We start from the raw sequence: 57,671 nt of genomic DNA on the forward strand, positions 1-57,671 counted from the left end.
AAGGTAAAGCAGGAGGAACTCCAAAGTCTTCTAATCCAGATTATTATGATGGAGACATTCCTTTTTTAAGTATTAAGGATATGACCTCACAAGGAAAATATATTAATTACACAGAAAAAACAATAACAAAATGGGGATTAGATAACTCCAGTGCATGGATTATTCCTAAAAATTCCTTACTATATTCAATTTACGCATCAGTAGGTTTTGTAGCCATCAATCGTAAAGATATTGCTACCAGCCAAGCAATATATGGGATGATACTAAAAGACAATGTTTCTTTAGAATACATGTACTATTATTTAACTTACTATAAGAAAAACCTCCATAAACTAATTGAAACAGGAACACAAGGAAACTTAAATGCAAAAATAGTTAAAAACTTTGACATCTCATTACCTTCGTTAAAGGAACAGGAGTTAATTGTAAATTATTTATCTTTAATAGATATTAAAATAGAATTGCTAACAAATGAGATTAATCAATTATCTAAATTTAAATTGAGTTTATTTGAACAAATTTTCGTATAAATTATTAAAGGTGATATTATTAGGGATTATAGTAAATTAGACGCTCGAAGAGAATTAGAGCAATATTTAACAGAAGATTTAAAAGGAGCATTTGAAAAAAGAGGATTTGAAGTTAATCATAATGGTACTGCTACATCTAATGCACCTGGAGGTAAAACCGACATTGAAATGTTTAATGATGAATTTCATTTTAATATTGAAGTTACGCAGACCACAAAATCTAGTGCTGATAGAGAATATCCTGCAATTGTGGAGCATTTGGAGGATAGTAAAACACGAACAAATAAAAAATGTTTTTGTATGTATGTTTCTCCTGAAACATCAATTCGTATGATAAATGAAATTAAAAGGTTTAATTCTAGCCATGAAGATGATTTAAAAATTTTACCTTTAAATTTTGATAACATTAATTTGCTTTTAGATAAGTTTACAGATAACGTTGTAGATGCTTATCCAACAAATGATTTTATAAATATCTTTTATAGTAGATATTTAGATTTTGCTGATGACCAAAGGATAAAAAAAATATTATTTGAGGAATTATTCTCTTCAGATGAGTATTTAAAAAAACAAATTGATGATGAGGAAACAGAAAAAGATCTTAAAACACAAGAACTTTTAATAAATGATTTGAAATCAATTGAAGATTCTCTTAGAAGTCTGGGAATAGCAACTGGAAGTGATGCTATTGATAATTTAATATATTTTGTTTTTATGAAGCTCTTTGAAGAAAAACGTGAAAAAGATGGTAATATAAATAGACTCACATTAGATAATTTTAAAGAATATAAAAGTTTCCATGGTGATAATAATAAAATGATTCATGAATTATTTAAATCCATCAAAAATGAAACTATATCTGGAGGTACAGATATCTTTCAGGAAGGAGATAATTTTTCTGATGGTTTTGATGATGATTTTGTTATAGATACAGTAATCCCTATTTTTGAAGAATATCCTAATTTTATAGATACTCAAATTGATATTTTAGGTGCTGTTTATGAAGTATTAGCACAAAGAGCTGAAAAAGATGTTAAGATTGGCCAATTTTTTACTCCTGAAAATGTTGTTGACTTCATTGTTAAACTTTCTGATTTAAGTTATCAAGATAAAGTACTTGATCCTGCTTGTGGAACTGGAAGATTTTTAGTTAAGTCAATGGAACAAATGGAATCTAAATTAAAAAATAGTGATGTGAGGAATAAGGATGAAATTATAGCTGAATTTAAATCATCTCAATTATATGGATCAGATATCGACAATGGAATATCAAAAATTGCAAAAATGAATATGTGGATTCACGGTGATGGTAAATCTAATATTTATAAACATGATGGTTTAACTCTTGAAGAATGTGACGCTGATTTATTCAATCATGGCTTTGATGTTGTATTAACTAATCCGCCTCTAGGAAACTTAAATTATATAAAAAATTATGATTCTGATTTTATAAATAATAATGAGGTCTTACCAAGAGTCAATGAAACTAAAAAAGCTTATGATGCTCAGAAAAAAAGATTAGATACTCATGTTGAAGAAAAAGAAGAAATGTTGAATGAACTTAAGATTCTTGAAGAAAATGAAATAATCAAAAAAATAATATCCTCTGAGGATTCAGATTCTTCCATAAAAGAGTTAAAAAAATCTAATGAGTTTAAAGAGTATAAAAAATTAAAAGGAAAAATTAAACGAAAAGATAAAACAATAGAAAATAATGAACTTAAATTAAATGATATTAAAGCTAAGATGTTATCTGGCAATTGTGAATTTAAAGTTAAAGGAACAACAATGAAAGGAGGCGCTTTGTTTTTAAATTCAATCAATAATTATTTAAAGAGTGAAAGAATACCAACAACACGTCCTGAGTGGAGAGGTGGGATTTTAATAAGTATTGTTGATGAAGGCATTTTAAATACAGAGGATTATTCTGATGTAAGAAAATTTATGAGAAAAAATTTTTATATTAAAGCTATCATTTCATTATCAAAAGATACTTTTGTTCCTATTTCAAATACTGCTACTAAAACTTCAATACTATTCCTTATTAAAAAACAGGATATTCAAGCTAAACAACAAGAACCAATATTTTATGCTTACGTTGATAAAGTAGGATTGGATACAAAAGGTAAAACCTGTGAAAATCATTTTAGTGACATTTTAGAAGAATATAATGAATTTAAAAATGATATTTTTGACTCTTATGAAGAAAATAGATTCAATAAGAATACTTTTGAATTAAAAAGAGGGATTTAAATGATACGTAATGAAACACATAGTTTTTTTCATTTTATTGATGAAAATGATAATAGATTAGATTATGATTATTATCATCCAATTTTTGAAGAGTTAGATGAACTAGTAAACACAGAATATTTTGATGTATTAGAATTCAGAGAACTAATTTCAAATATTGTTAGTGGTAAAACACCTAAAAATAAGGAATACATTGAGAATGGAGTCATGTTTTTAGGTGCTGGGAATATATCAGAATATGGTCTCAATTTAGACAATGTGGATAGAATTGATTATAGTTTGCATGAGTCCACGTTATCTAGTTCTCAACTTAAAGAAGGAGATATTTTAATTACTATGGCAGGAACAATAGGAAATGCCACTATTTTTAATCAAAATTTGGATGCCAATATTAACCAAGCTGTTGCTAAAGTTGAAATTAATTCTGAATTAATTAATAAAGAATATTTAGTAAAATATTTAAATTCAAAATGGGGCAAACTTAATTTTAGGAAATTTCAACATGAGGTGAGCCAACCTAATATTAATTTAGAAGAAATAAAAAAATTAAAAATTATTGTTCCTCCATTGGATGAACAGATAAAATTGGTTAATATGTTTCAAGAATTTGAAAAAAAGGCAGAAGAATATAGAAAATTAGAAAAACAATGCTGGAAAGAATCATTTAATATTTTTGAGAGTAATTTATCAAAGTGATATTATGGATGAAACAACAAAATGTTTAAACGAATGGAATGCAACTGTTGAAGCTTTAGGTCAGGGAAAACAAACTATATTAATAAGAAAATATAGTACAACATTAAATGAATTTTTACTATATCCAACAGTTAGCTATGCTATCAAAGAAGATGTTTTAGATTCATTTCAATATAAAGAATTTGTTAAAGATAATCTATTACCTACTGGTGATAATCCTTATGAAGTTAAATATTATGCTACTGTTGAAGAAGTTATTGATAAACCTTCAACAAGGATTGGTTCATTTTATAAGTTTCATATTTGGACTCGTAACCATGTTAAAGATTATCTTGGAAGAAAAAAAGCTAAAATATGGATTTTAAGAGTTTATAAACTTGATGAACCTCAAATGTTAAAAAGAACTAGGGGCATGAGGTATGCTAATGTAGATAAACCAGTTAAACTTGAAGGTAAACCAGTTATTCCTGATGATGAGTTTAATAAATTAAAAGAAGAAATTTTAAATATAAGATAATATGTGTATTGATTTATTAAATAATCCTACTGTAATTGGAGCAATAATTGGTGCAATTGTAGGTGCTATTGCATCAGCAGCATTTGCAATTGCTACATCATTGTACAAATTTAACAAACGAAAAAAAGGTGCAAAATCACTTATAAAATCTGAAACTAACCATATAATTGATGCTCTTGAAAAATTCAAAGATAAATATTTAAAAAATGAAATAAAACTAGATGATGTAGATAAAAGTATTAATGAATTATTTAATTTTTATAATATGATGCATAATTTTCCAATATGGACTGATAGAAACTGGATTAATTTAATTAATTTTATCCCTAGCATATTCAATGAAGAAGAGATAAATAAAATAAATCAATTTTATGCAAAATGTGAAGAAATGAGTGATGCTGCAAATGCGCTTGCAGATAAAGAACCTTTTAATGAACTCTCTATTGAAGGACAGCCTACAAGAAAAATTCCAATGCCTTTAAAAGATATTAATAGTCATAGAAATATGTTTAGAAAAGATTTGAATGAATTAATAAAAATGGGTAATGAAGTTAAACTAATTTTCGACTAAGTAAAATATTATAATAAACAAAACAGTAAAAAATAATATTATACAATATAACGGTGAGAAGACAAATGGTGAAAATAAATTTATTTACATATAATATTATACTTTGGAATACACAATCTGATGAAAAAGTAATGTTAGACAAAATTAACTATAGTTCTCTAAACCCAGATATACAACCCAAATCCATAATGGAAATATTATTTAAATTTTTAAGTGATAATAAAGAAGATTCTCATTTTGATAAAGACAATAAAGTGCTATTTATTAAAGATTTTAATGTAGATAATGAAAATATATTCTTTGGAGAATTTTTATATGGTACCTCAGGAACAGAACATCCAGTTAAAAATATCACTGACAATACAGACGATCGTATTATTTCAAAAGACCAATGTATTTTATCTCCTTATTATTTTTATATTGAAATTCCTAAAAATAACAAACAGGGATTATTAATTTTAGAAAGCAAGGGTACAGATGGTATTAAAACACTTTTTGAAGAATGGTTCGGAAAATTTATCAAAGAACAATCGTACACCAATTTAAAATTAGAATTAAAATCATTTTTACCCAAACAAATTATAAATACTTATTTAGATTATGGTGTTCTAAAAAGAATAAGATTCATCTCAAATAAATTGCCTGTTGATGAATTAGAAATATTGGAAGGATATGAACCCGAAGAAGGTTATGTTGAACTCAAATTACAAATAAACAAAGATAATAGAAAACCATTAGTTAATAAAATAAAAAATTTAATAAATAATGAATCGGATGAATTAAAAAAATATGATGATATTATTGGAAATAAGTTACAAACAGAAGACATAAAGTTAGAAATTGATTTAAATGGTTCTGAAAGAACATTTACTATTAATAAACTTGAAAATGCAGTTCCTGCTAGAGATATTACAGACGAGATAGAAGAAGGATATGATGGTCATAGAACCTTTGAATCTATAGATAAAAAAGGAAAAGAATATGCTGATGATATTTTTAGATCTTCAAATTAATTTTCAAGATGATATTTTATTAAAACAAATCCAAATTTCAATACTCTAAATATTAATAAAAAGAATAATGATATTAAAAAGATAACTAGAAAATTAAATACAATTCTAATCCAAAATATCAAGTTAATAGGCAATAATACTAAAAAATTTTCATGTAATAATGCAGCCAATAAAAGAATTATAACTAATGCCACTGTGATTAAAAGTTCAAATGAAATTGTAACATGGTATTCAATTAAAAAATTATTAATATTCCACTCTATTCTATTAACTTCTGTTGGTTTAGCATCAGTATCTTTTAAATTAAATGAAAGTAACATTAAATTTAATAAAAAACCTATAAATATAGACAATGATATTAATAAAATATTAACTAATTCCATGTTAATATTTACAAAAAATATTAAAATACAGGAAATAAATAAAGGAAAACCAATAATTTTAACATTATCATTTTTATGAAATTTAAAAAAATCTCTAATTACAAATTTAGGAGAGAATTTAGATTTCATATTTATCACCAACAGTATATTTTTAGAACATATCATATAAATTTTTTATTTACCCATTAAACAAGGGATTTATAGAGAATTGCTAATTTTTGAAAGAAAATCATTTCGATTTCAAAAAGTCATTAAATATTTATTATAATAGTTTATAGTTTTTATATAATATTATCCCATACAAACCATAATAACAAAGAAATAAAATCAATATTTCAAATTATTTTATTAATTATTCATCAATGAAATAATTATCATCAATTTTTTTAATTTCATATTTGTTGAATGTAAAAGTACCAACATCATACTCGATCATTAAATCAGCTAGTTTTTTACCATCTATTAATACGATATTTAAATTATTTTGCTGATTAACATATTCAATAGCGTTTGATGTGAATTTTAAGTTAGTAATAAAGATACCTTTATTTATTCCCTGACCAAATAATACTCCAATAAAACGTTGCAATAAATCAAAATCAACTTCTTGTTCGTTATTATAATGTTTAATATGAATAACAACCTCATCCAAACATAATTTACCTTGATATATGATTCCAGTAGTTTCATTTAAATTTGATAAATTTTTTTCTATTTCCAATGATTTAAAATCAAAATATCCCATTTTATTAAGTAATTTAAAAGTTAATTCTTTAAAAATAGAATTATCTATCTTTTGTATTTTTTTAAGTAATTCTTTAGATAAATTATTATTATACTCATTAAATGTTTCTTCAATTAAATCTTCAATATCGACTAATTTCAATTGTTTATTATTTTTTGTTGATTTAAATTCTCTAAATGAATCGAAATTCATTAAGATTTTATTTGTAATATTTTGATTTTTTTCGATGACTTCTAATCCTAATGATGTTATATTACAGTAACTTCTTCGTTTACTTTCTATTAATCCAGCTTTTTTTAGATATGTTCTAGCCCAACCAATTCTATTTTTAATAACTAATTGACCATTTGAATTTCTTTCATTTAATTCTTCATCTGTTAAATATAATTGGTTAATAATTAATTCATCCATTAATGGAACTGAATATTCTTTTTCATCAGCCAATATTCCCATAACATAATCATATAATTCATCATATTTGGGTATTGTCATATTATACACTCTCCTTAATTATTTTTTAATTCCTTTTTTAATTCATTAAATTCTTTTTTAGTAATTATATCTTCATCAAATAATATTTGATATTCAATTAACATCACATTATTCTTTCTCTGTTCAATTTTATCATTTATTGATATATATTCAGATTTTAAATTATTCAGTGAATTTTCACCATTCTTAAGCACTGTATTAAATTCATTATAAGAATTAATTTCTTTATTTAAATCTTCAATTAAAACATTAGATTTATGAATAAGTTTATCAATATCGCTTAAAATGGATTTAGAAACATTTATTTTATTAGATTCATTTTTCAAATCATTTAACTCAGCAATAAATCTTTCAATATCTGAAATTAATTTTTGTTTATCTATTAATAATTGAGTTTTATTAATTATGAAAAGATAATCATCAGATTTTTTAATCTCATTAATTTTAATATCTATTTCCAATAATAAGTCTTCTACTTTTTCAGGATAATCGTTTACATTATCAAATCTCTCCATTTTAAATAAAATAAACGAACCATTATTTAATCTTTTTTTAGTGCGAATAATTTGAATTATTGTAGAATTCATCTCTTTTAAAAGATTATTATATTTTAAGTAAAGTGTTTCAAGTTGATTTTTAAATTCAGAATGTTCATTTAAAAAAGATTTTATTTCTGATTCTTTTAAATTGCTCATTTCATTTTTTAAAAGTTCTATATATTCATTTAATTTATTTATATCCTCCTGATTGACAGTTGGTTTATTAATTACTTTAGGTTTAGAAATATCTTTAAAATTATATCCTTCCTCTTTTTCTGATAATCTGATTTCGTCAATTAGCTTGTCAAAGTTTGCTGCTCTTCCAAAATCACTTTTTGCCGGATCTACTCCGTCCTCACCAAAGATTCTTTGAACGACATTACCGTAATTATCTATTACAAGTCCAGACCGTTTTACCTGCAGGTCCTGAAGTGCGTTTACAAGCCTTCTCTGCATATAACCAGATTGTGCTGTACGAATAGCTGTATCTACCAGTCCTTCACGTCCACCTATAGCGTGGAAGAAGAATTCAATTGGGTCGAGACCTGACTTATAGCTTGAATGTACAAATCCTTTAGCTTTTGCCCCCAATTCATTTCTTTTAAAGTGTGGAAGAGTTCTTTCGATGTAACCTCTATGGATACGTCCACCTCTAACAGCCTGCTGTCCTACACAGGAAGTAATCTGGGTAAGGTTCAGCATGGATGCTCTAGCACCAGTACGTGCCATTACAACAGATTGATTATGTTCCATAGTTAAGAAATCTTCTGCGATTTCACCGGATTTGTCACGGGCTTCTCCAAGAATTTGCATAATTCTCATTTTCAAGGTCTCTTCTAAACTTCTACCTTGTATGGCCTTAAGATAACCCATTTTATATTTTTTAATTAATTTATCCACTTTTTCTTCTGAATCTTTTAAATGTTGATTAATTTCCAGTTGAACTTCATCAGGTAATTCAAAATCATTTAAACTTGTTGTAATTCCTGTTTGCATGATTCCGCAAATAGCCAAGTCAGTTGATCTGTCTAAGAATTCCTTAGCTCTTCCCGGACCGTATTCCTTAACGATTTTATCCAAAATCTGACCGGACATGGATCCGTATGCCTTTTCGTCGATTACACCATGTTTGAGGATACCGTTTTCAATGACCACATATGCGTCAATAGGACATAATGTGTCGTAGTCAACCTCATCTTTAGGGGTTTCCCTTAATATTTTATCACACTGACCGCATTTGGTACAGATTTCAGCCTTATATGTTAAGTTCATTTGATTAGGCAAGAGTAATGAGAAGAGTTCCTTACCTGTCCATTCCTCGCCGTTTGCTTTCTCAATGATTGACTCTGTGTTGTCGACTGCAGACTGGTCTTCGTATTTTTGCCTGATTTCAGAAGCGATTCTGTCATGGGCAATGGATTTGATGATTTCTTTTTCCTCATCGTTCCATTTGTTTGCCTTGAGACGTTTTGCCTTTTCGTCTTCAGTCAAGTCCAATGTATTAAGGTAAGTCACCTTATCGTCCTTGGTTCCCCTAACGTTTTTGGTCTTTTTGGCTATTTCTGATTCGACTTCAGGAGTTTCATGTGACTCCGCTTTTAAAAGCCATTTTTCACCGTCGTTTTCAGGGATTGCAAGGTGTGATTTTCTAATGATTTGTAAAGCTTGCTCTTCTGTGAATTTCATTGATTTTCTGGTTAAAAGGTATGCTCCTGAGATGTGGTCGTGGATTGCGCCGATAATAGGTCCACCGAACCTTGGAGACAATATGTGTTCCTGTACACGCATCAATGATTTTGCTTCCGCACGGGATTCATCGGTCTGGAAAACGTGCATGTTCATTTCGTCCCCGTCGAAATCTGCATTATATGCTGGACATACACACGAATTGAGTCTGAAAGTTTTATATGGTAATACCCTTACTTCGTGAGCCATCATACTCATTCTGTGAAGTGAAGGCTGACGGTTGAACAGTACCATGTCTCCGTCTCTGAGGTGCCTTTCTAAGATATCGCCGGGCTTTAAGTTTTCAAGAATGTACTCTTTGGTTTCCTTATTGATTCTTCTTCTGTTTCCGGATTCTGTAATCATGTAGTTTGCACCAGGGTGCACGTCAGGACCGTTTTCAACGCATTTCTTGAGCTCAGTAATGTTCCAGTCGTTAACGTAAGCAGGTACGGTTACCTCTTTTGCAATCATTTCAGGAACACCAACTTCGTTAATGCTAATATTGGGATCAGGAGTAATTACGGTACGTGCTGAGAAGTTTACACGCTTACCGGATAAGTTGGATCTGAATCTTCCTTCTTTTCCCTTTAACCTTTGGGTCAATGTTTTAAGTGGCCTTCCTGACCTGTGCTTGGATGGAGGAACACCGCTTGCTTCGTTATCAAAGTAAGTAGTAACGTGATACTGCAACAAATCCCATAAGTCTTCAACAATCAGTTGCGGAGCGCCCGCTTCCATGTTTTCAACCAGTCTCTGATTGATACGTAAAATATCTACCAGCTTGTGAGTCAGGTCGTCCTCTGAACGTTCACCGGTATCAAGAGTAATTGACGGCCTTACAGTTACTGGAGGAACAGGTAAAACTGTTAAAACAAGCCATTCAGGTCTTGCAACTTCAGGGTTGATACCTAAGATGTACATGTCATCGTCAGTGATTCTTTCAAGCCTTTCCCTGATTTCGGAAGCTGTAAGCTTATAGTCATCCTGGAAAATGCTTGTAGGCTTATCCAAGGTTACAGGAAGCTGAGGAGTACCACAGTGAGGACAGCAGTATTTCTCATCGATTTCTTCGTCTTCAGCAGGTTTTTCCTTCATGTCCCTCTTGGATTTGGTGTAAACATCGTTTAAGATTTTGGAAATGTTTTTCTTGTTTTCCAAGGCCTCTTCGATTTTTTCATGATAATAGAAAATTTCTTCAGGATTTAAGAGAACACGTCCACACTCGTTACAGGTTGAACGGAGGATTTTGTGAATGATATCACCAAAACCAACGTGAAGAACAGGTCTTGCAAGCTCAATGCTTCCGAAGTGTCCTTGACAGTCTCCTCCTCTTACTCCACAGGTATGGCATTTAAGGGAAGGATCCAAAACTCCTAAACGTGGATCCATCAAACCATTTTCAATTGGATATCCATCAGAGTCATAAGTATCTGGAGTTTCAACACGAACAACAGACATACTACGAATATCCTCTGGAGACATTAGTCCAAAGTTAATTCTTTCGATTTTTTTGATAAATTCTTTCATGTTTTAACTCCTTATATTATTATTTTTTAGACTCTTGAGATCTATCCTTAGGTTTCCTCTTAAATCTATTAATTAATTTACTAAAGACTCCTGAATTGGATTTTTTATTTTCAATGTTCTTTTCTCTATCTTCATTAAATTGCTTTATTTTCATATAAAAATCAGCATATTTTGAATCACCTGACTTACCTAAATCATACCATGACTTAATATTGTCGCATGAAACTTTCAAATCATCTGAAATAGTTCTTAAATCCTTATTAACATCTAAATTATCAATAATTAACTTCATTTGCTCTGAAATTATTTTTTCATTTTCAGAAATTAAATCATTAACTTCACTAGAATAATCAATGTAATCAACTTCTTGGTTGATAAAATTGAAATATCCACTGTCTGTATTCATTGAATTTAATTTTGTTTCAAAATATTCAAGTTTACTTTTTAAAGTATAATTGTAATTGTTTATTTTATTTATTAATTTATATTTATCTGTGATTAATGATTCAATGAAATTAGTGCTGTTTAATTTAGAGATATGCTCATTGTTTTTAGTAATTTCATTGTTAATTTCTGAAATATTTTGTTTATAGTTTTTAATAGTATTTTCTTTTTCTTCTTGTTCTTTCCTGAGTTTATCTTGTTTTTCTTTTTCTTCTTGTTCTTTCCTGAGCTTTTCTTGTTTTTCTTTTTCTTCTTGTTCTTTCCTGAGCTTTTCTTGTTTTTCTTTTTCTTCTTTTTCTTTTTGTTTTATTTCTTCCATTTTTTTATAAACTACGGATATTTTATCATAAAATTTAATATAATCCTTTTTGCCAGATTTACCTAAATCATGCCAAGATTGAATATTATCCAATGAAATCTCTAAATCATCACAGATAGTTTTTAAATCCTTATCTTCATCCAAATAATCAATAATTAACTCCATTTTCTCGAAAGTTAATTTTTCATTTTCAGAAATCAAATTATTAACATCACTGGAATAATCAATATACTTAAATTTTTCAATTACTAGTTCATTATCCGAAATATTATCTAAATTAAATTGAATATTTTTTTTATAATTATTTAAATCAATCATATAATTCTTTAATTTACCCAATAATAAGAATTTTTCTTTATTAAAAGGTTTTAAAAATATGGTATTTCTTAACTTAAAAATATAGTTATTTGTCTCAGTAATATAACGATCGGTAGTATGTAAATCATTTTTCAGCGTCTCACTTGCCATAAAAGAAGGTTTGTCTTTATCTTTCTTTACTTGATATTTATTATTTAAATTCTGATTTTTAGAAATTAACTCGTTTACTTTACCAGAATAATCAATAAAATTAACATCAATGCTTTTTATATTTGGATTAGTGTTATATTTTAACTTTAAAATATTCGTATTAATATCTCTTTTTGAATCATTTAAATTAGATTTATAATTCTTTAATTTATTAATTAATGTATATTTATCATTTATTAATGATGTATCAAAATTAATTCTATTTAATTTAGCAATATATCCACCAACATTTTTAATTTCATTATCAACCTTTAATAATAAGGTTTCATACTCATTAACTTTATTTTTTGCTTTGAATTTATTAACATCTGTATGTTTAGAAACATTTTTCTTTGTAGTAGATAACGGTTTGGATATTTTTTTAGAGTGTGAATGCTTATTTTTTGAAATTAACTCGTTTACTTTACCAGAATAATCAATAAAATTAACATCAATGCTTTTTATATTTGGATTAGTGTTATATTTTAACTTTAAAATATTTCTATTAATATCTTTCTTTGAATCATTTAAATTAGATTTATAATTTTCTAATTTATTAATTAATGTATTTTTATCATTTATTAATAATCTATCAAAATTAATTCTATTTAATTTAGCAATATATCCATTAACACTTTCAATTTCATTATCAACCTTTAATAATAAGGTTTCATACTCATTAACTTTATTTTTTGCTTTGAATTTATTAACATCTGTATGTTTAGGAACATTTTTCTTTTTAGTGGATAAAGGTTTAGATGTCTTTTTAGGAAAATCTTCATTTTCAGTGGATGGAGGGATTAATATTTTTTTAGAAATCATATATTCATTTTTTGAAATTAACTCGTTTACATCGCCAGAATAATCAATAAAATCAACATTAATGGATTTTATAATAATTTTATTTTCCTGTCTAAATTTAGATATAGTATTTTCAAGATTTTTCCTCGATTCATTTAAATTCGATTTATAAAATTCTAATTTGTTAATTAATATATCTCTATCTAATAGTAAAAATGGGACAAAATTTGCATTATTTAACAAATAAATATATCGATGAACATCTGTCAATTCATCATTAATCTTAATTAATAACACTTCATATCCATTAATTCCCTTATCTTTTTCTTTTTTAATAGCATTTTTAGAAATTAAATCATTAACTTTACTGGAATAATCAATTAGATTAATTTCAACATCATTTAACTTAAAGTTAGACTTTTTAGATTTTAATTTAGAGATATTTTTCTCAATAATAGCTTTCGTATTATTCAGATTTGATATATATTTGTTTAGTTCTTTAATTAACTCATCATAATCAGATTTTAATGAATCATCAAAGGATTCTGATTTTAGTTTTGATATAAGTTTTTCAACATCTTCCATGTTGGTTTTTAATTCTTTCAATTCATTTTCTAATTTCTCAATATTTTTGTTAATCTCTTCTTTTTGTTCAATGTATTTATCATTTTTCTTTAATAGTTTATTTACTCTTAATGTAATTGATCTGGTAGTTTTTATATCAAATTCTTTGACTTTATCCAATTCATCTAAGGAATATTTTGATAAATTATCTTTAATTGTCTTAATTTCATTTTTCTTGGAGTTTAATTCATATTTCTCATTATTAATATCTGAAGTTAAATTATAATATTGTGATTTAATTTCTTTATTGGACAAATCAACGCTTTTTAGTTTAAGAATGTTTTTGTCTAAAGATACCTGATTTCTTTGAATCTGTCTTAAATTATCATTCAATCTTTCTTCAATTTTAGCTATTTTGTCTCTTTTTAAAGGAAGATCCTTACTTTCACGTTTTATATTAATAATTCCTGTTGAAAACTTATTATATGGTGCAATCCCTGCCTTTCCAAGTTTATCCCATCTTTTAATATTATCATAAGGAATATCCAATTGTTTTGCGGATTTAACACTATGATTTTCTCGAATAACTGATAATACATAATCAATCTTTTCATCAAGAGATAATAATGAAACATTAATGTGGCCGCAATTTTTACATTTGGCATTATCATATCCCTTTTTCTTTTTACATTTAGGACAGGCTGCATCTTCTAATTTAGCTTTTTTAATTTCATTTATATCTCTAAAAAATTTAATGTATTTATAATTCCCATATTTTCCTTCGATATAAAATTTCGTGACTTCAATATTTGACACGCCAACACTTTTAGCTGCTTTAATCATTGTTTTATGGGTTTTAAAAGCATCTACAATATCATCTAAAACAGAATTGTCATCACCATTTTGACTAATGAAAGAGTAAACAGTATTTTCATCAGCCAATTTGTAATATTGGCCATTGAAAATAACTAAGTCAGCATCTTGTAAATTAAAGAGTTTTCCCTGGACGTTTTCAATATTAACATCACTTATCAAAAATTCGTCAAATCCAACATCCTCAATAAATTCAATCACATACTGAGCTGTTTTAATCTTTTTATCACAGCTTTTACAATAATCACTATACTTATCTTCTGAAGTCTTTCTAAATTCAGAAATAGGCAGCGTTTTGTTACATTTTAAGCAGGTTTTCTGCAATGCTTTGTCTGAAGATTTTGAAAGTAAATCAGAGACAACGTTTGAACTGTTATTTTCTTTAAAAAATTGATTTAATTGATTTTCTGATGCCAATTCAAATAAATTGGAATCAATAGATTTAACTAAACTAAAATCCTGCAATGTCCAAATAGTGTCGTTTGTTTTAATGACATTATTTTCATATAAATTATTCAAATCATCTTTATTAAATGGAATTCCAACGCCCGTAATGGGGATAATTTCTTCTAAAACTTTTACAGCATGCGCTTTCTTGCTACATTTTCTACATAAGTCACTTTTAGAGTTTTCAGGCAATGTTGTGCCACAAACTTTACATTTTTTTAATTTAGATGATTTTGATTTTGAAGATGAAGTGGACTTCTTTTTAGATTTGACTGTTTTAGGTTTAGAAGACTTCTTGGTTTTTTTGGATTTAACTTCTGGAAAATCCGCTTCCAACAAAAATTTATCTATAACCTCCTGGCTTGCAAGCTTGTAATTAGGCCCTGAAACCTCCAATAAATCATAATCCATTAATGTAAAAATAATTATATTTGTATTAAAAGATTTACCCAAGCGTTTTTGTAAAGTCACTTTAGGTACAAAATCCCCTGGTTTAAAATGATTTTCTAAAATTGCATTTAAATATTTCTTGGCATTTAATTTATTTTTGCAACTGTTACAAATATCATTCTTATTTGAAGTATTATTACCACAATATATACAATTAACCATCTTCCAATACCTTTACTTCATTATTTTCCTCATTTTCAAGCTTTAAAAATTCGTTTAAGTAATCTTGTTTGAATATTGAATTAGATATGAAGTAAACCATATTATTTTCACATAAATCCAATAGTCCCTCTGAATCAAAGAATAGATTCATTTTTAAATCAGCCCTATCTGCAGGGGATAGATAATTGATAAATTTATTCTTTTTAAAGTCTTGGCTTACCTGATCAATTAATAACTCAATATTATCTTCATTTAAGATAGTGCTCACATTATAAATTAGATTTTCAATATCGGACTCATTTATCTCATTTCCACGTACTTTAAAAGATATAAAAAATCCAGTTACCATTTCATGGTATGTATCATGATATAAATTAAATAGCTTCATTAAAAGATTGTTTGCCTTATGGCCTGCAAATGTAAAAATCGTGACTTCATGGGATTTAGAATCAATATTAACTGGAATTACGCCTTCACTGAATCCATAATCACTGGCTTTAGAAATTGTATTTTTAATATAGTCTCCAGTGCCACCTTTAAAATCGTTTAAATATCTTTTATCAAAGTTTCCAAGCAAAATGTCATATACTTTTCTTGAAATTAAATAAGGCAGCGGTGGACCATCGGAAAACCAGCTTGGAATAATGTTTTTTCCATTGATGGAATGTATAACATTTACTTTATATCTATTGTGGTCAATTGAAGTTACGCTCCATAATTTACCTGCCAATACGAATTCGTCTCCAACCTTAAGGGTTGTTGCAAATGATACATCAAGGCTTCCCACTTCACTTTTTCCTTGAAAAATTTTATATTCCTGACTTGGGTAAAAAACAGCAAAGAATTCCAAATAATTCCTTTTACCGAACACTTTTTCAAAATTATAACCCAAGCTAATATATCCCTGATTTATATCAACAAATTCCTGTTCTTCCATGAATTTCAACATGTTTTTGCAATCTTGATAATCAATGTCAGAGAATGCATAACATCCTTTAAGTTCGCCATATAATTCTTTAGCATGAGCTTTGCCTTTTTCAAATGTAGAACTTAGCAATTGATGGAAAAATATGTCTTTTGAATGAGTTGAAATACTGATTTCTTCCACCTTATTTTCATGATGCAAAATCAGTTCCGCTAAAGATACGATTAAATTAATTCCTTGTGAAAGGATTATGGTTCTTTGTACTCGAGACCTACGTCCGCTTCGACCAACTCGCTGGGAAAATGAACTTACGGTTGAAGGTGGGTTTAAATGTACAACTACATCTATATCACCAATGTCAATTCCAAGCTCCAAGGTTGAAGTTGATACCATAAATCCGCCAGCATCATTTTTGAACTTTCTTTCATTTTCCTCACGGGTATCTTTATTAATTGACCCATGATGAATGTAAATGTTGCTTAATTTCAACTTCTTTTTCAAAATTCTAAAAACTAACTCAGCAGTTGCTCTTGAATTAACAAAAATCAATACTTTTCGGCCAATAAAACGTTTTAATGGGGTATCGATATTAAATTCATTATATGGAAGAACCTTATATTTAAGCTCACGCCCAGATGTATCTCTAACGATATTTGCAGGATTATCCGGATTAATCCATTCGGCAATTAAATTAGGATTTCCAACAGTGGCTGAAAGGCCAACCGTAACGATATCTTCTGATGTATATTTTTTAATCCTATTTAAAAGTGAATTTAACTGTATTCCCCTATCTGAATCAGCGAAATAATGAATTTCATCAATCAGAATAAATTTAATGTTAGAGAAAATATTTTCTTTATCGTTGTCATTCTTATTCATTAATATAACTTCTAATGATTCAGGAGTTATGCATAAAAAATCGCTAGGGTCACGGATAAATTTATCTTTTTCAGTTTTAGAAACATCACCATGCCATTTTGTAACTGTTAAATCAAAATAATCAGCCCATCTTTCAATACGATTATACATATCGTTAATTAAGGCTTTTAGGGGAGATACATATAGAACGCTTAATGGCTCATGTCCTTTAGAAAGAATATCATTAAAGATTGGAATTAAAGCTGCTTCAGTTTTACCCGAAGCAGTCGGAGCCAATATCAATGTATCATTTTTATCCAAAACACTGGGAATGGCCTTGTTTTGAATTGAATTTAAATCTTTCCAGCCTAATCGCTCAGATAAGAAATACAAAAGGCGACTATCTAAAGTTGAAATAAGATTATCCGGCATATTTTAACCTTTACCAATCGTCGTCAAAAATATCGTCGATATCGTCTTCTAAAGTATTTTCTTGTTCGTCGAATAATTCTATTATCTGTTTGGTATCATTGAAGAATGACTGGTTTTGTTGAACGGTATCCAGCACGCTAACAAATGAACGGATGAATGTTCTTGGAGTAACTCTGCCTCCAGTCAATCTAGCGTTGTTAATATGTATTGCAACAATATCATTAATGGTTGGAGTTATCTTATCGCTTGCATTCCAGCCATATGCCTCTTCATGCATTATCATTAATTTGCCTGCTATTTCAACCAAATCCTCTTCAGTAAATCCTTTAAGCTCAAAAATTGGACGCCTTACATCAGTTAAATCAGTGTCAAGCATTGATTTAATCCTATCGTGCAATGCTGTATAGGAAACAATACCTTTTTTGGAATCATCAAATAACGGAGGAGTACCTGCAAAAACAAATAATGAATTATGGAATTTACCTAAATCACAATTATCAAACATGACTCTTATGTAATCGTATGCAGTGTTTCTTAAATCTTTTCTAGGAATGTCCATTATGGATTCGGCTTCGTCAAAAAGAACAACCAGCCCGGAGTATCCGATTGATTTAACAAAAACGGACAATGCCTCCAGATAATTTAAAGCATTGGTTTTGTCAACGTCTCCCTTTACACCAAATTTTCTTTTTTCAGTAAATGGGATATTGCCGTCTCCTCTTAACCAAGCTTTTGCATATTCAGCAGTTTTATAGTCTTCTTCATTCATTAATCTATTATAATTTTCAATAGCTACAGCAAAAGCGTTGGAATGTTCTCTGGTGTTTGCTAAATCGGCATATAAATTCTCTTTAACTAAATTATTCTGTTTGACTGGATCTGATGTTTCTTCAAATGCCATCATTTTTAGGCCGGTAATCCACCTGTCAATAATATGGTCCAGTGAAGTACCGGTTTTACATCTTAATTTGTTAACAATGCTTCTATAAACGACGTCGATTTTATTAAAGCGAACATCATTTCCTAATGTGACCCAAGACACAGCAAAGTTTTCTTCATAAGCCATTTCTTCAATGACTTTTAAAAAGAAAGATTTTCCTGCACCAAATTCTCCTTTTATAAATTTTACATAGGATTTTTCGTTTTTATCAATTTCTGAAAGTAATCTTTCAAATTCTGAAATTTCCGTGTCACGCCCTAAACAGAATTCCCGTGTACCGTTTTCAGGTACAATACCATTTTTTAAGGCACTTAATATATATTCATAATTCATAATAATCCCCCAAATTATTTTAAATCAATATAAGCATATTCTTTTTTCTTTCCTCTTGTATCATATAGTGGAATGGCTTTATCCGGATCTCTATATGGAACATGAGTAAATTCTAATTCAATTGCATTCCATGAATAAAACTCCACAATATAATCATAGCTAACTTTTACGCCTAATGAATTAACAAAATCAGTTAATTTGCGTAAAAATACTTTAATTTCAATTAATTCAGATTTCTGTTTATTTTTTAAATTATTATATAAATACAATATTGAATTCATTATAAATTCTTTTAAATTTAAATCAACAATGTCAAAATAAGCAGGGAAAGATTTAATATAATGTATTTTCCTAATAATGGTCTTGAAATCTTCTTTTGAAATTTCTTTATAATCCGTTCTGAGATATGCGGAAATGGTTTTATTTTTTTCTATAAATGATAATTCATCACCCATTTCATTTCCAATAACTGGATTGCTGAAATATCTTATGGATTTTAATTTTAATTGGACATCGGACTGATAATGGGTATAAAAATCAGATTTATCATGTTTTTCAATGTTTAGGATTTCATCAACCTTAGTTAAACCGAAAAAGTCCAAATGCCCCCGATTGTTAACAATCAATAAAATGTAATCTCCAGGATTAATCTCTTTAATGATTTTTGATTTCTTTTTTTCAGAGCCAATTTGGTTTAATTCATGGATAGCTTCAAGAATAGAGAATTCCGTTTTATGAATCCAATATTTAGGTTCAGATGTATCATTGGATAATTTAGCTTTTAAATCTGATTTTTTATTATAATCATCTAGAGTTTTATTTTCAACATGTTTCACTAATACTTCTTGAGAATCATCTAAATTATCATTTTCAGACATAATTTCTTCTTTAATGGTTTCTGTATTAGTTTCAGACGCATTGTCAATTGTATCTAATGATTCATTATTAATGGCATCATCATTTTCATTATCAGTCATTTGAGCATTTAATTGATTTATTACTTCATCATCAAAATAAAATTCATTATTTTCTTCATGAAGCAATTCATAATCCTTTAAAAGTTTTAAATAGCTATCAATTTCATTGTCATTGCAAAATTCAGTTAAATCCTCTCGTTTGAATTTTTGAGAAATATCAATATTTTGGGATAATCTGAAAATAAATTGCTCAATTAACATTTCGTTTTGTTTATTGGATATTTAAAAACCCCCTTCATATTATTTTATAAACAATAATCATTCCAAACCAGTATAGGTTAAAATAGCTTTAATATCATTTTCTTCCAGGACTTCTATGGATTTTTCATAACATTCATTCATAACGTCTTCAATATTGGTTTCTAATTCCCATAAATCCTGAAGGAATTCAAATCCATACTCATCAGCGACTCGTTGTAAGGCATAAACTGACATGAAAATATCATCAATATAACCGTAAGCACCGTAAATCTGCTCAGGTATGACATCCATAGGAAGAACATAATATGCAATAGCAGCACAAACATCCAATCTCAGCTCTCTAGTAACATTTTGATCTAATACATCACAAAGTAGTTTAAATAAATTAGGACCTTCATCAATAAAAGAAGCATATTCTCCGTTATAAGCCGCTAAATTTTCTTTTAAAGTATCATAGAAATCCTTGAATTTATCTTCCATAATAACACCTATATTAATATAAGATTATCACACTTTATAAAATTATTTATATGAAAATTATGGATTAAAATCGAAAAAATCATTTGAATAAAAATAAATAATGAATGCTATAAAGTTATTATTAAATTAATATAATATGGTTATTTTTATGAATAAAAAAATACAAATTGAACATGAACAATTTTTAAATAAATTAAAGGTTAAATATCCTTTAAAAAAAGAAAAGACTTATACTACCAAAAATATTGGAAAAATAGAAAATATTTACTACTCTAAAGGTCGTGGCATTTGGTTTGCGCATTCTGAAAATGAAAAAAGATATTTTTACATATTTGGAGTTATTAACTCTTCAGATGATTTTTCTTTAGATGAATATGATTTAATTATGGATTTTCCAAAAGACGAAATATACAATAAGAATTGCTTAGGACAACTAAATAAAAATAACCTATATATTAATAAAAATGTCATGATAAAAAAATTCCCTGACTTTGATTTAAGTACTTTTCAGGTTAAAAAATCAGCAATATTTCAAAATACCTATATAAACATTGAAATAATAGACTTGGGAAATATAAACAGGAATTTTAATGAAAATCTTGAAAAATTAATTAAGGAAATTTCAAAAAACAATCCATCATCTGAAATAAGTGATTCTGAACAATCAAAAACTTCAAACGATAAAATAGATGCCACAAAACTATCAGAACATAACCAATTAATGAAAAAATTCATTAATTTAAAAAATGAAGGAAAAACAAATGAAGAAATTTTGGATGAAATTGATATTCCTCCATTTTTATTTAAAAATTGGGTAAATCAAGGAAAAATGGGAAATAAAAAATATATGGAATTTTATGAAGCATACCTAATGGATAATGCTCCTAATAAATCATCCCAAACAAAATTATCCACTGCAGAGAAAAAACATGTTAATAAAAATGAATGCTATATCTGCGGTAGGACACTAAATAAAAATAACAATAAAAATATATGTAAAAGATGTTTAAGAAAACAATATGCCGTTAAAATCCTTGAAAAACTATTGCCATCAATTGAACCTGGAATTCCATTCCGTCAAAATGATTTAAAAGCATTGAAATTAGATAGTATTCAAATTCAAGATTATATATGGACATTACAAGAATTCAATTTGATAACAAATGAGAATTCAAGGTATGTTCTTAAAAAAAGAGAAATTCTAGATGAGTTTGCTCATGAATGTCATCTTGAAATAAATATTACTGAAAAATCGGCTGTTTCCTTAAGCAAAACTTGTCAAACTTGTGGAGAAACCTTGGATATATCTGACTTTTTTACTAGTGAAAGTAGTGAAGACGGATACGAAGATGATTGTAAGAAATGTAAAAAATTAATTAAATCTGCTATTTTTTTAAAAGAGCTTAACAAATATGTTAATTGGGGAGAAGAATTCTCAGAAGATGAGTTAATTCCTTATTTTGAAAATAGGATGATATTAAAAGGAAATTTATGGAATCTGCTGGATAATGATTTAATAAAAAATAGCGAGGATTCCAAATACATATTAACCGATGAAGAAAAGGGAACTGAATTTATTAATAAATATTACAAGGAAAAATATGACGTTCCAATCAAGACCACAAAAGAAACCGTGATTGAAAAGCCAGCTAATGAAAATCCTAGAGAGATAGTTTTAGATTCAATGGCTAGGAGAAGATCCAGAAAAGAAGCTGCAGTAATTGCCAATATTCCTCTTTATAAAATCACACATTGGTTTAATGAAGGTAGAAACGGTTTTGGAAAAGAAAACATTGACTTTTATAATAAATTAAAAGAAATTGAAAAAAGAACCAAAGCATTTACTGCTCAAGAAGTTAAAACGCAAATTGATTCATTCATTGACAGTTTTAAAATAGAAAAAGATACTGAAAAAGCTTGTGTGAAATCTTCTATTGCTAAAGAACACATTAATGATTGGATTATATTGGGTGAAAATAAGATTAATCCATTTGATTCATTTTTAGATGAATATAATGAAATTAATAATGATTTAGAAGACATTAATGTAGAAGAGTTTAACAAAGCCATTAATAGGAAAAAAAGAAGAATATTTTTGGAATATGTGGAGATTGGTGAATCCATCGATAAATCTTGTGAACTAGCATCACTAGAAAAAGAATTGTTTGAAGAATGGATTCGAAAAGGAAAAGAAAATAAAGAACCTTATGTGTATTTTTATAACAAATATAATGAAATTAATTGTAAATTAAACCATAATCCAGAAAATGAAGAAAAATTCTTTGATTCAATAAAAGAAGGCCAAACAATAAATGAAGCATGTATTTCATCAAATTTAGACTATGAATATGTTAAACAAAAAATAATAAACAAAGAAGATGAATTTTATGATAAATTCGTTGAAACAAAAATATTAAATGAAATTGGGGACTATCCTACCGTTAAACAAGAAGAAAGTTTAGGTGGAGAAAGTATACTCAAAGTAATGAATAATATTTTAAAATTAATTGTTAAAGGTAAAACAGACAAAGAAGCCTGTGAAATACTAGATTTTCCATATGATACTTATAAATTTTGGTTAAATAGAGGAGAACAAAATATTGGAGAAATTTTTGTTAATTTCTATAATGATATTAATAATATTAATGAATTAAAATCAAAGCTAGTAAAAGAAATTGATGCATCTTTAAATGATTCAGAAATGAACGAAAATAATGATTTTAAAACAGAAAATGACATCTATGAGAAATATAAATATTTATTAAATCCCGTTACTGATTATCCCGGTCAAGGAAATAGAACGGGATTTGCTTGGACAAATAAATCAGGAAATAACTGGATTTATTCAAAATCTATTAATAAACAGCAATTAAAAATAACCGATGAAAATTTCTATATATTATATGAGAAAGTTTTGGATAGTGGAAATATTTGGGGTGTTATTGAGATAAATAAAGCTATAAACACATTGAAAAATGAACCACATCCAAATAACAAATGGAATATAACTGAATTTTTGAATAGATATAGAAACAGTATATATAAAAATTCATATAAAGATTACGCAGAAATAATAGCAAACGATATTCTTGATCCTCTCCCTAAAAAATTTGAAGAAAACTTTACTACACCAAGTAAAACTGGTTTTGCTTGGGTAAACGAATCTTGGAATAAATGGTCATATAGTAGAAATATAAACGGTTTAAACTTCAACTTCAGATCAGAGAATATTTATGAAGTTTTTGAAGAAGTTTGTAGAAATAACTTAACATGGGGAGTTAGAGATAAAAATAAAGCTTTAAACACATTAAAACTTAGTGAAAATAATTCATCAAAAAATACAAATATATCTACAACAGTTAAACGTCCTGAAGAATATGATGATATTCTAAATTCACTTCCAATGAAATATAAAGATATTCTAAAACCAATTGAGGAAGAATATAAAGAAAATTTCAAAACTCCTAGCAAGACAGGTTTTGCATGGGTTGAAAAACCAAACTATTTATGGATTTTTTCAAGGAGCATTAATGGTGATCAAAAATATTTATCAAATGAAAATATTTTTGAATTATATGAAGAAGTTAATTCAAATAATTATGGTTGGGGCGTTAGGGATTATAATAAAGCTATTAAATCTTTAAAAGAAAATAAACAAAATAACTCCCAAATCAAGGTAAAAAAACCTATTGAACCCCCAGAAGAGGTTAAAGAAATCATTGATTCACTTCCAAATAACTATAAAGATATACTAAATCCTATTGATGAGAAATATAATGATACATTCCGAGTAGCAAGTGAAACTGGATTTGCATGGGTAATTAAACCAAATAATTTATGGAGATATGTTCGTAGTGTTAATGGAAAACGAAGCGAATTTAGTAATGAAAATATTTATTCATTATTCCATGAAGTTACTAAAAATAATTTGGAATGGGGCGTTAGAAATTATAGTAAAGCTATCAGATCTTTAGAATCTGAAATACCTAAAAATTTAGGAGAAAACCTAGAAAAAGAAACGACTAATTTAATAATAAGATATTTATCAAGAACTGATTTTAAAATGAATATTCTAATTAAAGGAACAATATATGAAAATGAGTTATTTGATGTTTTATCTGGATTAAAATCTTTTGAAAGTAGTATAACACGAATTATAACTAATAAATATTACATGGAAATTGATTTATTAGTTGAATTGGATTTAGATGTTAATTTACTTTCAAGATTTGAAAAAGAAATGAAAAATAGAGGATGGTTATAATTTTACAAAACATATAATGTGGAGAAACTTTTTTCAGGATAGTTAATTCTTTATATGCTAGTTAATAATTATCATGCTTTAACTTATCGATTTTAATTCATCAACTGTGTAATCAGTATTTAATTTTTTATTTACCTTTTTTAGTCTTTTTTCAAACCATTCATCACTATATTCACTAACATCCATTGGTGGATCAGTGTAATATAATTCAATTGCATCTAATTCACGATTATAATCTTTAAGTTTTTCTAAACAAAAACAGATTCTTTGATAAAACTTAAACAAAGGATATTCTTTTTCCGCGATGATTTTTTCATAATGACTTATAGCTAGTTCATAATTTCCTACTCTTTCATAAATACGGCCAATTTCTTCTAAAGCGTAGCTCTCTTGACGATAATTAAAATATTCATCAGTTATAATGAAAACCCTGTCATTTAGTTTAACAAACTTATCTGCTAAAAATTTATTGGATTCTTTCTCATTTAAAGCACCATGCGTTTCATAATATTCAAACCATTCTTCGATTTCATTTTCATTAACATTCACTTTTTCTAAGATTCTTCTTATTTTTTCACTAAACCAAACATGCTGATATCTATTTAAATAAATGTTACTATGGAATAAATCTTTAATATTTGATAAATTTGCATGATAATCCTTTTTTTTATCGTAAATTATTGTTAACTGTCTGTAAGGATACCAATCATTTGAAAAGTAAGTATTATCACATAAATTTTTATAAAATTTTATTGCATCATTTGTTTGTTTATTCTGAGTTAAAAATCTTCCATATTGTATTAGGATATTTTTTCTTTTTAAGTTTTTAAATTCATTTAAAGTTGAATCATATTCATAATCTGGGTATTTGACTAAATTAAGGTCATCTATGTTAAAAGGAATTTCGTATATTGATTTTTCATCAAGATCTGAAATTTTTTGATAATTTACATTAGGTTTTTTGTCCTCAAGTTCTGATATACGTTTTGAAAGATATTTGTTTTCTTCTTTTAAAGTTTTTATTTCATTTAATTCTTTATTTGATGAATTAGGATTAATAATCTTTTCAACATCTTTTAATCTTTTTTCAAACCATTCATCACTAACTTTTGTCCGTGCTGATTCACCATTCATATACTTATTGATAATTCTTAATTCATTATCATAATCATTAAATCTTCTGTAAGCCACGCATAATTTCTGAAAATAACCATATCTTCTATAACCCAAATCATCAATCATATAATTCAATAATTCAATATATTCATCATATCTTTGTTGTCTGTTTAATTCTGAGCATTTAACTTCATATTCATATTGTTTTTGCTTTTTATCGTATTTTTCTTTACTTATAACAATAATTTCTCCGTTTCGTTTTTTAATTCTATCTGCAATAGGCAAAGGAGTATTTGCTTTTTCTTCATTAATAAGTGAATGAGTTTTAAAATAATTGGTTAAAGAGTCGATTTCTTCAGGAGTTATATAATTTTTCTCAGATAAAATTCTTAGTTTATTTCTAAACCATAAAAATTGATGGTTATTACAGTAAATTCCACTTCTAAAAAATGTTTTTATGATTTCTGTTTTTTTATCAAATTCTTTGGTTTTTTTATACATTAAAACCAATCTTCTGTATAGCCAAAAATCATTAATGAAATATTCATGAGTTAAAAGCTCTTTATAATATTCAATTGCTTTTTCAGGCTCTTCTTTTTCAAACTTCAAGCCTTGATTTTTGATTTTGTATTTATCAATATAATTTGCCATACATTCACCTTAACAAACTTAATATTAGTTTATATTGATTTTAATTTATATTTGTTTATGTTAATTTTATGATTAAACTATTAAAATAATTAATCATTATTTTGGTTTAGATAACTGCTGTAAATTTTTTATTCGATTATAATTTTTTAGAAAATTAATTTTTTTTATTTTTAAAAAACTTTTTCTAAAATTGTAATATTTAATATAATAATAAGTTTATTCATAAAAAATATCTTCAAAATCACCCAGACATTCTTTTTCTATGTCTAACATATCATCAAAAACATAATCATCACTACCTAATTCTTCATTTATTGGATTATATGTATTAGAATTCTTTTTTCTTCGTTTTTTCTGTTTATTTTTATGTTTATGTTTACGTTTATGCTTATTTTTATTTTTATTTTTTGATTCAAATGAAGTTTCATCTATATCATAATATGTATAATAATCACCAATTAACTCCATATTCGTTGAAAATTCATCCATAATCACAGAAAAATTATTTGAGTCAGTTTTTGATTTTTTAGCCTTTCTATCCTTTTTATTATAATATTCCTCTTCTATTAAAATATTTAATCTTAATTCAATTGATCCAAATAAATCTTTTAAATATATCTCTTTTAATAATTCTTCTTTAATATTATAAGCATCTTTAATTGATAAATTATATTTAATTAATTTTTCTTCAAAATCCTCTGAAAAATAATTTCTTCCAGTTAAACGAAAATATTCTTCCAAAGCATTATTTAATTTTTCTTCATATTCTATTCTTTGAGAATTTGAAGTAGTTAAATTCATAAAATAATTAATTTTAGCATCTAAATCTTCATATTTTATTGTACCATATAATAAATCTTTCATTACGCAACCTAAAACTTCTAAACCTTCAACAATTGATAAATTATACTTATTTAAATTTCTAACAAAATATCTCGAAAAAGGATTAACACCAGCCAATCTAATTAAATTAACAAAATTTTTAGTTAAGATTTTTAACTTATACTTATATTCTCCATCATATGAATTTATTGATTTATTTATCTCGTGTTTTAGTTGTTTCTTTTTAATATTATTCAAATATATATCAGATATTAACTTAAATTGGATTATATTCCATTCTTCATTTGAAATATTATTTTCGATTAAGTAACTTTTAAAAGAATCTTTATCAGTTATGTTAAATAATTCATCAGTAATCTTTATTCTTTCATTATAAATTTTAAAATCATTATTTATACGATATTTTTTAATTTTCTTATGGGTTCTTAATTCCCACCCATTATATTTATCAAAAGCAATTAAAAAATCAAAATTGCAAAAATTGCATTTAGATAATTCAGGAATAACTTTTCTTCCACATTTTGGACATAACATAATAAAAATTATTTTACTTGAAATTTAAATATGTTATGAATTGTATTTATAAATGAATAACACTTGTCATTCTAAACTAAAATCATATTTACCATTTTCATTTTTAAAAATCATCATAATCATCAAAATATTCATTTAAAGTATCTACAAAATAAGAATTAGATAGTTGTCCACTTCTATTCTGTTCTTATTTAACTTTTATCAATTTTCAGTTCATCCCCCATCTCAAACCTGTTTTTTTATTTAATTGAATGAATTAGATTTTCGTCGTTGATGGTATTGAATAATTCCCAATAGCATCTTCCGCTTCTTCCAAACAGCATAAAAAAGATACATTTAAATCCCATCTTTGACTAGATACTATCAATTATTCATTTTTCTCATTAAGTATTTCGTTTTATTTATTCGGAATTTATAACTTCTCAAAATACTTATGCATGCTTTCAGCCATTAATTTACGTCTTTCTTCTAAAAAGTCGAAGTAATCCATTTTCCAGAACTCATAAGGCAAATCATAGACTTCTACATAATTATTTTCAATGAATTCACGAGTATTATCACTGCAATCTTCTAAAATCCATGACCAATATTCATGCGGAGGTTTATCGCTGATTTTAATGTTTTTGTGATAATCTATGTAAATCATGTTTGCAATTTGGTTGTAATCTCTTTGTTTTAGGTTTTTAACTTGCTGCAAGTAGTTTTTAGGGAATATATGATGTACCTCGATTTGCTTTTTAGGACTTTTAATAAATGGAGATAAATAATCTTTTAACTTTATCTCAGAAAACAATATGTTTTCTCCTTCAAATACTTTACATGCATTATATACCTGATTTGATGTGTTTCTTGAACCTTGTGATGATTCAAGACGACTTGGTAGTGTTACTGTCCAGAAATCATTAGTTAATGAGGAGTTTATAATATCTGTTAACACTCCAATCAAATCATCACTTTCACGGAAGTTGCTTAATTCCTGTTCTATTATGGATTCAGGAGATGCACCATACCTTTGAGTTAATAATGAAAATACAAACCATTTTCTTATTATTGACTCTAAATCAATGTGTTTTATTCCAAATTTACATCTTCCAAGCAAGTATAATGCATAAGTTTCATATATTGCATTTTTAGATAATATTAGATTATCGTTTACAAATCCTGCTGATTGAATAATGGCTATAAAATCATGCCAGTAAACTAAGTTTAAAGCAGTTTCTAAACCTTCTTTTAAGATATCAAAGTTTTTAACTCTTTCATCTTCTGTTGTGGTCTGATTTTCTAAATTACGTCCTTTTAAGATTAAATATGCATATTTAAGCCTACCTCTTAAGAATGAATAACCAATAATACTTCTCAGTAAGTTCTCATTCGTTGGCTGGGCATTAATTAAGTTAAACGATGATGTCTCACCGGCACCAGGAGCAATTTTAGCTTTTCTAGAAAACTCTTCCATGCTATTTTTACCTTCAGGCCAGTATAGTGACATTAATGTAAAAATAAAATCAGATTGGTTTAATGGTTTTCCAGTACTGTTAATACGTACAAATATTTCAGATACTTCTTCAGGATCAAGAGATGGAGATAATTCAATAGCTGAGAATTGATAAGAATTTTCCAAGCTTTTAAGTGAATAAATATTATTCCTTATTAAAGTTTTGTCATATTCAAAATCTGGGCGTTTTTCATCCAGATTAGTGAAAAAATCATCCATATAACTGAAAAGATCTCCTTTAAAAATATCTGTGATATTATTAACCCAGGTTGGATCTTTTAAAGTACTACTGTTTTGTACTTCAAATTCTTCTGTAAACGGATTATATGAAATTTTAACAGATCTTTGTTTATAATCACTGTCTATTACTTCAGAACCAGTTATAACGGAGTATAATGCAGTGAGCCTTTGCTGACCATCAATAATTAATTTGGATGGAGTAGTATTTTTATCCATGACACCAATTGGCTTAAATTCATCATTTGATTCATTAATCTTCCATAAAATTAACATTCCGACAGGTAATCCTTTGTATAGTGAATCAAATAAATTACGTACTTTCACATTTTTCCACACAAATGGTCTTTGAAGGTCAGGTAGAGCAATATCTCCATTATCAATACTTGTCATTAAGTAATTTAATGGATATTGAGTTATGTTAAAAACAGTATCTTTTTTCATGTTATTAATTTATGTTTATTTCACTATAAATTATTTTTTAAATTACTTGTTTTAAGCGAATATTTCTTTATAAAATTACAAAATCTGACTCATTATTTCAGCGATAAGTAATCTCATTTAGTGTAACATCTTTGAGCCAAGATACGAATTGCTTTATTTATTATGTTGTTCTGAAAGATTAGATTTTGTGCTATGCTGACAGAAACAATTGGGTCAATTCCATATTTGTATTTAACATCTTTTTTACCAGTTTTTAGTGCTATACTCATTTGAATTTGTCGTTTATTTATTTCTAAATCACTATTCAATGAAGTATAATTAATTTTCATATCTATCAGCTCTAAAAAATCAATAGGAGGATGAAGGGGATTTTTAGTTAAAAACTCTAATGGTAAGACAAAATTGTAAAATCTATTATATTCGCACTCTTATTGTTGGGTAACATTATTTGAAAACTATGAATCATAAAATTAAATGCACCTTCAATATATACTCTAATAAAAATAGTGTCCATTAATTTAGTGAAAGCTATTAGAAAAAATAGAATAAATTTACAAATATAGATAGATAAATCAAATAAATTTATATAATGTTATTAACTTATAATTAATTGGTTAATATCAAATATTAACTCATAGCTAATGAAGAAGCAATAGTTTGCGAGTTTTCTTTTAGTCTGTTGAATTTAATGGAGATAAAGTTCATAAAAATGGACTTTAATCCATTATTTAATTAAATATGGTGATATAAATGAAAAAAATTTATATTGTTCTATTAAGTTTAATTTTGCTGATGCTTAGTGTATCGTGTGTTAGTGCAGGATTTTTAGATGGATTGTTTGGCGGAAATGATGATGACAAAAATATAACTCTAATAAAAGAATCAACTAGTGGATGGGTTCAAATTTATGATGATAATGGCGAAATTCATGCTTCTTACGATGTTAAAGGTGTTATAACAGGTTTAAAGGATGAGGGCAAGGGTTATACTTTAAGAGTTGCATTATATGATGAGAATGATGAATTTATTAAGGAAGCTGATGGTACTTACATAGATAGAGATGCATTTAGAGCATTTGAAGATTCAAAACCTGATTATTTATGTTTTATCGGTGCAGATGAATTGTTAAATGTTAGTAAGGCAGAAGTGAAGTTATATGATAAAGATGGAACAATAGTTCTTGATAAAAATGTAACATTTGATATGGAAAATGTAAAAATTTCACATTTGACACATACATCATCTAGTTCGGATAGTTCTAGCAGTTCAGATAGTTCTGTTAAACCACATTATAGAAATATAAGTGATGCCGAATTTGAAAGAATTATGAAATGGTGAAATATGTTCAAATTGTTGAATAATAATTTGAACTTCAATTTTTTTATTATCGTATTTTTCAATGAAAATACTATAATTAGATGTTAAAAAAGATTATGAAATAATTTTATAATCTAATTACATTCTGTATCTCCATAAATCCATATCCTAAACTATCCAATTCATCAGGAGATGGATATTCATTCATAATTTCCTTATCTGGATGTATATAGACATACTGATTGAATAAAGCTCTTAATCTCTCAGGATTAATTTTATCGTCAAAGAATAATCTGTTTTGCATAATCAGATTTGCAGTAGGTCTAGCACTATTGTACTTAGAATTGCTTGATTGTGTTTTCTTCACTACTATACCATATTTTCTAACTAAATCTTTCAATATGTTTTAGCAGTGATTTAAGAATATGTCGAATCACTTCCCAGGTCCTTTTCAAAATTAACAAAATATGAATCCCATTTAGAATTCCTAATTATGAAGTTCCTCAATCTCTCTTCGGGAAAAGCTGATGGAGTAGCAAATAAACCAACAATACCATATTTTCTTTATTAAAATATACTATATTTAAAATAAATGTTAAAGTTGATTTTTCTAATGAAATATAGAAATAATAATTTGATGATGAGTTTAGAAACTCATGATAGGAGTGATAATAGAAATTATGATAATAAGCAGGTTATTAATTGAATTTTATGAAAAATAGAAAATTATTTATACGCAACTTTTTACTATATTAAAAATACTGGAAAAATATGGTGTATAATGTTAGTAGCTCTCAATGATAAAAATGAGTATGTATCTGCATTTGATGTTGAAAAATATGATAGTAAAGGTAATCTTCTTAAATATTATTGTCCTGAATGTGGTGAAGAATTAATATTACGTAAAGGTAATGTATATCAACATCATTTTAGCCATAAAAATAAAGATACTATTTGTAGATTACGTGAAAATGGTGGTGAATCGGATATTCATAACTTCCTAAAGTACAAAATTAAAAAAATTATTGAAAAAGATAATGATTTAATTAAATCTGAAATTGAATATCCTATTGGTTCTCTCATAGCAGATTATTATTGTGAATTAAAAGATAAATACAATAATAAAAAGAAAGTAGCTGTTGAAATAGTTCATAAACATACTAATATTAAAGATTTTGTAGATAAAAATGAATATTATTATAGTACGGGTGTTTATAGCATATGGGTTTTTAATATAGATAAATTTACAAGTAAAACTAAAACAGTTACTAGTAATATTAGTATGGATGAGATTATCCATGATTCTAGTGATTTTTTAGAAACCGTTCGTGTTACTGAGATAATTCGTGATGCTCACGTTATGCATTTTGGTAAAGTCTTTGCTTTAGATCCATTTAATGAAAAAGTATATTGTATTCATGTTAACTCATTATACAGTAATAGTAGTAAATATCCACATAATATAATTCATTTATTGTTAGAAGATTTTAAAATTGAGTTTTTTAAAAAATCTGCTTCTGATGATTTTTTAAATTATAATCGTAGTGTTGCAGGTCCGAATATTGAAAAATTTTGGGACAAAAAACCATTTGATTATATTTTTAAGAAGAATAAAGAGAGCAATAATGTTAATATACATAATAATGAGCAGTTATTATCTAAAAAGGAATTTTATGATACTATTGCTGTGAATATTGGTATTTTTGAAGATGATAAAGATGGTATTTGCTATGAAATTATTTATAAAGAAAATAATTTAATATTCTATGATAAAATAAATGATGATTCATTTAAATACGAAGTTAGTACCATTGAAGATACTCTTTTATTTTTAGAAGATAATTTAGGTTTAAGAGATAATATTCATATAGAATTAATCCCTAAACTAGTTTCTAATGTTAGATTTAATAATAAGAATGGAATATTTTATTCTGAAGATGATGGTATTTTTAAACCTGATTCTAAGTCAGATTTTAGCGAATTTGATGATTTCATAAATTTTTTCAATAAAAATTATATTTTTGAGAAAAATGAGTCATTTGATGATGAGTATATAGATTATGAGGATTATATTGATTTGAAAAATAAATCAAATGCTAAAGATTTAAAAATCATACCAAAAGATGATAAATATTGCTTAGTTGAATATTTAGAAGATAAAACATATTTGCATGGCATGTTTGATACTTGGGATGAAGCTGATGCAGAAGGAAGATTACTATAAAAAGGAGGTAGTTTATTTTATAAATATATTTTAAGAAAATTTAATGGATTTGTTTCCTAAATATAGAAACAAATTATTGAGATTATTTTGATAAATATCTAACTCAGAAAATATTCTTAAGATAATCAAAATATTAAAAGATTTTAAATTTATCTTTGTAAGTTGTTTAAAAATAAAGTTTTTATAATTACTATAAAGATTATAAATTATTCATCAAAGATAAATTATCAATTAATAACAAATGTAAAAAATAAACTTCCACATGTATACTATGCACATAATAAATGTATTAAATAATATAAAGTATGGATATTTTAAAATTATCATTAATTATAATGATAGTTGAATCATCAACCCCATGTTTATAGGTTCATCAAATAGAAATATTTAAATAACATCTTGTTACAATAATTATATAGAGGTGAAAATTAAGAATAAGAAAATGATAAATTAAAAATAGGGTTATATTATCACCGCCATGATAATATAAACCAAATAAAAAATGTAAAACAAAAAAGTTAGTTTACAAATATTATTATATTATGGTGACTATTTAAAGTTAACCATAATCAAACTTACTTTTTTTACATTACTTAATTTATTATGAGTACTATTTTTAATCCTCTTTAAAAATAAATTAGAGAGGTGAAAATATGCCATATAAAACTGGAGAAAAACCTGGTGTTGGGACATATCTTTGCATAAACTGTGACCAAAAGGTTACACTCGATGATGCAAAAGATACGCTCCCACCTTGCCCTAAGTGCAAAAACACGGAATTTATAAAATTATAATAAATTTTACCCTCATAAAAAAAGGTATTTTACTTAATCAATCTAACGGAGGTGAGAAAATGGGTGGTAAGAAAAATCAAATCCATGTTGTTCCAAATGAGGATGGAACTTGGGCTAATAAAAAACCAAATGCCAAAAGAGCTTCTTCTCTTCACCAAACACAAGCTGAAGCAATAGATTCAGCAAGAGGCCAAGCTAAAAGGGAAGGTAATACTGAAGTTATCATTCATGGACGAGATGGTAAAATAAGGAATCCTAATACTTACAAGAGAAAGGATGATCCAAGAAAAACAAAAGGTTGATAAAGTAAATTTTTTTACTTTATCTCTTTTAATCATAATTTTACAAAATTTAAAATCATATTTTCAAGCATTGTTAAATCACATAATATTAAATTAATATTTTACCGCATTCTCTTTTAAATCATATCTTTAAATCCCATCACAGTTATTTACTTTAATTAAGCATTAACCAAAATCAATTTTCTTTATATATGAAAATTATTAAATACTCATTTTAAATATTTCGTTAATATACTAATTTAATTATGACATTAAACATATATTATTTCAATGGAGATGACAAATATGGATGATGAATTTTTAACTGATTATTTCATAAAATTAAATGAAGAAATAAGCAATCCTCGTTTTATAGATGAATTTAAAAATCAAATAGATGATTTAAACGAAGATAAACTAAAAGAATTAATTAAAAATCATTATTAGGTGTTTGATATGACTAAAGACATTAACTTGAAATCTATTGAAATTAATTCATTTAGAGGGATAAAAAACTATGATTTGAATTTTTATGATCCTGAAAAAAATAAATACAAATCTATGATATTCTGTGGAGCCAATGGGACTGGAAAAAGCTCTTTTGTTAACGCATTCGAATATCTTTTCACAGGTAAGATTGAATCCCTTAAAGGTACAAGTACAATTAATCACGACAAATCTATAATCCATAGAGACAGTTTAAAGGATGATTTATATGTAAAAGCACAAATCGGTGATTTTGAAATTTCAAGATCATTTAAAGATGGATTCCAATATCCTGATGAATTAAAGGAATTAGTTGATGACTTTGAAAATGGATCTTTTATTTTAAACAGAAAAAAATTATTGTTATTCATTGAATCAAGACCTAAACAAAGATATGAAACCATTGCCAATTTGATTAATTTCAATCAATATGATGATATTGAAAACTCATTGAGAAAATGTGAAAAGAGTTTTAAAAATGATTTAAAAGCAAAAGAAGAAGAATTAAGTGATAATGAAATGGAAATCACTGAAATTTATAATTGTGATATAGGAGAAGTTTATGAAAAGACCAACGATATCTTAAAAGAGAATGATTTTGAATTAATAACAGAAGACAGTGATTTAAAAGAGTATATTAAAGAGCATTCCATTGAAAATGAGAATTTGGATGAACTTGAAGAAATTGATATTTCTAAAATCAATGAGAAATACTTATCACAATTAAATGTATATGAAAAGATTACTTTAAATGAATTAAAATCATCCAATACATTATTAAAACTATTGAATAATTCTATAGACTATATTAATGATGAATCTCCAGATACATGTCCTATTTGTAAAAATAAAATTGAAAATACAAAGGTTTTAAGATATATTTCTGCTAAAAGAAGTGAACTTGAAAAAAATTCTAATGCTTTATTGAACTGGCAAAAAGAAAATGATGTTTTGATAAGACAAATTCAGGAATTGAATTACAAATTAAAAGATTATGATTTAAATAATCTTATAAATGATTTAAAGGAATTATCTAATTTTAATATAAATATCTCTCAAATGGATAGAGACATATTAACAAACATTGATAATGAAATCAATGAATTAAAAGCAAAATACACAAAACAAGATTATGATTTAAAAAATGCAGGTGAAGTTATTTATAAACTTTCAGAAAGACAGAAACTTCTAAAAGAAAAAGAAAAAGTTGAAAAACAACATGAAATAGCTCAAATATCCTATGATACTTTTAAGGAGTTAAAGAAAACTAAAATCGAAGAGATTTTAGAAGAGATTATTACATATGTTGATAAATATTACTCATTCATACATGAAGATGATGAAATACACTCTCCTGAAATTAATGTTGATAAATCAACGGCTTTAACATTAAAATTAATATTCGGCGATGAGAAAAATGACCCAAGATCATATTCCAGTGAAGGACACATTGATTCTTTGGGTTTATGTATCTTTTTAGCATTTGCAAAGGTTTTCAATAAATATAAATTCATAATTTTAGATGATATAATCGCTACTGTTGATATGGCTCACAAGGAAAGAGTTGTAAGATTATTATTCGAAGAATTCGAAGATTACACATTTATTATTACTACACATAATAAATTATGGTTTGAACAGCTGCAGAACATGTCACAAATGTATGATCAGGACAGATATGCCTTTGAAAATATTATAAGCTGGTCAGAAAAAGAAGGTCCTCAATTATATCCTTATGTATCTCAAGAAGAAAGAATTGAACAATATATTGAAAATAATGATGTATTTGCAGCAGGAAATGGGATAAGACGTTACTTTGAATTTATTTTGGATGGTGTGGTTAGAAATAATGGCATTAAAATGCCATTGAAAAAACACTACACAGTAAATGATTATTACTCCCAGGTTAGAAGCCAACTCAAATCAATGTTCAAGAAAACAGAATTTAAAGAGTATTATAATGCTGTTTTCGATGAAATAGATAAAACAAGTTATATGGGTAATTTAATGTCACATAATAATGAGGCAAATTATTATTTAGATATATCTGAAATTATTAAATTTAAAGAAGCAGTTTTTAATTTTAGAGATTCTGTAACCTGTCATGACCCAAAACATCATAACAAGTTTTTACGTTTTAATAAAGAAAAGAAAATCGGAATCTGTACCAGTAAGAAATGTGATGATATTTTTAAATTTTAAGTAGTTATTTAACTGCTTTTAATTTATTAATTTAATCATTTTTTCCAGATTATTTATAAATTCTAATCTGTTTAAAATAATTATTTTATCATTAAATGGACTATAACCTTCAGATAAGCTTATTCCTCCCCACATCACTAGAACAATAGGATATTTGGATGTGAATTTATAACTCCTTTCAAAGTCTTTATAATAGCCCATTACCTTATATAAACTTTCACGCACATAACTGGTTTCACTTGAGTTTTTAACTTCAACTAAACGATAAAATACATCCTCATCTTTCTTGAATTCAATTATCACGTCCGGTGATTTAACAGACTTATTTATTTCATAGTTATCTAAAATTTCTAAATATTGTGATACCTCTTTAAGCATTTGTGGTGTCTTCTGATAATAAATAGTTATCTCAACATCCCCTACAGATGATATTACAGCATAATCATTTCCGGAATATAATAATTTTAGATTTTTATTTTCAGGTAATGTTTTAATCAAATTAAAGAAGACATAAATCTCATATAATTTATCTGGATTCGCTGCTTTAATTATGCGATTTTCAACCAAGTTTCTTAATATCTCAATGTCATCATTAATAAATAAGTCTTCATATAAAATGTATGCTTTTGCAACCAAATGGTACAGTTGATTTCTATTTTTATATGTTTTACGCAGATGTTTTGATTTTACCTCCTTAATTGAAGATATATCATCAAAATAAACTTTTTTCAATGTTTTTTTCGTCATTTGATAAATATTACTTATACTTTCCTGCCAATCCTTTGAATCGATTTTTTCCAGATTCAATTCATTTAGAAAAATGAAATCCACGAAATTCCTTTTTAAAAATATTATTTTATTTAAAATAAATTTTAATAGCTGATTTTCTTCTAAATCATAATATTTTGATGGTGGTTGGCATACAAATAAACTTTTATCATCATATCCCTGTGAGAATCTAGCTTTTATGGTTTGATTCCAATCTATACGTCCTTTAACTTGACCATGAAATTCTTCAGTTTCTTTTCTGGTTGAATGTGATAAATTACGGATTAACATAGGTATTATTTCAACTAAATTCTTTACTTCATCACTTAAAAGAAAATGAATGGCTTTTAGTGTATTTAAATCATCATGTGACAAATCAAATAAATCTTCAATTGACTTATTTAGATTATTTGATATATACCCCTTAAAGAAATATAGATGAAGAAACTCTTTAATTTCTTCATATATCAAATCCATATTCTTATCATTAAGTTCTGCAGATGAAGTTAATGAATCCGTTAAGCTACTTGTCATTTAATCACACTAAAAGTTGGGCAGTAATTCATCAAGTTGTTCTTGAAGATAACTTAATATTTCCAATTCATCAAAAAATTCCTTAATTTGAGATAATTTTGCTTTATTCAATCCTTCAAACTGAGGAATTATATATGAACTGATAGATTCAGATAATATTAATTCCTTATTTCTTGAATCTAATTCACTTCTAAACTTAATATAATCAATCATATCCTTAAAAATGGCTGGACCAAGCTTTCTATAATTAACTAAGCCATATAAATTAACTAACATTTTTGAATAGTATTCATCCAAGTCATTTGCCCATAATTCAATTAATTTAATATATTCATCTTTTTGTGGCAAATCAACTTCAATAAACATGAATCTACGCATAAACGCATATGATAAATCAAATAAACTGTCTTTATCATCCACATTCATGGTTCCGATAATTCTCCAGTTTTGGCCAATGTAGTAAGTTGCAGTTTTTTCGTCAAATTTACAATAATATTCATCCCAGATCTTGATTTTAATAGATTTTCCATTAATTTTAAAAGGCAATTCTATATTTTGGCCAGATAAAACTGTAAACAATTGGCCAAATGCCTTATCAATATCTGCACGATTAATTTCATCAATAATCAACCATTTATTTTCTGCAATAGCTTCTAAGAATTTTCCTTGATGAAATTCTAATGATCCATCATTGGTAGGCATTAATCCTCCAATTGTATCAAAAGTAGACCAGTCGGATGTTGCGGTTGTTAAAATAAAACCATCAATAAAATTATTATCACTAGCTACTTTAGAAAATTTAATGGCTAAATCCGTTTTTCCAGTACCTGGAGTTCCATCTAAAATAATATGTTTTCCGGCATTTAAAGAGGCACATAATTGATTCACGTTATTTTCATTAATTGCAAAGCCTTGTAGTTTAGATTCTAAAATAACTGGTGTTAAAACTAATGATTTATATTTTTCTTCAATTTTTACTTTTTTCTCATCTTTATGGATTTTTAAAAAGTCATGTGGAAGAAAATTACCATTTTCACTGGCATAATTTCCGTAATGGCTATCACACATCCAATGACATAATAAATCAAATGTATAAAAGTCTTTGAAATCAGATATTTTTCTAAATTTCTCTAAAAAATTCTTATATTTAATATTATTTTCCAAATAATTAGTTAGAGAAGTATCTAACTTTATTTCATCACCCAAAATTAAAGATAACAAACTAACTGTTAAAATAGATTTTTTATTAATGACCGTATAATAATCATCTAAATAATGTAAAACTGAGGATAATCTATTTGATCCAAATCCTTTAGAAAATTTATTTTGATTATATTCATCTAAAATTCTTTTTTTCTCTTCTATATCCTCTGTTTTAAGTAATTTTTCAATTACTTCGTAAAATAATATTGCTACTTGATTGATTTCATTATCAGAATAATTAAATTTTCCCTGAATTGATGATTTTATGGATTGCACACCTTCTTTGTGAAGTTTAACAGGCCTATCAATCAGACTTTCCCATATTGCATCAGCATCAGTTGGTGATAATTCATTCCAAACTTTGTTAATATGTTCTTTTTCTTGATTATGGAACTTTTCATGATTTTCACCAGATTCTGAATTGATATATTCCTGGCATGACTCAAAAATAAAATTTAAAATCTTATCTCTTAATTCATCATTAGTTTTTGAAATACAACATAACATTTCATTCCATTTTCTTGGGTGATTTCCCCAATCAACTAATGTATGTCTTGCAAAAATATTCTTTTTAATTTTTAAATCATCTGGCGTAAAAATCCAATCAACATTATAAATTTCATTTAAACCAAACTCATTTATATGCTCATTTTGCTGCTTTGGAATGTAATCACTTCTGACAATACCAATACCAGCTAAATTACTTCTACCTTTATTTGTAACTATGATATCTCCTTTTCTAATCCATTTGACAAACTTCCAAATCATGTTTGTTGATACTGTTGGATTAGAAAGTTCTGGTGTTAAATATTGTTTAAATTGCCATTTATTTTTAAATTTTGAAAAATCTCGTTCTTCATCTTCACGTGAAAAGCCAACACCAACATAGGAATTCTTTTTAAAATCATTCCACGCATCATCCGCATCTTCATAAGACCCTGGTGAAATCCTCCATATTCTAACACCATCATCTTGTCTTAAATCACTTGGAGGAACTTCTAAATCAAACAATAAATCATTATATTTTGGGATTAAATATTCATAAATTTTAATTAACTGAGATAAATCATTTTTGAATTGTTTTTCATCAAAATCATTTAATTTATAAAATTTAGATAGAATATCATCCTCATAATAAGTATTCTCATCAAAAACAAAGCCATTAGGAATATTAAAACTACTATCATTTAATGTTTCAATCAGTTTTTTTGAAAATTCAATTCTGATTTTTTCTGAAGGATCATTGCTGCCTTGTGTTAACAATAGATTTACTCCGTTTTTATCAAAATCAAATACATAAATTATATAAAAACCTTCTTTAAATGAATAATAATATCTTTTATTTCTTAATCCAGCCCAAGGATTTTTAGTCCAAGTACCCATTGTGCCTGGAGATATTTTAACATCATAATTATCTACTTTTGAAATATCGTTAACAAAAGTGTCAAAACTTTCTGTGAAATCATTTCTCATTTTAGAAGCAAAATCATTTCCTTTAAAATCTTTTTTACTTTCAATAGGATAGTTTAACAAAATTTCTTTAAAAATCTCACTTATCATGTTTTTGCCTTTTTAATTAATTAAATTATATTTTATCAATATTATATTAAATAATTTTTTTATCACAATTTTCACTTAATAAATTAACAACATATATTAATTCTAGACAATAAATAATAAATTAATTTAACATTAGGAGTCCATTAAATGTTCAAAGAAGATTTGGAAAAAGTATTAGATGAATTTTTGGATGCTAAAAAAAGAACTAATAAAACAAGTGAACCTATTGCACATTATATTAGAAAAGATATTCGCAATCATTTATCTACTTTATTAGGTGCTGATAACTTTATTGTAAATTCCTCTGCAGGAAGAGGAAATTTAGCAACTATTCCATGGATTGATATAGGATTAGCAAATAGGGATTTTGACAACATTAATATTGCTTATCTCTTTAGAGCAGATATGAGTGGTGTTTATTTAGTTTTGAGAACTTTTTTCTTTGGAGATCTTGAAAAGAAATACGGAAAATATCTGCCCGACTACATAAAATCAAAGAAAACTGAAATTAGAAACTTTATTAAAAACTCTGATTTCAATACCGAAAAGTATTACGAAACTATTGATTTAAAAAATAATTGGGCTATCGCTAAAAATCATGAAGAAGGAGTAATATTTGCAAAATTTTATAAAAAGGGAGAAATCCCATCTGATGACGAATTAATTAAAGATTTAAAAGAATTTATTGAAATCAATGAATATATTGCAGATAATTACGCCGAAGATATGTATTTAACATCTGAGGAATGGGTTGAAGCATTAGAAAATGATGAACTGATTTCTGAAAAGATGCACAGCATTTTAGAAATCATGTATAACTCAAAAGATTATACTGCCAGCACTTCACAAATTTCAGAAATCAAGGCACGTCAGGGTTTTGAAGGTGAACAATCATATAATTCCGAAATAGACGCTAATTCAAAAAGAGTTAAAGAATATTTCAATAAAACTGCATTATATGATTCAGATGATAAAGAAACCTTTTGGCAAAGATTATTTTACGGATTTAAAAAGGATAAGGCATTTTATTTTATATTAAGGGACGAGTTAATAGAAGCATTAGGAGAATACAATAATACAGAAAAAAATATTAAGGAGGTAAAAGTCATGCCGGAAACTGACTCATTTTATGGATATTTATTAAATAAAGGTTATTTATTTGAAAAGGAAACAATTGAAAACTATTTATTATCACTTAAGGTCAAACCATTTGTTATTTTAACCGGAAACTCAGGTACGGGAAAAACCAAATTATCCCAGTTATTTGCCCAATATCTAAGTGAAAATAATGATAATTATAAAATCATTCCGGTAGGGGCTAACTGGACTGAAAACAGACACATTATCGGATATTACAACATACTGACCAATGAGCATAAAAAGACCCCTGCATTTGAATTGATTGAAGAGGCACAAAATAATGACAATGCATTTTTCCTAATTCTTGATGAAATGAATCTGTCTCATGTTGAAAGGTATTTTGCTGACTTTTTATCCGCTATTGAAAGCAGTGAAGCTATTCCGGTTGAAGGAAGAGATGATTTGGAAATTCCTGAAAATCTATTTATAGTCGGTACCGTTAATGTAGATGAAACGACTTACATGTTTTCACCTAAGGTTTTAGACCGTGCAAATACCATAGAATTCAAAACGCACTCTGCAAAGGATTACATGACAAATACCATTAATACTGATGCACCTGACGGCGATATTAATTATCTGGAAAATCTTTTATTGGACTCAGACGTTAAAAATATGGACATTAATCAGTTAAGGCAAGAGTTTAGAAACGTTACCTACAACAATCAGGATTTCTGGGAAGTTTTGTCTGAGGAAATATTCAAGTTCCAGGAGATTTTAAAGAAATCCGGCTTTGACTTTGGTTTCAGAGTCATTAATGAAATCACACGCTTCATGCTGGTTTCATGGAAATATGAAAACTCTCCACAAAGCTGGAATAACTGGCAGAGATACTTTGACGCTCAAATCAAACAGAAGATGCTTCCTAAATTACACGGATCTCAAAAGGTCATTGGTCAAACTCTGGATGATCTTTTAGATGAATGTGGGGATTATAAAACTTCAAAAGTCAAACTTGAAGAAATGATTGATGTTTTAAGAAAACAAAGATATGTATCATACATTAATTAGGTTGGAATATGACTCAAATCGTTAAAATAAAAGCATATGATAAAGATTCCTTTATAGGAACATTCGTTATCAAATGTGAAAGCGACTATTGTGATGGGCTCTTTGAAGAAATGGATAATATCACATTGGAAAATGTTCCTGTTGTATATGAAAATTCATCTAAAATGCCAATAATATACAATAAAACTAACGAATTTGCCGATTTATGCTTAATCGAAGAGATTTTATATGAAATATCATTTGAATCTGAAATGGCCGGTATTGAAGCATTCTCCACTCTTCAAAGATTTGAAGATAACAGCCCTTTAACGTTAACTGAATTTAAAAACTGCTATAAAGGTTATCTGCAGTTTTCAAGCTATGTCGGTAAAACTTTTCTCGACATTACAAAAGATGGAAAATGTATTTTCAGATATCCAATTGAGATAAGATCAAGAAAACTCGATTATGATACTCATTATCCGATAATGATTGGAGATTTGTCAAAATATGCATCAGGTGTTATCTTTGAGTTAACTTCACCAATATATCAGGAGTTTAAATTAACGCAAAGTGAAAATCAAAGTCCCTATGAGAAATTCATGATTCTGGAGTATATTTTAAGACCTGAACATCTCCCATCAATTATCGAGTATTTATCCAGAAACCTCTATTCAACCCTTGAAAACAGAGAAAATGAGGTTCCAATATCTGTGGCATCCAATATCAATCCAAATGAATTGCTGAATGCCTATATTGATAGTGAAAACTTATATAAATTCCAGGACATTCATATTCCAGATAGAATTAATGAAACCAACTATGTTGATACAATTGATGTTGCTGAAAACAGATTCTACAAGTACTTTTTGGAATTGATTGAAGATTTGATTGATGAATTGCTTTTAAAAATCGAAGAAGGCTATGTTCATGACAAGCTTAAAAACTACAAAAACGAGTTAAACTATTACATATCACAAAAATACTTTGAAGACATATCAAGACTTGACCATATACCCCTTAATTCACAGGTACTTCAAAAAAAGGAAGGATATAGGGATATTTTATTATATTATCTGATGCTGGAATTCGGATTTAAATTAAACTGGAATACATTAACCAATAAATTCAAAGGACATGAAAAGAAAGTCTTTGAACTTTACGAATACTGGTGTTACTTTGAATTAATCCAGATTATGGAATCAATCTGTGAGTCCAAAGTGAAATTCAAGGATATTTTCGAGCCCGGAGAAGACATGGTCTCCATTAATTTAAAAGAAGGAATAATGAATAGTTTTATCTATAAAGATATGAAAATTGATTTACTTTACAATAAATCATTCAATAGAGGAAATAAAAACTATAATTCATATTCCGTTACATTAAGACCAGACTATACAATATCTGTCCATAAAAATGACAAAAAATATTTCATTCACTTTGATGCCAAATATAAAATGTATATTGATTCGGAATCTTTTAAAAATGAGGATATTGTTAAGATGCATGCATATAAGGACGCATTAAAAAATACAATCGGATCATATATTCTTTATCCCGGAACGAAAAATAGGATATTTTATGAAGATGAATCTGAATCAACTTCTGTTGGAGCATTTGGGTTAACTCCTGGTGAAAATAATGAAGATAAAATAGCATCTTTCATTATAGAGCAAATTAATAAGATATAATTGAAATATATATTAAAATGAATATGTAAGTTATTGGTGAGATTATGGAAAAATATTGTAAATCTTGTGGTGCAGTCTTTAACGACTTAAAATTTAAGATATGTCCACATTGTGGAGAAAAACTAGATACACGATTTGGAAGGCAACCAATACCTCGTAAACTAAGACATGAAGTATTTATGAGAGATGGGTATCGTTGTAGGGAATGTGGTGCAAGCAAAGAGGAAACTAGTCTTGAGATAGACCATATTGTGCCTGTGGCTCGTGGAGGGACTAATGACATTGATAATCTCCAGACATTATGTAGAGAATGTAATCGAATGAAACATACCGACACATGGGTTGGTGGAGAAACTGATTTAGATAGTTTAAAAAGACAATTATCCCAATTAAATAATCTTTTACATGATAAAGAAGAAACATTAAATCAAGCAACTACTGAAGAAGAAGAGATTATTATAAAATATGATATAATTAAATTAAATGAGAAAATACAGGATGTTGAAGAAAAAATTCAACAAGAAGAAACAAAAATCAAAGATAACATAATTAAGAAAAAAGAAGCTGAAACTAATGATTTAACATATAAATGGTTATATACTTCAGTTTCAGATGAAAAATTATCCCTTTTATGTGATTTATTAATGGTTAACAATCCTGTGAAAATGAATGCATTGACATCTCAATTTTTTTTAAATACAAGCTTCAGTAATTATGGGCATATATCCTCATGGTATAAAAATCCTGATGAAAAATATGATTGTTTAACATATTATATAGTTAATCCTTTTAAAAAGAGGTATGGATTTATTAATTATGTAATTGATATTAATTTTGAAAGAAAGGGATTGTTGTTTGTTAATTCAGAGGAGATTCTTAATGAATTTAGTGGAAAAAAAGATGGACATATTGAGACGGGAATGAATGGTGAATATTTCAAAGATATATTTACTTTTGAATTTGCATTTAACTTTAAGTTCTTAATTGAATTAGGGGAAGATAGGTTTCTGTTGGAAAAAGAAAAATATCTGCATTATTTATCTGAATATTTTTCATTAGATGAACTTAAACAATCACTTAAAGAAATAGATGAATTTATGGATAAATTTAATAAGTTAGGTGATTTAAAAGACATATTTCTTTATAATTCAGAAAATAATTTAAATAATTCAAAATTAAGACTTTTATATAGTGAGTTAAATATATCTGGTTATCAATTACCTTTTTATAAAATAAAATATATTCTTGATAATTATTCCAAAGAAGAAATAGAAGCTAAATTAAACTATATTGATCACATTTTTGATGTATCTGAAAATCCAATAAAAATAGGTATTAAAGATGAAAATATCTTAAGTTTTCTTTTTAAAGAATTATGTATTGATGATTCATTTCCATCATATTCTAAATTTAAGATTTTACTTGAAAATTATTCAGAAGAAGAAATAAAAAATACAATAAGTTATATAGAAGATATTTTTGAAATTATTAAATATGAAATAAATAATGAACCAAATTCGGATAAGTCTTTAAATGATATTAAATATATAAATGAAAGATTTATTTCAATTAAGAATGAAATTTTAGAATTAAGCGATATAAAAAATAAATTATTAAATAAAAATGTTGATTATGACTTTTTATCATTTTTCATTGACTATGATGAAAAAAGTGATATGATTAATTATTTATTGTTAAATTATTCGATTGAGACCATAAATAAAATGATTGATTAAATATTTAAATGTAATTTATCTGAATACTTTTTGACATGATTTTTAAATCATATAATAATTTTGACTCAATATAATCAGAAGATTTATGTAAAGGAATAGAATAAGAGAATATAATATTTTTTCCAAGATAGAAATGATAAAGTTTATGAACTATGTTATTAGATGTTTCTTCTTTAAGATATATATTATTTATATCCCATTCTTCTACTTTAAGTGGTGATTCATTTTTTTCTAAAATATATTTTATACCACACTTTCTAATAGGATTATCTTCTATTTTAATCTCCATTTTAATTTCTTCATTATCACTAAGTTTTCTAATTAATATACAAAGTATATTATCTTTACCCTCTAATTTAGTATAATAATTTGGATAATTAAACTCAAAACGTAATTTATCGGATTCTGTTTCGAATGGGAGCCTATCTGAATTTTTGCTATTAATTATGAGTTCTGCATAGTTAAGAGGATAATAATATGTTTTTAAGTTTATTTTATTATTATTAACAATATTTATTAATCTTTTTCTTCGTTGAATTTCTTCATTGTTTAATTTAGGGAATTCATATTCATCTAATAAATTATTTCCACAATCACAAATGAAAATATTATGTTTTGATAGTTTTTTTCCACATTTTGGACAAAAATTAATCAATTCAAAATGTTCTATTATATATTTTGCTTTTTTAATCATTAAATTAAGTTCAGGTTCTATTTCATCAATACTAATTTCTTTATTTTTAATTTTTCTTTTTAATAATTCTCGAATATTATATCCTGCAGCAAAAGTATCTTTTGATGGGTTAATCAATACTAAATTATTTTCTCCAAGTAACATAGTGAATTCTGGAGAAAAATTAGAACCGCCAGTTAACTCTTTTAATTTTTTTTCTTCAGGAGTTTTTTTTCTAAATAATGCCATTTCAACACCTTTATATTATAAATAATATTTTTATTTTCATATTAAATATATTTAGGGGATCTGAATTTTTTAGTTTTCAGATATGGGTGTTTTTGAGTAAATCCTTGAAATATGATTAGAGCTCCTAAAAATACATTATGTAGAATACCATTTATCAAGATCAACTCTTTTAGTTTGGATTTTCACTAGCTATTTTTTAATATCCTCAAGTAAATATCACTACACAGTCATCATGAATGGCCTGATTTGGATATGCAGTAATTTTCTCCAAGAATTCCATAGCCCATTTTTTCGTAAACTCTGTTCTATCCTTTTCAACAATATAAATTCGATTTTATAAATGACTAAAAATAATAACTTAATTTAAATTTTTTCTATTAAGTCATTGAATTCCATAGAAATATGTTTAATCGCTAAATTTAATCCTTTTGAAAAAAGTTCATCAGCATTATCAATTAATTTTTCTTGAAAATCCTCCTTTTTAACTAAATTAACATACTCTTCAAAATTAAGTTCATTAAATTCATTTTCATCAATAGAAATATTAAATGTATAAAACATGATTATTTTATTTAATATTAAATTTGCATCATCTTCTAGATATAATGATAAAAATAATGTTGGAAAACTAAGAAATGCCTCTTTAAAACTAAAATAAGGAATAAAACCTAATTCTAAAAATGTTATAAAAATATGGATTATTTGATTCCAATAATTGTATAACAAACATAAAAACTTCATCATATAATTATTATCAAAACTAATTGGAATTCTATTTTCATATTTATCTAATTTTTCTTTAAGAGATAAATTATTATCTTCTTTTTCAAATTCAAATAAATCTATGTTTTTCTCAATTAATATATTTTCAATTTCTTCAATTGAATTAAATTTATTGCTGAAAGAATTAGGTGATGAAATCTCTGTTTCAAATATTGATGAAAGTAATTTATAAAAAATCTTATTTTGTGATTTAATTAAATCTTCATGATATACTGAAATAATATAATCTAAAGGGAGAATATAAAAATAAGAATTATAACTTTCTAATAGTTTTAAAGTATTAGTAAATGATCTTTTAAATATTGAAAGTATATCAAAAGAATCTTGCATAGTGTTATTTAAGAGGTCTTTGAATTTTAGAATAGGTTCATTAACAATATGTTCTTGACCAAAAGTTTTGAAATAATAATGCTTGTTATCTTCAAATTCTAAATACATTGATCCTGCTAAAAATAATGTTTCTTTATCACTAAAATAATCTAAATCAAATAAAAATTTATCCCTATTTTTTCTCCAAAAAATATCAACTTCTTCAACAATTTTTGAAATTTCAATTAAACTTAGGTTATCACAGAATATAATATCTCGTTTTGAGTTTAATAAATTAAAATAATCCTTTTGAATATCATTTAAATAGGTTATCTTTTTACTCATTTTTTACCTCATATTTTGATAGAAATTCTTCAGATAATGGGTAATTTTCATTAATGAAACTTAATAATTTTTTAAATACCATTATCGCATCTGGCAGGACATCAGCTAAATTCTTATTTAAATGAACATCAGGAACATTATGACCCAAATGCAAAGGATTTTCACATTTTAACATTGAACTTTCACGAACAGCACCCCATAAACCATGAGCATAACTGGATTCATAATCATAATAAACATCAAATAGCTCCTTCTCATTAACTTTAATTGCTTTATCTCTAATATTAGTTTTGTTTTCAAAATTTCTAAAATCTACATTTTGAAACATTTCATCAATTTGTTCATTGACTAAAAAATCAAGTAATGTTGGATTTAAATGTGAATTTTCAAATTCATCAATTTCACGAGCTTTAATTAAAATAAGTTTATATTTTCCAATACCATACTCCTGATATTCTTCCCATAGACCGGGTTTTTCATCTTCTTCATTATTAATAAACTTTAACATTATATAAATTTCAATTATTATTCTTAAACTCAATCGACCCATGACTTTGTTTCTAAGATTACATTCAACTAATTCATTTAAAATTTTCAATGCATAAACTGAGGATCCGATTATTACATTAAATTTTGAATCTTCTAGTTCACTATGCATATTGTCTATAATCAATTTCTGAAATTCAACTTTAATATCTTCAATAAAATTTTCATCCATTAAATATTCATTTTCATATCTTCCATATTTCAATTTACAATCACCAACTTCCAATAATTCCTTCCAAAATAATTTTATAAATACTGAATCATGTTTATAAATCAGGTATTGTAACGAACCAAACATACTCCTAACAGTTGGTCGATAAGTTCTCATTTCCCATTCTTCATGATTTGTTTTTTGATAGTAATATAATGCATCAAAAGCAATTTTAACATCTTTTGTAAAATGAATAATTTGTCTAATAGTCATGTAAAAAGTCAAAATCACATATTGGACATCTGTTGAACCATCAGATTTATTATGTCCATAATTATCTGTGACACTTTCTAATATCTTTAGTTTTTCTTCAACAGACATCCCCTCTTTAAAGAAATATTTAAAAAACAACTCCTTATCCTCACTATTAAAAACAATAGTTAAAGGATTCAATATTTCAATATTAATATGTTTTAATAGAATTTCGTAAAACTCTTCTTGTTTTTCATTCTCTAAAGAAAAAATATATGATAATTGTAATGATTCAAATTCAAAGGACAATTTCTTGATGTCATTGAAAATAAATGACAATATTGCAAAAGCAGGTCTACGACCATAATAATCAACTATCAAAGCAATCCAAATAAAATCTGGAAAGCATTCTTTCATCCAACTATAATAAGTAATATTACCCATTTGGTTAATTGGAGATTTTAGAATACCTTTTTTAGGATTACCATGATCTTTTAATTTATCATAAGGGTGTTTTCTCATAATAATAGATTTAATAATTAACCATAATTAAGTTATCCAATAACATTCGAAACAATTCCTGTAACGTAATGAAAATAGAAAAGTTCGTATAATAACAAGTAGGGGGTGTTCGCCAAATCTAATTTTTTGATTTTTTTGTCGAAAAATTTTTGACTTATTTTTTCTTACTTTTCATCAATTCACTCTAAATCTACTGTGATTTAGGTGTATCCTCATTAACACTTCTAAATTTTAATTATTTTAATATTTAATTTTCCAAATTAAATTCTAAGTAATTTAATAATGGTAAAGTTTATATACTTTGTTTTATATACTTAATATTAAGTATTAGTTAATTTGGAGTTGTATTTTATGGTTCAAAGAAAAATTGATAAGAATCAAACAAAATTGGGCATTGTGACATTAGGTAGCAACATTCCGAAAGATTATATCTCTCGTTTTGTTGTTGGTTTTATTAAAGAGGTTTATCCGATGTTAAACTTCGAAGAACCTAAAAATAAGAAAGGACGAGAGTCCTTACCTATAGATTCTATGTTAAAATTGCTTGTTTATGTTAAAATAGAACATGTGGAAAGTGCCAAGTACATTGCAACATGGCAAGGTATCATGAGGTTTATAGGTTTGTTTCTGATGAAGTACAACCATCAGAACGCTCAGTCCAAAGGTACAGAAGAGAATACCGACATTACTTTGAAGTATTGGTTCAAATGACTTTAAAAAAAAGCTTCAGATTTAGAATTAACTGATTTTAATCACGTTGCAATCGAATGTAACTATTAAAAAAGCATACAATTCCAACAACAATGTCATCAGCAAAAAAGAAACACAAATATTACTCGATTACTTCAACGGACTCCAAATTAGTCAGGAAAAGCTTGATAAATTGCATAATCCTGCTAAAAAAATATTGGAAAACAAAGACATTGATGTTGAAGATAAAATAGAACTATTATATGACATTGAAACCCAATTTACATTCACAGGACAAGATAAATACCGGTAAACGACATAGAAGCAAGATTCATGAAAGGAAAGAAAGGAAACTTCATGGTTGCCTACAATATCCAATCTGCAGTCGATTACGAAACCAAATTAATCTGCGCAATAAACGTCACACAAAACCCTACAGACCATTATGAACTACCACCAATCGCAGAAAGAGCAATAAAAAACATAAAAACAACCCCAAAATACATAAGCGCAGATACAATATACTTAAACCAAATAAGTTTATCTTATTTGGCAGATAAAAAAATTGACGGATTAATACCAACTAGAAAACAAACAAAAGAAAAAATAGGAAAATTAAATCCAAATAAATACCACAAGGACAATTTCGATTATGATTACGAGTTAGATGCATTTAAATGCCCAGAAGGACAATATTTTACACTTTTTCGGACAATACAATGAACCACACAAAGATCCTGAAAAACCCGACAAAATAAAAAGACTTTACAATAACTACGAAGCTTGTAAAAACTGCAAATCACGAAACAAATGCTGTTCAACATCACAAACACACAGAACCATCACAGAATACGGCTCAGAAATGCAAAAAGCAATGAACCGTAAAATGGAAAAACAAGAATATAAAGACGAATACGCAAAAAGATCAAGTGTTGAAGGACCATTTGGAATATTAAAAGAACAATTCCAAATAGAAAAAGAAGTAGTCATCGGAATGATACGAACGGAGGAAAGACTATATTTAGACGCATTAGCATACAATCTAATCAGATTATACAACATAACTCAAGAAATAAAGAATTCAACAGAAGATTTGGAAGATTTTTGTGAAAGAGAATCAGTAATACACCAATTAAAACTCGATGTGACAGTATTTTAAAAAAATCAATAAGTCTGCCAAAAACTAATTTTGGCGGACACCCTTGTTTATTATATTTTTTATATATTTAGCTATTATATTTGTTGCAATTTTTCAGTGAAATAACTATCATTCACAAACATGTTTAAAAGGAAAAAAAATACTTTTCAAATGCTCTAACACAGATTTTTTATATTTCAAAAAATAAATTAAATACTATATCCATAGGAGGTGATAATAATTGAATGGGCAAAAACCACAAATGAGAAATAATACAACATATATTCGATTTAAAAATACTGATAACCTAAAAGAAAATCCTGAAAGGTTAATTGCAATTTTCAAAAAATATAATCCTAAAATTGAAGTTGATTCAAATTCACTTAACCAATTAATAGAAGGAAATATTGGAAAAACTTTTGATTTAGTTTTTAATATTAATACCAAAAATGAAAATGATTTTGAAAATATGAAAAAAGAAATCGCAATTGAAGTTCAAAAATTAGGATATAAAATTAATTCTAATTTTATTAAAATATAATATTTAATATTAAATAAAAGAAAATATTATTTAAAAATCAGATTTTCTTATTTTCTTATTTTTTTCAATAAAAAATACTTATAAATTAATTATATTTGTTATGAATCCCTTCTCTATGTTTTTCAATAGTGACTCTAATAATAATATCAATAAGATTTATTTCATATCTATTTGAAATAATAATATTCTGGTTCTTCCAACATTTGCCTTAAATCATAAAATGGTCTGGGTTTAATTGAATTGGGATTCATCAAACAATAATTTTTCAATAGTTTAATATTCTCCGTTTCGTATTCCTCTAATTTAGATTTCTGTACTTTAGTAGCTACACTCTTTTCTTTTTTTACCAAATATTTTAGCTATTTGAGATGAGTCAATTAAGATACTATATTCGATTAATAGTAATGTTATTTCTTTTCCTTTAATTGTTATTGTTGCTGGATTTAAATTTTCAGTATCTAGAATTAGTTTCATTATTATTACCTCATTTGCAAATAGGAATATAATTTAAAATATATTTTTGTATAATAATAACAGATTAAGTTTTAAGATAAAAAATAATTAAAATGAATTTTAAATTATAATAAATTTAAAAATTAAATAATGAGTATTAGTTTAAAATAGATTCATATAACATGATTAAATATGATTGGGCAGTAATCATTGAATTTATTCAATTTATCAAATTTTAGAATTTAAATATTCCAAAAAAGGATTTTAAAAATCCAATGTTTATAATATGTTCATATATGTTGAACTATTCATCGATGAACAAAAACTATTTACCCAAATTAGTATTTCTTAATCTTAATAATATGTCAGCAAATGGACTATTCGTTTTATTAATTAACTTCCCATCACATCTACCAGTAATTAATTTTGATATTAACCCATCTTCATAATCCCAGTTATTTGCATCATTACTTACACATATTCGACATTTAAAAATATCAAATAAAACAATTAATACAAAAAATTTATCATGACTCTTTATTAATGAAATTTTATGAATATAATTTCCATTTGAGCAGTTCACTAATGATGAACCATAATGATAATTCATAGTATTATCATGAGCTACTTCACAAACCCTTCTCACACAGAAATCTAGTTTTTGTTTATTATAACTAAATTTAATATTAATATTTTTAGAGAATACATCATATTCATCACTAATTATCATATGCTTTAAAAAATATGCCATTTCATCATCAAAGTATTGAAAATCTAAACAAATACATGCAAATTCATAGGCTATTTTTATAAATAATTCACCAATAATTCGAATATCAACATCTAAAACAAAATCTTCTGGTTCCCCGATTTCAAGTTTTTTAATATTTTTAATTATTTCATATTCTTGATTATCATCCGATTTAAGAGAGTTTATCTTTCCCTTAATCATATTTTCTACGAGTTCTTGAGATTCTTTTTGATCAACTTCAATTGTAGTGTCACTATAATCAAAGTTTGGTTTGGTGTACATCAATAAATATCCATCTTCATTTGCACCTATGGAAGTAGTATCTTGTTTAAATTTAATAGTTGGAGTTATATATTTATTAGAATTACGAGATTTCAATCTATAAAATGCACGAACAAAATTAAAAACATCATTTTCACCTAATTTTTTTTCGAAATCACCACCAAACTTACTATTACAATCCTTACAGATGTTATGAATTACTTTTTCCCCACCTAAAAACTTAGGAACAATATGTTCTCTAGAGAAATTAGCTTTTACAATCTCAGTTTTACAAAATATACATTTCATATTTACCCACATCCAAATGAAATATTAATAGGCCTTTAAAATAAAAATATTAATTATTTGACAAATTTACCCGAGATTAATCTCAAAACAAATCTAATATACTCATAATAGATTCCTCACCACCGCAAAACTAAATTTGGCAATTGAATAGTTCATTAAAACAAAATGATTTGAAATCCTATCATTAACTATATTCTCTATTCAAAATAAATATTTTACCCTTGATTATAGTTTAATTATTTATATATTATTTTTATAAGATAAATAATTTTTATTTTTCATGTTGGGTGTCAGTCAAAAGTGATCTTTTGACAGGACGGTATGTTATTGTTACATTGAGTTCTAATTGGTTTTTTGTTACTATGCTTTCGCAGAAATCAATTATATCATCTTTGTTGTTATTTTTTTTTGTTTTAGATTGTAGTCTTTTTATATTGTATGCTAGTGCGTCTAGGTTTAGTCTTTCTTCGGTTTTCACTACTTCGATGACTATTTCTTGTCTATGTGGAATTATTCTTTGAATATTCCAAATGATTCTTCTATGCATGGTTTTTTGCCGAATTCTTCTTTATATTCTTCTTTTTCCATTTTGTGGTGCATTGCTCTTTGTATTCTTTCGCAGTTTTCTATGATTGTTCTGCGTGTTTGTTTATCTGTAAAACAGTTGTTTTTTGAACTCAGCTTTTGCAGGCAGAGTAATTGTTGTATATTCTTGTTATTTTGTCGAGTTTGCTTGGATCTTTGTTTGGTTTGGCGTATTCTCTAAAGAAGTACATAAATTATCCTCCCAGACAATAGAAGGCATCTATTTCTTCTATGTATGTGAAATGGTCTTTATGTAATGGTTTTAGGTTTAATTTTCTTATTTTTGCTTTACTTTGTTTTCTTGTTGGTATTGATTCGTTGATATTGTTGTTAGTGAAGCATGGGGGCTTATTTGGTTAAGTATATTGTATCTGCACTCATGTGTTTTGGTGTTTTTCTTATGTTTTTTATGCTTTTTCTGAGATTTCTAGTAGTTCATAATGGTCTGTAGGGCTTTGTGTGACGTTTATTCCGCAGATTAGTTTTGTATCGTAATCGACTGCAGATTGGATATTATGGGCAACTATGGAGTTTTCTTTCTTTCCTTTCATCATGCGTGCTTTTATATTATTCATTGGTATTTTATCTTGTCCAATTAATATGAATTGTGTTTCTATATGTATTGTCATTTCTGACGGTATTATGCCATCACAAACGAACTTATAGATGCCATAATACTTCGTCATGTCTACAATAATCCTAGCACTTTCTATATGCTCTAATTTAGCATAAACAATCAATTTTAACATGGAACATAAGTTATATGAAGGCCTGCAATTCTTTTTTTATTTACTTCAATATCCAATTTTGGATAACATTCTTCGATAAATTCCACAACAAAACGAGAGATATAATCATTCGGAACATTAAGATTATTGCCCATAATCTCCAATTTACTATGATTCTTGTCAATATATTTCATAACTATAAACAAACAATCCAAAACAATTAATGCCGAATATAAACTATATACAACATTGCACATAAATATTTCTATCATTAAATCAATTTATATTATCTATAGAGAATAATAAATAACTCATAATAAAAATAAAGTAATAATAAAACTAAAATAAATATGTGGAGTAAAATTTCATTTGTAAATTGAGAAAAGAAGAAAAAGATAACAAAGTTATAAAAAAAATTAAATTAAAAATCTACTTTTGTCGGACCCCCTTTAGAAAATAAAAAATGAAAACAAAAAAGATTATGCTAATTTTAAATTGCCTCATTGCCATAAAATTTGAACACAAAAAGAATTTATATTAACATGAATATAATTATCATTAGATATTCTATGGCTAAAGACAATTTAAAACTTGAAGAATTACGAGCTATCTTTAATAGAGAAAATTATAGAAAAGATAGTCTGCAAAGTAAAGCATCCTATTTTCTGGGTGTTATCTCAATTGTAGTTACCATAATTTGTACTAATTTTAATCTCTTCAACCCAATTGACAAATACTTTTCTTATGTTGGAGGTTTTATTTTATCTGGTTTGATATTGTCTTTTTTATTATCACTTGGTTTTTGTGCATTCATATTTCTTCCTAAAAATTACACACATCCTTTTGATTTTGATAATTTTGATGAATCTGTAGAAGATCTCGACAGCAAAAACGATGAACTTGAAGAATTACTGGAGGACCAGTATATTACTTCAATTAAAACAAATCATGATTTGAATAACCAACTAGTCGTAAACTTAAAAATTTCAGTAATTTCTTTTTTAGTCTTTTTAATATTCTATTTCCTTATGGTGTGTTTATTATGAAATGTTCTGACTGTGGTAAAACTCTTAAAAAGTATTTTGCATTTAGCGAGAAAAATGAAAAATATTATTGTATGGATTGTTGTTATAAATATGTTAACAAAGGTATTGTATTCTTTAAATGT

Annotated in this window: 39 protein-coding genes and 2 pseudogenes (1 of these 41 running past the window's edge); 20 read left to right on the plus strand and 21 right to left on the minus strand. The window is 26.4% G+C overall.

Translation table 11 applies throughout. The features are described from left to right. The 6 genes from F3G70_RS06670 to F3G70_RS06695 all read left to right on the plus strand — a co-directional run. Window positions 1–530, plus strand: a 530-nt coding sequence (locus F3G70_RS06670; protein ID WP_188118100.1) for a restriction endonuclease subunit S, incomplete at its 5' end; no start/stop codon positions are given. A gap of 18 nt (window positions 531–548) precedes the next feature. Then, window positions 549–2,783: an AlwI family type II restriction endonuclease gene (locus F3G70_RS06675; RefSeq protein ID WP_223166039.1), complete on the plus strand. Its 2,235-nt coding sequence runs from the start codon at window positions 549–551 to the stop codon at window positions 2,781–2,783. Then, window positions 2,784–3,479, plus strand: a complete 696-nt coding sequence (locus F3G70_RS06680) for a restriction endonuclease subunit S (protein ID WP_149731929.1) — start codon at window positions 2,784–2,786, stop codon at window positions 3,477–3,479. Between the two features lie 4 nt (window positions 3,480–3,483). After that, window positions 3,484–3,996: a DUF1802 family protein gene (locus tag F3G70_RS06685; RefSeq protein ID WP_149731930.1), complete on the plus strand. Its 513-nt coding sequence runs from the start codon at window positions 3,484–3,486 to the stop codon at window positions 3,994–3,996. A 1-nt stretch (window position 3,997) separates the two neighbouring features. After that, a complete protein-coding gene (locus F3G70_RS06690; protein WP_149731931.1) occupies window positions 3,998–4,567 on the plus strand; it encodes a hypothetical protein in 570 nt (189 codons plus the stop codon). 65 nt (window positions 4,568–4,632) lie between these two features. Beyond that, window positions 4,633–5,580: a hypothetical protein gene (locus F3G70_RS06695; protein WP_149731932.1), complete on the plus strand. Its 948-nt coding sequence runs from the start codon at window positions 4,633–4,635 to the stop codon at window positions 5,578–5,580. Here the strand turns inward: F3G70_RS06695 and F3G70_RS06700 are convergent. From F3G70_RS06700 to F3G70_RS06735, 8 genes and pseudogenes are all read right to left on the minus strand, one after another. Then, window positions 5,577–6,092, minus strand: a complete 516-nt coding sequence (locus tag F3G70_RS06700) for a hypothetical protein (RefSeq protein WP_149731933.1) — start codon at window positions 6,090–6,092, stop codon at window positions 5,577–5,579. The two genes, F3G70_RS06695 and F3G70_RS06700, sit on opposite strands and share 4 nt — an antisense overlap. 223 nt (window positions 6,093–6,315) lie before the next feature. Further along, the gene (locus F3G70_RS06705) at window positions 6,316–7,200 is read right to left on the minus strand and encodes a restriction endonuclease (protein ID WP_149731934.1); all 885 of its coding nucleotides are present in this window, start codon (window positions 7,198–7,200) and stop codon (window positions 6,316–6,318) included. Between the two features lie 818 nt (window positions 7,201–8,018). Then, window positions 8,019–10,994 (minus strand): annotated as a pseudogene (locus F3G70_RS06710) (DNA-directed RNA polymerase subunit A'); the annotation flags it as partial. Between the two features lie 19 nt (window positions 10,995–11,013). Further along, window positions 11,014–15,360 (minus strand): hypothetical protein, encoded by a 4,347-nt coding sequence (locus F3G70_RS06715; protein WP_149731936.1) that lies wholly within the window; start codon window positions 15,358–15,360, stop codon window positions 11,014–11,016. A gap of 193 nt (window positions 15,361–15,553) precedes the next feature. After that, complete coding sequence (locus F3G70_RS06720; protein ID WP_223166030.1) at window positions 15,554–17,737, minus strand: DEAD/DEAH box helicase; 2,184 nt, start codon at window positions 17,735–17,737, stop codon at window positions 15,554–15,556. A gap of 49 nt (window positions 17,738–17,786) precedes the next feature. Next, entirely contained in the window at window positions 17,787–19,049 is a 1,263-nt protein-coding gene (locus F3G70_RS06725; protein WP_149731938.1) for a BREX system ATP-binding domain-containing protein, read from the minus strand. 14 nt (window positions 19,050–19,063) lie between these two features. After that, window positions 19,064–20,227, minus strand: coding sequence for a hypothetical protein (locus tag F3G70_RS06730; protein WP_149731939.1), 1,164 nt, complete (start codon window positions 20,225–20,227; stop codon window positions 19,064–19,066). 57 nt (window positions 20,228–20,284) lie between these two features. After that, on the minus strand, window positions 20,285–20,707 hold the full coding sequence (locus F3G70_RS06735) for a YkvA family protein (protein ID WP_149731940.1): 423 nt from the start codon (window positions 20,705–20,707) through the stop codon (window positions 20,285–20,287). Window positions 20,708–20,855: 148 nt separating this feature from the next. Here F3G70_RS06735 and F3G70_RS06740 point away from each other — a divergent pair, with 148 nt between their 5' ends. Further along, entirely contained in the window at window positions 20,856–24,971 is a 4,116-nt protein-coding gene (locus F3G70_RS06740; protein ID WP_149731941.1) for a hypothetical protein, read from the plus strand. A gap of 78 nt (window positions 24,972–25,049) precedes the next feature. On the opposite strand, the gene F3G70_RS06745 is transcribed toward F3G70_RS06740, so the two are convergent. The 3 genes from F3G70_RS06745 to F3G70_RS06755 form a co-directional block, all read right to left on the minus strand. Then, complete coding sequence (locus tag F3G70_RS06745) at window positions 25,050–26,738, minus strand: tetratricopeptide repeat protein (RefSeq protein WP_149731942.1); 1,689 nt, start codon at window positions 26,736–26,738, stop codon at window positions 25,050–25,052. A gap of 216 nt (window positions 26,739–26,954) precedes the next feature. Further along, on the minus strand, window positions 26,955–28,115 hold the full coding sequence (locus F3G70_RS06750) for a hypothetical protein (protein WP_149731943.1): 1,161 nt from the start codon (window positions 28,113–28,115) through the stop codon (window positions 26,955–26,957). 412 nt (window positions 28,116–28,527) lie between these two features. Then, the gene (locus F3G70_RS06755) at window positions 28,528–30,291 is read right to left on the minus strand and encodes a GmrSD restriction endonuclease domain-containing protein (RefSeq protein ID WP_149731944.1); all 1,764 of its coding nucleotides are present in this window, start codon (window positions 30,289–30,291) and stop codon (window positions 28,528–28,530) included. A 750-nt stretch (window positions 30,292–31,041) separates the two neighbouring features. Here F3G70_RS06755 and F3G70_RS06760 point away from each other — a divergent pair. Continuing rightward, entirely contained in the window at window positions 31,042–31,629 is a 588-nt protein-coding gene (locus tag F3G70_RS06760) for a hypothetical protein (protein ID WP_149731945.1), read from the plus strand. Between the two features lie 106 nt (window positions 31,630–31,735). Here the strand turns inward: F3G70_RS06760 and F3G70_RS06765 are convergent, their stop codons facing one another. Continuing rightward, the gene (locus F3G70_RS06765; RefSeq protein ID WP_149731946.1) at window positions 31,736–32,008 is read right to left on the minus strand and encodes a hypothetical protein; all 273 of its coding nucleotides are present in this window, start codon (window positions 32,006–32,008) and stop codon (window positions 31,736–31,738) included. Between the two features lie 381 nt (window positions 32,009–32,389). Between F3G70_RS06765 and F3G70_RS06770 the strand changes: the two genes are divergently transcribed. From F3G70_RS06770 to F3G70_RS06785, 5 genes are all read left to right on the plus strand, one after another. Further along, window positions 32,390–33,832, plus strand: coding sequence for a competence protein CoiA family protein (locus tag F3G70_RS06770; RefSeq protein WP_149731947.1), 1,443 nt, complete (start codon window positions 32,390–32,392; stop codon window positions 33,830–33,832). 653 nt (window positions 33,833–34,485) lie between these two features. Beyond that, window positions 34,486–34,626: a zinc ribbon-containing protein gene (locus F3G70_RS06775; protein WP_149731948.1), complete on the plus strand. Its 141-nt coding sequence runs from the start codon at window positions 34,486–34,488 to the stop codon at window positions 34,624–34,626. 59 nt (window positions 34,627–34,685) lie between these two features. Beyond that, complete coding sequence (locus F3G70_RS06780) at window positions 34,686–34,928, plus strand: DUF2188 domain-containing protein (RefSeq protein ID WP_149731949.1); 243 nt, start codon at window positions 34,686–34,688, stop codon at window positions 34,926–34,928. Between the two features lie 285 nt (window positions 34,929–35,213). Continuing rightward, window positions 35,214–35,354: a hypothetical protein gene (locus F3G70_RS12070; RefSeq protein WP_188118104.1), complete on the plus strand. Its 141-nt coding sequence runs from the start codon at window positions 35,214–35,216 to the stop codon at window positions 35,352–35,354. A gap of 9 nt (window positions 35,355–35,363) precedes the next feature. Continuing rightward, a complete protein-coding gene (locus F3G70_RS06785) occupies window positions 35,364–37,595 on the plus strand; it encodes an AAA family ATPase (protein WP_149731950.1) in 2,232 nt (743 codons plus the stop codon). Between the two features lie 18 nt (window positions 37,596–37,613). Here the strand turns inward: F3G70_RS06785 and F3G70_RS06790 are convergent, their stop codons facing one another. Both F3G70_RS06790 and F3G70_RS06795 read right to left on the minus strand, forming a co-directional pair. After that, complete coding sequence (locus tag F3G70_RS06790; protein ID WP_149731951.1) at window positions 37,614–38,897, minus strand: hypothetical protein; 1,284 nt, start codon at window positions 38,895–38,897, stop codon at window positions 37,614–37,616. Window positions 38,898–38,906: 9 nt separating this feature from the next. Next, window positions 38,907–41,660: an MrcB family domain-containing protein gene (locus F3G70_RS06795; protein ID WP_149731952.1), complete on the minus strand. Its 2,754-nt coding sequence runs from the start codon at window positions 41,658–41,660 to the stop codon at window positions 38,907–38,909. A gap of 147 nt (window positions 41,661–41,807) precedes the next feature. Here F3G70_RS06795 and F3G70_RS06800 point away from each other — a divergent pair, with 147 nt between their 5' ends. The 3 genes from F3G70_RS06800 to F3G70_RS06810 are packed head-to-tail and all read left to right on the plus strand — an operon-like array spanning window position 41,808 to window position 47,217. Next, window positions 41,808–43,811, plus strand: a complete 2,004-nt coding sequence (locus F3G70_RS06800; protein ID WP_149731953.1) for an MrcB family domain-containing protein — start codon at window positions 41,808–41,810, stop codon at window positions 43,809–43,811. A gap of 8 nt (window positions 43,812–43,819) precedes the next feature. Beyond that, window positions 43,820–45,481, plus strand: a complete 1,662-nt coding sequence (locus F3G70_RS06805; protein ID WP_149731954.1) for a DUF2357 domain-containing protein — start codon at window positions 43,820–43,822, stop codon at window positions 45,479–45,481. 44 nt (window positions 45,482–45,525) lie between these two features. Then, the gene (locus tag F3G70_RS06810; protein WP_149731955.1) at window positions 45,526–47,217 is read left to right on the plus strand and encodes an HNH endonuclease; all 1,692 of its coding nucleotides are present in this window, start codon (window positions 45,526–45,528) and stop codon (window positions 47,215–47,217) included. A 4-nt stretch (window positions 47,218–47,221) separates the two neighbouring features. Here F3G70_RS06810 and F3G70_RS06815 read toward each other — a convergent pair whose 3' ends face one another. The 3 genes from F3G70_RS06815 to F3G70_RS06825 all read right to left on the minus strand — a co-directional run bounded on the left by F3G70_RS06815 (window position 47,222) and on the right by F3G70_RS06825 (window position 51,047). Next, the gene (locus F3G70_RS06815; RefSeq protein ID WP_149731956.1) at window positions 47,222–48,139 is read right to left on the minus strand and encodes a hypothetical protein; all 918 of its coding nucleotides are present in this window, start codon (window positions 48,137–48,139) and stop codon (window positions 47,222–47,224) included. A 363-nt stretch (window positions 48,140–48,502) separates the two neighbouring features. Beyond that, window positions 48,503–49,576, minus strand: a complete 1,074-nt coding sequence (locus F3G70_RS06820; RefSeq protein ID WP_149731957.1) for a hypothetical protein — start codon at window positions 49,574–49,576, stop codon at window positions 48,503–48,505. Then, on the minus strand, window positions 49,569–51,047 hold the full coding sequence (locus F3G70_RS06825; protein WP_149731958.1) for a DUF5677 domain-containing protein: 1,479 nt from the start codon (window positions 51,045–51,047) through the stop codon (window positions 49,569–49,571). Before F3G70_RS06825 ends, F3G70_RS06820 begins: the two co-directional genes overlap by 8 nt. A gap of 351 nt (window positions 51,048–51,398) precedes the next feature. On the opposite strand from F3G70_RS06825, the pseudogene F3G70_RS12540 reads away from it, so the two are divergent. Next, window positions 51,399–52,896, plus strand: a pseudogene (locus tag F3G70_RS12540) (transposase). A gap of 220 nt (window positions 52,897–53,116) precedes the next feature. Next, window positions 53,117–53,416 (plus strand): hypothetical protein, encoded by a 300-nt coding sequence (locus F3G70_RS06835; protein ID WP_149731959.1) that lies wholly within the window; start codon window positions 53,117–53,119, stop codon window positions 53,414–53,416. 318 nt (window positions 53,417–53,734) lie between these two features. Here the strand turns inward: F3G70_RS06835 and F3G70_RS12280 are convergent, their stop codons facing one another. The 4 genes from F3G70_RS12280 to F3G70_RS12290 form a co-directional block, all read right to left on the minus strand. After that, the gene (locus F3G70_RS12280) at window positions 53,735–53,890 is read right to left on the minus strand and encodes a hypothetical protein (protein ID WP_223166033.1); all 156 of its coding nucleotides are present in this window, start codon (window positions 53,888–53,890) and stop codon (window positions 53,735–53,737) included. 304 nt (window positions 53,891–54,194) lie between these two features. Further along, a complete protein-coding gene (locus tag F3G70_RS06845; protein WP_188118105.1) occupies window positions 54,195–55,190 on the minus strand; it encodes an HNH endonuclease in 996 nt (331 codons plus the stop codon). Between the two features lie 992 nt (window positions 55,191–56,182). Beyond that, entirely contained in the window at window positions 56,183–56,329 is a 147-nt protein-coding gene (locus F3G70_RS12285; RefSeq protein ID WP_223166034.1) for a hypothetical protein, read from the minus strand. A 188-nt stretch (window positions 56,330–56,517) separates the two neighbouring features. Next, complete coding sequence (locus F3G70_RS12290; protein ID WP_223166035.1) at window positions 56,518–56,697, minus strand: hypothetical protein; 180 nt, start codon at window positions 56,695–56,697, stop codon at window positions 56,518–56,520. Window positions 56,698–57,045: 348 nt separating this feature from the next. On the opposite strand from F3G70_RS12290, the gene F3G70_RS06855 reads away from it, so the two are divergent. Both F3G70_RS06855 and F3G70_RS06860 read left to right on the plus strand, forming a co-directional pair. After that, window positions 57,046–57,549, plus strand: coding sequence for a hypothetical protein (locus tag F3G70_RS06855; protein WP_223166036.1), 504 nt, complete (start codon window positions 57,046–57,048; stop codon window positions 57,547–57,549). Further along, window positions 57,546–57,671, plus strand: the beginning of a protein-coding gene (locus F3G70_RS06860) for a hypothetical protein (protein ID WP_149731962.1). It continues 741 nt past the right edge of the window; only the first 126 of its 867 coding nucleotides appear in the window; the start codon lies at window positions 57,546–57,548; its stop codon lies beyond the right edge, outside the window. Before F3G70_RS06855 ends, F3G70_RS06860 begins: the two co-directional genes overlap by 4 nt.

The organism is Methanobrevibacter millerae (genome assembly GCF_900103415.1).
Lineage (GTDB): Archaea > Methanobacteriota > Methanobacteria > Methanobacteriales > Methanobacteriaceae > Methanocatella > Methanocatella millerae.

Bases quoted from the DNA above. Each gene is read 5' to 3' on its own strand.
- F3G70_RS06760 (WP_149731945.1), top strand. From the start codon at position 31,042: ATGAAAAAAATTTATATTGTTCTATTAAGTTTAATTTTGCTGATGCTT.
- F3G70_RS06685 (WP_149731930.1), top strand. From the start codon at position 3,484: ATGGATGAAACAACAAAATGTTTAAACGAATGGAATGCAACTGTTGAA.
- F3G70_RS06805 (WP_149731954.1), top strand. From the start codon at position 43,820: ATGACTCAAATCGTTAAAATAAAAGCATATGATAAAGATTCCTTTATA.
- F3G70_RS06770 (WP_149731947.1), top strand. From the start codon at position 32,390: ATGTTAGTAGCTCTCAATGATAAAAATGAGTATGTATCTGCATTTGAT.
- F3G70_RS06740 (WP_149731941.1), top strand. From the start codon at position 20,856: ATGAATAAAAAAATACAAATTGAACATGAACAATTTTTAAATAAATTA.
- F3G70_RS06795 (WP_149731952.1), bottom strand. From the start codon at position 41,660: ATGATAAGTGAGATTTTTAAAGAAATTTTGTTAAACTATCCTATTGAA.
- F3G70_RS06810 (WP_149731955.1), top strand. From the start codon at position 45,526: ATGGAAAAATATTGTAAATCTTGTGGTGCAGTCTTTAACGACTTAAAA.
- F3G70_RS06730 (WP_149731939.1), bottom strand. From the start codon at position 20,227: ATGTTAATTGAGCAATTTATTTTCAGATTATCCCAAAATATTGATATT.
- F3G70_RS06750 (WP_149731943.1), bottom strand. From the start codon at position 28,115: ATGTTATGTCCAAAATGTGGAAGAAAAGTTATTCCTGAATTATCTAAA.
- F3G70_RS06825 (WP_149731958.1), bottom strand. From the start codon at position 51,047: ATGAGAAAACACCCTTATGATAAATTAAAAGATCATGGTAATCCTAAA.
- F3G70_RS06735 (WP_149731940.1), bottom strand. From the start codon at position 20,707: ATGGAAGATAAATTCAAGGATTTCTATGATACTTTAAAAGAAAATTTA.
- F3G70_RS06715 (WP_149731936.1), bottom strand. From the start codon at position 15,360: ATGGATTATGATTTATTGGAGGTTTCAGGGCCTAATTACAAGCTTGCA.
- F3G70_RS06855 (WP_223166036.1), top strand. From the start codon at position 57,046: ATGAATATAATTATCATTAGATATTCTATGGCTAAAGACAATTTAAAA.
- F3G70_RS06695 (WP_149731932.1), top strand. From the start codon at position 4,633: ATGGTGAAAATAAATTTATTTACATATAATATTATACTTTGGAATACA.
- F3G70_RS06745 (WP_149731942.1), bottom strand. From the start codon at position 26,738: ATGGCAAATTATATTGATAAATACAAAATCAAAAATCAAGGCTTGAAG.
- F3G70_RS06800 (WP_149731953.1), top strand. From the start codon at position 41,808: ATGTTCAAAGAAGATTTGGAAAAAGTATTAGATGAATTTTTGGATGCT.
- F3G70_RS06690 (WP_149731931.1), top strand. From the start codon at position 3,998: ATGTGTATTGATTTATTAAATAATCCTACTGTAATTGGAGCAATAATT.
- F3G70_RS06680 (WP_149731929.1), top strand. From the start codon at position 2,784: ATGATACGTAATGAAACACATAGTTTTTTTCATTTTATTGATGAAAAT.
- F3G70_RS06845 (WP_188118105.1), bottom strand. From the start codon at position 55,190: ATGAAATGTATATTTTGTAAAACTGAGATTGTAAAAGCTAATTTCTCT.
- F3G70_RS12280 (WP_223166033.1), bottom strand. From the start codon at position 53,890: ATGAAACTAATTCTAGATACTGAAAATTTAAATCCAGCAACAATAACA.
- F3G70_RS12285 (WP_223166034.1), bottom strand. From the start codon at position 56,329: ATGATGAAAGGAAAGAAAGAAAACTCCATAGTTGCCCATAATATCCAA.
- F3G70_RS06780 (WP_149731949.1), top strand. From the start codon at position 34,686: ATGGGTGGTAAGAAAAATCAAATCCATGTTGTTCCAAATGAGGATGGA.
- F3G70_RS06790 (WP_149731951.1), bottom strand. From the start codon at position 38,897: ATGACAAGTAGCTTAACGGATTCATTAACTTCATCTGCAGAACTTAAT.
- F3G70_RS06755 (WP_149731944.1), bottom strand. From the start codon at position 30,291: ATGAAAAAAGATACTGTTTTTAACATAACTCAATATCCATTAAATTAC.
- F3G70_RS06820 (WP_149731957.1), bottom strand. From the start codon at position 49,576: ATGAGTAAAAAGATAACCTATTTAAATGATATTCAAAAGGATTATTTT.
- F3G70_RS06725 (WP_149731938.1), bottom strand. From the start codon at position 19,049: ATGAATTATGAATATATATTAAGTGCCTTAAAAAATGGTATTGTACCT.
- F3G70_RS06700 (WP_149731933.1), bottom strand. From the start codon at position 6,092: ATGAAATCTAAATTCTCTCCTAAATTTGTAATTAGAGATTTTTTTAAA.
- F3G70_RS12070 (WP_188118104.1), top strand. From the start codon at position 35,214: ATGGATGATGAATTTTTAACTGATTATTTCATAAAATTAAATGAAGAA.
- F3G70_RS12290 (WP_223166035.1), bottom strand. From the start codon at position 56,697: ATGAAATATATTGACAAGAATCATAGTAAATTGGAGATTATGGGCAAT.
- F3G70_RS06705 (WP_149731934.1), bottom strand. From the start codon at position 7,200: ATGACAATACCCAAATATGATGAATTATATGATTATGTTATGGGAATA.
- F3G70_RS06815 (WP_149731956.1), bottom strand. From the start codon at position 48,139: ATGGCATTATTTAGAAAAAAAACTCCTGAAGAAAAAAAATTAAAAGAG.
- F3G70_RS06785 (WP_149731950.1), top strand. From the start codon at position 35,364: ATGACTAAAGACATTAACTTGAAATCTATTGAAATTAATTCATTTAGA.
- F3G70_RS06775 (WP_149731948.1), top strand. From the start codon at position 34,486: ATGCCATATAAAACTGGAGAAAAACCTGGTGTTGGGACATATCTTTGC.